41 protein-coding genes, 2 tRNA genes and 4 pseudogenes are annotated in these 52954 nt (G+C 67.6%); 11 read left to right on the forward strand and 36 right to left on the reverse strand.

The window, feature by feature from the left end; all coding sequences use genetic code 11:
• Positions 1-312: 312 nt before the first annotated feature.
• Complete coding sequence (locus tag AOZ13_RS01990; RefSeq protein WP_021779669.1) at positions 313-1284, reverse strand: ROK family protein; 972 nt, start codon at positions 1282-1284, stop codon at positions 313-315.
• Positions 1285-1542: 258 nt separating this feature from the next.
• On the reverse strand, positions 1543-1995 hold the full coding sequence (locus AOZ13_RS01995; protein WP_020221084.1) for a universal stress protein: 453 nt from the start codon (positions 1993-1995) through the stop codon (positions 1543-1545).
• Between the two features lie 61 nt (positions 1996-2056).
• On the opposite strand from AOZ13_RS01995, the gene AOZ13_RS02000 reads away from it, so the two are divergent.
• The 3 genes from AOZ13_RS02000 to AOZ13_RS02010 all read left to right on the forward strand — a co-directional run bounded on the left by AOZ13_RS02000 (position 2057) and on the right by AOZ13_RS02010 (position 7580).
• Positions 2057-2797 (forward strand): SDR family NAD(P)-dependent oxidoreductase, encoded by a 741-nt coding sequence (locus AOZ13_RS02000; RefSeq protein ID WP_020221085.1) that lies wholly within the window; start codon positions 2057-2059, stop codon positions 2795-2797.
• 171 nt (positions 2798-2968) lie between these two features.
• On the forward strand, positions 2969-5920 hold the full coding sequence (uvrA, locus tag AOZ13_RS02005) for an excinuclease ABC subunit UvrA (RefSeq protein ID WP_049933711.1): 2952 nt from the start codon (positions 2969-2971) through the stop codon (positions 5918-5920).
• Between the two features lie 562 nt (positions 5921-6482).
• A complete protein-coding gene (locus AOZ13_RS02010; protein WP_021779672.1) occupies positions 6483-7580 on the forward strand; it encodes a geranylgeranyl reductase family protein in 1098 nt (365 codons plus the stop codon).
• A gap of 24 nt (positions 7581-7604) precedes the next feature.
• On the opposite strand, the gene ygfZ is transcribed toward AOZ13_RS02010, so the two are convergent.
• Positions 7605-8708, reverse strand: coding sequence for a CAF17-like 4Fe-4S cluster assembly/insertion protein YgfZ (gene ygfZ, locus AOZ13_RS02015; RefSeq protein ID WP_021779673.1), 1104 nt, complete (start codon positions 8706-8708; stop codon positions 7605-7607).
• Between the two features lie 51 nt (positions 8709-8759).
• Positions 8760-9062 carry a DUF6432 family protein gene (locus AOZ13_RS02020; RefSeq protein ID WP_020222724.1) on the reverse strand — a complete coding sequence of 101 codons (303 nt, stop codon included), beginning with the start codon at positions 9060-9062 and terminating at the stop codon, positions 8760-8762.
• 81 nt (positions 9063-9143) lie between these two features.
• Between AOZ13_RS02020 and AOZ13_RS02025 the strand changes: the two genes are divergently transcribed.
• Entirely contained in the window at positions 9144-10124 is a 981-nt protein-coding gene (locus tag AOZ13_RS02025) for a DUF7093 family protein (protein ID WP_021779674.1), read from the forward strand.
• Positions 10125-10163: 39 nt separating this feature from the next.
• Positions 10164-10559, forward strand: coding sequence for a DUF5611 family protein (locus AOZ13_RS02030; protein ID WP_020221548.1), 396 nt, complete (start codon positions 10164-10166; stop codon positions 10557-10559).
• Between the two features lie 157 nt (positions 10560-10716).
• Here the strand turns inward: AOZ13_RS02030 and AOZ13_RS02035 are convergent, their stop codons facing one another.
• On the reverse strand, positions 10717-11070 hold the full coding sequence (locus AOZ13_RS02035) for a cell division protein SepF (RefSeq protein WP_020221549.1): 354 nt from the start codon (positions 11068-11070) through the stop codon (positions 10717-10719).
• 89 nt (positions 11071-11159) lie between these two features.
• Between AOZ13_RS02035 and AOZ13_RS02040 the strand changes: the two genes are divergently transcribed.
• Positions 11160-11843 carry a DUF1028 domain-containing protein gene (locus tag AOZ13_RS02040; protein ID WP_020221550.1) on the forward strand — a complete coding sequence of 228 codons (684 nt, stop codon included), beginning with the start codon at positions 11160-11162 and terminating at the stop codon, positions 11841-11843.
• Position 11844: 1 nt separating this feature from the next.
• Here the strand turns inward: AOZ13_RS02040 and AOZ13_RS02045 are convergent, their stop codons facing one another.
• From AOZ13_RS02045 to AOZ13_RS02055, 3 genes and pseudogenes are all read right to left on the reverse strand, one after another.
• A complete protein-coding gene (locus AOZ13_RS02045; protein WP_021779676.1) occupies positions 11845-12036 on the reverse strand; it encodes a DUF7835 family putative zinc beta-ribbon protein in 192 nt (63 codons plus the stop codon).
• A gap of 54 nt (positions 12037-12090) precedes the next feature.
• Entirely contained in the window at positions 12091-12570 is a 480-nt protein-coding gene (locus tag AOZ13_RS02050) for an RNA-binding protein (RefSeq protein ID WP_020221552.1), read from the reverse strand.
• A gap of 85 nt (positions 12571-12655) precedes the next feature.
• Positions 12656-13017: pseudogene (locus AOZ13_RS02055) on the reverse strand (zinc ribbon domain-containing protein); the annotation flags it as partial.
• Positions 13018-13084: 67 nt separating this feature from the next.
• Between AOZ13_RS02055 and AOZ13_RS02060 the strand changes: the two are divergent.
• Positions 13085-14380: an RNB domain-containing ribonuclease gene (locus tag AOZ13_RS02060; protein WP_021779677.1), complete on the forward strand. Its 1296-nt coding sequence runs from the start codon at positions 13085-13087 to the stop codon at positions 14378-14380.
• 51 nt (positions 14381-14431) lie between these two features.
• On the opposite strand, the gene AOZ13_RS02065 is transcribed toward AOZ13_RS02060, so the two are convergent.
• The 8 genes and pseudogenes from AOZ13_RS02065 to AOZ13_RS02100 form a co-directional block, all read right to left on the reverse strand.
• Positions 14432-14662, reverse strand: coding sequence for a DUF7385 family protein (locus AOZ13_RS02065; protein WP_020221554.1), 231 nt, complete (start codon positions 14660-14662; stop codon positions 14432-14434).
• A 113-nt stretch (positions 14663-14775) separates the two neighbouring features.
• A tRNA-Ala gene (locus tag AOZ13_RS02070) sits at positions 14776-14847 on the reverse strand.
• A gap of 147 nt (positions 14848-14994) precedes the next feature.
• Positions 14995-15303, reverse strand: coding sequence for a 30S ribosomal protein S10 (rpsJ, locus tag AOZ13_RS02075; protein ID WP_020221555.1), 309 nt, complete (start codon positions 15301-15303; stop codon positions 14995-14997).
• A 3-nt stretch (positions 15304-15306) separates the two neighbouring features.
• Positions 15307-16571, reverse strand: a pseudogene (gene tuf / locus AOZ13_RS02080) (translation elongation factor EF-1 subunit alpha).
• 134 nt (positions 16572-16705) lie between these two features.
• Positions 16706-17656 carry a homoserine dehydrogenase gene (locus tag AOZ13_RS02085; RefSeq protein WP_020221558.1) on the reverse strand — a complete coding sequence of 317 codons (951 nt, stop codon included), beginning with the start codon at positions 17654-17656 and terminating at the stop codon, positions 16706-16708.
• The gene (locus AOZ13_RS02090; protein WP_020221559.1) at positions 17653-18210 is read right to left on the reverse strand and encodes a hypothetical protein; all 558 of its coding nucleotides are present in this window, start codon (positions 18208-18210) and stop codon (positions 17653-17655) included. The genes AOZ13_RS02085 and AOZ13_RS02090 overlap by 4 nt, the downstream gene beginning before the upstream one ends.
• 155 nt (positions 18211-18365) lie before the next feature.
• Complete coding sequence (locus AOZ13_RS02095; protein WP_021779679.1) at positions 18366-19256, reverse strand: M48 family metallopeptidase; 891 nt, start codon at positions 19254-19256, stop codon at positions 18366-18368.
• Positions 19257-19485: 229 nt separating this feature from the next.
• Entirely contained in the window at positions 19486-21672 is a 2187-nt protein-coding gene (locus tag AOZ13_RS02100; RefSeq protein ID WP_020220809.1) for an elongation factor EF-2, read from the reverse strand.
• Positions 21673-21849: 177 nt separating this feature from the next.
• Here AOZ13_RS02100 and AOZ13_RS02105 point away from each other — a divergent pair, with 177 nt between their 5' ends.
• On the forward strand, positions 21850-22620 hold the full coding sequence (locus AOZ13_RS02105; RefSeq protein ID WP_020220808.1) for a DUF5781 family protein: 771 nt from the start codon (positions 21850-21852) through the stop codon (positions 22618-22620).
• Between the two features lie 76 nt (positions 22621-22696).
• On the opposite strand, the gene AOZ13_RS02110 is transcribed toward AOZ13_RS02105, so the two are convergent.
• The 9 genes from AOZ13_RS02110 to AOZ13_RS02150 form a co-directional block, all read right to left on the reverse strand.
• Positions 22697-23308, reverse strand: coding sequence for a 30S ribosomal protein S7 (locus AOZ13_RS02110; RefSeq protein WP_020220807.1), 612 nt, complete (start codon positions 23306-23308; stop codon positions 22697-22699).
• A complete protein-coding gene (locus AOZ13_RS02115; RefSeq protein WP_020220806.1) occupies positions 23308-23736 on the reverse strand; it encodes a 30S ribosomal protein S12 in 429 nt (142 codons plus the stop codon). The genes AOZ13_RS02110 and AOZ13_RS02115 overlap by 1 nt, the downstream gene beginning before the upstream one ends.
• Positions 23737-23793: 57 nt before the next feature.
• On the reverse strand, positions 23794-24678 hold the full coding sequence (locus tag AOZ13_RS02120) for a mechanosensitive ion channel family protein (protein ID WP_020220805.1): 885 nt from the start codon (positions 24676-24678) through the stop codon (positions 23794-23796).
• A gap of 117 nt (positions 24679-24795) precedes the next feature.
• Complete coding sequence (locus tag AOZ13_RS02125; RefSeq protein ID WP_020220804.1) at positions 24796-25221, reverse strand: NusA-like transcription termination signal-binding factor; 426 nt, start codon at positions 25219-25221, stop codon at positions 24796-24798.
• Between the two features lie 2 nt (positions 25222-25223).
• Positions 25224-27884, reverse strand: a complete 2661-nt coding sequence (locus AOZ13_RS02130; RefSeq protein ID WP_020220803.1) for a DNA-directed RNA polymerase subunit A'' — start codon at positions 27882-27884, stop codon at positions 25224-25226.
• Positions 27885-30818, reverse strand: a complete 2934-nt coding sequence (locus tag AOZ13_RS02135; protein WP_021779682.1) for a DNA-directed RNA polymerase subunit A' — start codon at positions 30816-30818, stop codon at positions 27885-27887.
• 3 nt (positions 30819-30821) lie between these two features.
• Positions 30822-32648: a DNA-directed RNA polymerase subunit B gene (gene rpoB / locus AOZ13_RS02140; protein WP_020220801.1), complete on the reverse strand. Its 1827-nt coding sequence runs from the start codon at positions 32646-32648 to the stop codon at positions 30822-30824.
• Positions 32649-32651: 3 nt separating this feature from the next.
• Positions 32652-34217 (reverse strand): DNA-directed RNA polymerase subunit B'', encoded by a 1566-nt coding sequence (locus AOZ13_RS02145; protein ID WP_020220800.1) that lies wholly within the window; start codon positions 34215-34217, stop codon positions 32652-32654.
• Positions 34217-34444, reverse strand: coding sequence for a DNA-directed RNA polymerase subunit H (locus AOZ13_RS02150; RefSeq protein ID WP_020220799.1), 228 nt, complete (start codon positions 34442-34444; stop codon positions 34217-34219). The genes AOZ13_RS02145 and AOZ13_RS02150 overlap by 1 nt, the downstream gene beginning before the upstream one ends.
• Positions 34445-34663: 219 nt before the next feature.
• On the opposite strand from AOZ13_RS02150, the gene AOZ13_RS02155 reads away from it, so the two are divergent.
• Positions 34664-34736, forward strand: a tRNA-Asp gene (locus AOZ13_RS02155).
• Between the two features lie 199 nt (positions 34737-34935).
• Here the strand turns inward: AOZ13_RS02155 and artA are convergent.
• The 8 genes and pseudogenes from artA to AOZ13_RS14130 form a co-directional block, all read right to left on the reverse strand.
• Entirely contained in the window at positions 34936-35841 is a 906-nt protein-coding gene (gene artA, locus AOZ13_RS02160) for an archaeosortase A (RefSeq protein WP_020220798.1), read from the reverse strand.
• Positions 35842-36017: 176 nt separating this feature from the next.
• Positions 36018-37688: a COG1361 S-layer family protein gene (locus AOZ13_RS02165; RefSeq protein WP_020220797.1), complete on the reverse strand. Its 1671-nt coding sequence runs from the start codon at positions 37686-37688 to the stop codon at positions 36018-36020.
• A gap of 27 nt (positions 37689-37715) precedes the next feature.
• Positions 37716-39260, reverse strand: coding sequence for an MDR family MFS transporter (locus tag AOZ13_RS02170; RefSeq protein WP_044957136.1), 1545 nt, complete (start codon positions 39258-39260; stop codon positions 37716-37718).
• A 205-nt stretch (positions 39261-39465) separates the two neighbouring features.
• Positions 39466-40677 (reverse strand): DUF7094 domain-containing protein, encoded by a 1212-nt coding sequence (locus AOZ13_RS02175; protein WP_020220795.1) that lies wholly within the window; start codon positions 40675-40677, stop codon positions 39466-39468.
• A 169-nt stretch (positions 40678-40846) separates the two neighbouring features.
• Entirely contained in the window at positions 40847-43456 is a 2610-nt protein-coding gene (gene csg / locus AOZ13_RS02180; protein WP_049933716.1) for an HVO_2072 family ArtA-dependent S-layer glycoprotein, read from the reverse strand.
• A gap of 363 nt (positions 43457-43819) precedes the next feature.
• Positions 43820-43912 (reverse strand): annotated as a pseudogene (locus AOZ13_RS15575) (surface glycoprotein); the annotation flags it as partial.
• 337 nt (positions 43913-44249) lie between these two features.
• On the reverse strand, positions 44250-45464 hold the full coding sequence (locus AOZ13_RS02185; protein ID WP_020222072.1) for a CARDB domain-containing protein: 1215 nt from the start codon (positions 45462-45464) through the stop codon (positions 44250-44252).
• A 162-nt stretch (positions 45465-45626) separates the two neighbouring features.
• Entirely contained in the window at positions 45627-45803 is a 177-nt protein-coding gene (locus AOZ13_RS14130; RefSeq protein WP_020222071.1) for a hypothetical protein, read from the reverse strand.
• Positions 45804-46170: 367 nt separating this feature from the next.
• Between AOZ13_RS14130 and AOZ13_RS14715 the strand changes: the two genes are divergently transcribed.
• Positions 46171-46518: a DUF7382 domain-containing protein gene (locus tag AOZ13_RS14715; protein ID WP_021779686.1), complete on the forward strand. Its 348-nt coding sequence runs from the start codon at positions 46171-46173 to the stop codon at positions 46516-46518.
• Here AOZ13_RS14715 and AOZ13_RS02195 read toward each other — a convergent pair.
• The 3 genes and pseudogenes from AOZ13_RS02195 to AOZ13_RS02205 all read right to left on the reverse strand — a co-directional run bounded on the left by AOZ13_RS02195 (position 46515) and on the right by AOZ13_RS02205 (position 48625).
• The gene (locus AOZ13_RS02195) at positions 46515-47249 is read right to left on the reverse strand and encodes a protein-L-isoaspartate O-methyltransferase family protein (protein WP_021779687.1); all 735 of its coding nucleotides are present in this window, start codon (positions 47247-47249) and stop codon (positions 46515-46517) included. The two genes, AOZ13_RS14715 and AOZ13_RS02195, sit on opposite strands and share 4 nt — an antisense overlap.
• Before the next feature lie 48 nt (positions 47250-47297).
• Positions 47298-47917, reverse strand: a pseudogene (locus tag AOZ13_RS02200) (protein-L-isoaspartate(D-aspartate) O-methyltransferase).
• 51 nt (positions 47918-47968) lie between these two features.
• A complete protein-coding gene (locus AOZ13_RS02205; protein ID WP_020222467.1) occupies positions 47969-48625 on the reverse strand; it encodes an HVO_0476 family zinc finger protein in 657 nt (218 codons plus the stop codon).
• A gap of 140 nt (positions 48626-48765) precedes the next feature.
• Between AOZ13_RS02205 and AOZ13_RS02210 the strand changes: the two genes are divergently transcribed.
• Positions 48766-52836: a beta strand repeat-containing protein gene (locus AOZ13_RS02210; RefSeq protein WP_021779689.1), complete on the forward strand. Its 4071-nt coding sequence runs from the start codon at positions 48766-48768 to the stop codon at positions 52834-52836.
• Positions 52837-52954: the final 118 nt, after the last annotated feature.

Here is a 52954-nt window from a genome sequence, read left to right on the forward strand (position 1 = left end):
CCAACGCACTCGGAGGATCGACAACCCGACAGCGAACGGGCGACGCGAGACGATGGCAACGCCATCTCCGCGAGAACTTACGACATCCGGTGTGTGGGGGCGTCCTTCCCACGTCGGAAGCCATCGACGGCAGACATCGTCACCCCTAGAGTTCAGGTGGCGGCGACACGCGAGAACTTACGACATTCGGTGTGTGAGTCCGAGAACAGACGACACGAGGTGTGGGGGATCCCACCAGCGTAGCGCACCTGCGGTCCGTCAGCGTACCTGCGTCTGTCAGCGTACCTGCGTCCGTCAACGCACCTGCGTCCGTCAACGCACCTGCGTCCGGTCGCCTGTGCCGCCGGTGAGCGCCGAGGCGACGGCGCCGTCGAGGACGACGTCGTCGCCGAGATTGGTGAGGCGGAGATCGGGGACGTTGTTGAACACGGAGCCGTCGAGGCGCTCGCGAACGGGGTCGAGGACGAGTTCGGGATTGTTGAGCGCGACGGCGCCACCGACGTAGACGACGAGCGGGGCGTAGGCCTGCGCGAGGTTCGTGATACCGAGGGTGTTCCAGTCGGCGAGGCGGCCGACGACGTGGTTCGCGAAGTCGTCGCTCTCGGCGTGCGCGAAGACGTCCGCCGCGTCGAACCCCTCGTCGTCGAGGGGGAGCGCGGTGTCGGGGTCGCGCTCGGCGGCGAGCTGGCGGGCGTACTCCGGGATGTTGTTTCCGGAGCAGTAGGCCTCCCAGTGTCCGTCGCGGCCGCACCCGCAGGTCCGCCGTCCGTCGGGATCGATCGCCATGTGGCCGACCTCGCCGGCGTTGCCGTCCCAGCCGGAGAGCACCTCGCCGTCGACGGCGACGCCGGCACCGATCCCCGAGGAGATGGTGAGGTACACCATGTCGTCCGGGTTCCGGTCACTGTGGAATCGCTCGCCGATGACGCCGGCGATCGTGTCGTTGTGGAGGTAGACCCGTTCGGAGCCGACGAGTTCGCGAACGGGACCGACGAGCGGGATGCGCCCGATACTCGACGGGAGGTTCGCGGGGTTGTCGATCGCGCCGTCGGCGAGATCGAGCGGCCCGATGCTGCCGATGCCGGCCGCCGAGACGTCGGTCGGATCGACGCCGGCGTCCGCGCACGCCGCACGGATCGCCGCGAGAACGGCCTCGGTGACGGCGATCCCGGACGGTCCCCGCGGGGTCGCGCGCCGATCGGTCCCGAGCACGACGGCTTCTTCGTCGGCCACCGCGGCGCGGAGGTTCGTCGCCCCGAGATCGACGCCCACGTAGTACGCCATCTGTCACGTAGTGGCCGCTCCGGCGACTTAACTACACAGATTTCGACGTGGTTCGGTGAGCCGGTCTCGATGTCGCCACGCACGAGCGGAAGACGGGGTGTGGAGAAGCGCGGCGTGAGGTGAGAGTCGAGGGAGCGAAATCTGAGGGAGCGAAAGCCGAGGCAGCGAGAGCAGAGGACGCAAGAGATCTGAGGAAGCGAAAGCCGAGGCAGCGAGAGCAGAGAACGCAAGCGAGAGGAGAGGAATCGAACGGACCGGCTACTCGTCGCCGCGGACGAACGTGACGGGACAGGGCGCGGAGAGCATGACCTCCTGTGCCGTCGAGCCGAAGACGGCCTTCCCGGTCGGCGAGCGCTTGCGGCCACCGACGATGACGAGATCGGCGTCCTCGTCCTCGGCGATTTCGACGATGCGCTGACCGTGGTTGCCGATCTCACCGCGGACGGTGTAGTCGACACCGGCGTCGTCGAGATCACCCGAGAGCTGTCGGATCGTCGCGTGACGCCGCGATACCTCGTCCGCGGAGACGTCGCGATCCCCCTCGACGCTGAGGTTCTCCAGCGTCGATTCGTACTCGTCCTCGGTGAAGACGTGCGCGAGGACGACGTCCGCGCCGGTCGGAACGACGATGTCCAGTAGATTCGATGCGAGCGCCTCGACGCGGTCGGCGTCTCCGGGACCGACCGCGAGCAGGACCTTCTCGATGGCCATACCGGCTCTATCCCGTGGCTCCCCCTTAAATTATATACCCGCGGCGGGCGATCGTCGGCGTATGTCGGAGACCGACTTGTCCGGCCGGACCGCTCTCGTCACCGGCAGCGCGAAGGGCGTCGGCCGCGGAATCGCGCTCTCGCTCGCCGACGCGGGCGCGAGCGTCGCCGTCCACTACCACGGGAGCGAGGTCGAAGCCGAAGCCACCGCGGCGGAGGCTCGCGAGCGCGGCGCGCCCGGCGCGAGCACCGTCCAAGCGGACGTCACCGACCCCGAGAGCGTCGATACGGCCTTCGCCGCCGCCGAGGACGACCTCGGGACGGTCGACGTCCTCGTGAACAACGTCGGGGACTTCCAGCCGACGCACTGGGCCGAGCAGTCGATCGCGGACTGGCGACGCGTCTACGAGACGAACCTCATCGGCACGATGTGCTGCGCGCGGCGCGCGCTCCCCGGCATGCGCGAGCAGGAGTGGGGCCGCATCGTCAACGTCGGCTACTCGTCGTCAGAGAAGGGTCTCGTCGCACCGAAGAACTTCCCCTACTTCGCCGCGAAGACCGGCGTCATCATGTTCACGCGGATGCTCGCCGCCGACACCCAGTCCGACGGCATCACGGTCAACGCCGTCTCGCCGTACGTCGTCGAGACCTCCGACGAGTTCCCCGCGGACGCCCCGCGCGGCCGGTGGGCGACGATCGACGACCTCGCGCAGGTCATCCGGTTCTTCTGCGACGAGGGGAGCGAGTACGTCTCCGGGGAGAACGTCGAAGTCGACGGCGGCTGGCTCCCCGAATCGGTATGATCGATCCCGGACGGGGTCGATGTGAGCGTCTTCTCGGCGTCACGAGCGGTGATTGACGGGCCGTGCCGCCGGTGGTGACGCGGTTAAGTGCGTTCGGCGCTAGGTTCTCTCACAACGAATGACATCGAGTCGATCCGCGAAGCGAGCGTCCGAGACGGTGAGTGCGAGCCGATGAGTGAGGAGTACATCACGGTCCGCGGCGCGGAGGAGCACAACCTGAAGGATCTCGACGTCGAGATCCCGCGCGAGGAGTTCACGGTCGTCACCGGTCTCTCGGGGTCTGGGAAGTCCTCCCTCGCCTTCGAGACCATCTACGCGGAGGGCCAGCGACGGTACATCGAGTCCCTCTCGGCGTACGCCCGGAACTTCCTCGGGCAGATGGACAAACCGCAGGTCGAGTCCGTCGAGGGTCTCTCGCCCGCGATCAGCATCGATCAGAAGAACGCGGCGAACAACCCCCGCTCGACGGTCGGCACCGTCACGGAACTCCACGACTACCTGCGCCTGCTCTACGCGCGCGTCGGGACCCCGCACTGTCCCGAATGCGGCCGCGAGGTCGGCGAGCAGTCCGCCCAGCAGATGGTCCGGCGCATCATGGAACTCCCGGAGGGGACGCGGGCGAAGCTCGCCGCGCCCGTCGTGCGCGACCAGAAGGGCGCCTTCGCCGAGCGCTTCGACGAGTTGCTCGCCGAGGGGTACGCCCGCGTCGAGGTCGACGGTGAGTCGTACGACCTCGCGACCGAAACCCCGGAACTCGACGAGAACTTCGACCACACGATCGACGTCGTCGTGGACCGCGTGAAAATCACGGAGGACGCGCGCTCGCGCATCACGGACTCCGTGGAGACGGCCTTGGAGGAGGCCGACGGCGTCCTGAAGGTCATCGTCCCGGACCCCGACGAGGGCGTCGAACTCGGCGGCGCGACGGCGCGCGCGACGGGCGACCTCGCCGACGACGCGGAGGACGAGCGCCTCGTCGTCGAGTTCTCCGAGGAACTCGCCTGCACGCACTGTGGCATCGATATCTCGGAGATAGAGACGCGCTCGTTCTCCTTTAACAGCCCGCACGGCGCGTGCCCGGAGTGTGAGGGTATCGGCGAGACGAAGGAGGTCAGCGAGGACCTCGTCGTGCAGGACGAATCACAGCCCATCAAGCACGTCTTCGAGCCGTGGAGCTACAATCGCTCCTACTACCGCAACCTCCTCGACAACGTCGCCGAGCACTTCGGCGTCAGCGTCGAGACGCCGTTCGAGGAGTTGGACGACGACGTGCGAGAAGCGTTCGTCTGGGGGACGGACGAGGAGGTCGTCTTCGAGAAGCAGACGAAGAACGGGGTGCGGCGTAAAACGGAGCGATTCGAGGGCGTCGTCCCGAACCTCGAACGCCGGTACGTCGAGACCGATTCGGACAGAGTGCGCGAGCACATCGAGGACTTCATGAGCGTCACGACGTGCCCGGCCTGCGACGGGACGCGCCTGAAGCCCGAATCCCGCGCCGTGCTCGTCGACGACACCTCGATCACCGCGGTGAACCGCATGAGCATCGCGGACGCCCTCGACCACTTCGAGGCCGTCGAGGGGAGTTTCACGGAGCGGGAGGCGAAGATCGCCGAGGAGATCCTGAAGGAGATCCGCGCGCGCCTCGGCTTCATGACGGAGGTGGGATTGGACTACCTCACGCTCGATCGCGAGGCCTCGACGCTCTCGGGCGGCGAGAACCAGCGCATTCGCCTCGCGACGCAGATCGGGAGCGGACTCGTCGGCGTCCTCTACGTCCTCGACGAGCCGAGTATCGGGCTGCATCAGCGCGACAACGACCGCCTGCTGAACACGCTCGAAGAACTCCGCGATCTCGGGAACACCCTGCTCGTCGTCGAGCACGACGAGGAGACGATGCGCCGCGCGGACGAAATCGTCGACATGGGTCCCGGGCCGGGCCGACACGGCGGCGAAGTCGTCGCGCAGGGTCCCTACGAGGACCTCATCGAGAGCGAGGAGTCGCTCACCGCGGACTACCTCGCGGGCCGCAAGCGGATTCCCGTCCCCGAGGACCGTCGCGACTGGGAGGACTCCCTGACGGTTCGCGGCGCGCGCCAGCACAACCTCAAGGACCTCGACGTCGACATTCCCGTGGGCGCATTTACGGCGATTACCGGCGTCTCCGGCTCCGGGAAGTCCACGCTGATGCACGACGTCCTCTACGAGGGTCTCGCGCGCGCGATGAACGACAACACGAGCGTCGAACCGGGCGAGCACGACGGCATCGAGGGCACCGAGCACATCGAGACGGTGCGCCTCATCGACCAGTCGCCCATCGGCCGGACGCCGCGCTCGAACCCCGCGACGTACACGGGCGTCTTCGACTACGTCCGCGAGAAGTTCGCGCAGACGAAGCTCGCCCAACAGCGCGGCTACGACAAGGGTCGCTTCTCGTTCAACGTGAAGGGCGGGCGCTGCGAGGAGTGCGGCGGGCAGGGAACCGTCAAAATCGAGATGAACTTCCTCAGCGACGTCCACGTCCCCTGCGAGGAGTGCGGCGGCGCGCGCTACAACGACGAGACGCTCGACGTCACCTACAAGGGCGCGACGATCGCGGACGTCCTCGACATGAGCGTCGAGGAGGCCCTCGACTTCTTCGAGGCGGACTCGCGCCTCGCGCGTCGCCTCCAACTGCTGAGCGACGTCGGTCTCGACTACATGCGCCTCGGACAGCCCTCGACGACCCTCTCGGGGGGCGAAGCCCAGCGCGTGAAGCTCGCCGAGGAACTCGGCAAGAAGGCCACGGGCGAGACGCTCTACCTGCTCGACGAACCCACGACGGGTCTCCACTCTGAGGACGAGCGCAAGCTCGTCGACGTCCTCCAGCGCCTCACGGACCGGGGGAACAGCGTGGTCGTCATCGAGCACGAACTCGACCTCGTGAAGAACGCCGACCACGTCATCGACCTCGGGCCGGAGGGCGGCGAGGCCGGCGGCGAGATCGTCGCGACCGGCACGCCCGAGGAACTCGCAGACGTCGAAGCGAGCTATACCGGGCGCTACCTCCGCGACAAACTCCCGAAGGTCGACGTCGAAGGCCCGCGGAGCGATCGGGAGAAGCCGGAGGCGCCCGCGCAGGACTAGCGTGGTCGCTACGCGACCACGATATCGCGAACGGGGAGCGATGCGATCCGTGAGCCGCGTCGGCGCGTAGCGATGCGATCCGTGAGCCGCGTCGGCGCGTAGCGACCACGAGGCGAGCGCCTCCACGAGTACGCGTACCGCGTACGCGTTCGAGAACGAGCGCGCGCAGGAGGCCCTCCGGCGTCGGGAGGTCGTCGCGAAGGAACTCGTCTACCGGCGGGAGACGGACGAGGGGCGCGCGACGGTCGTCCTCGTCGGGGGGACGCTCGGGCACTGAGGCGGACCACGACTCTCTTTTCGCTTCGGTCGCCGGCCGGTCACGCGATGTGCTCGCCGCAGACCGGACACCGGTACTCGTCGCCGCTCGCGTCGAGATCGGTTCGTTCCCCTGTCCATCCACAGACGGCACACTGCTCGTACCGGGGTTGGGACATCCGGTCGAACGTGGGGTCGTGAGCGGGAAAAAAGACGGGGAGGGACGCGACGGCTCGGGTTCGATGTGGATCCGCTCGCGAGCGGCGCTGACCGGGAGACCTATACCGCACTGTGCGATACTCCGGGTATGTACGACTTCGCGGTCGTCGGCGTCGGGCCGCCGGGCGCGCGCTTCGCCCGGCGGGCGGCCGAGCGAGGCCACGACGTCGTCGCGTTCGAGCGCGGCGAGATCGGCAAGCCGCTCGCCTGCTCGGGGCACGTCTCGCTCGACGTCTGGGAGTACGTCCCCGACGGGGCGCGCGAGCGCCTCCGCGAGAACGACGTCTACGGCGCGCGCTTCCACACGGGCGGACCCGGAAGCGACGCGCACGAGTTCTACGACCCGGACCGCCCGGTATCGAACGCGATCGACCGCGTCGAACTCGACAAGACGCTCGCACGCGCCGCCGCGGACGCGGGCGCGGACGTTCGCGACGGCCACACCGTCACGGCGGTCCGCGAGGGACCGTACGGCGTCGAACTCGACGTGCACAGCGCGGACGGCGACGAGACGGTTTCGGCGCGGATGGTCGCGGGATGCGACGGTCCGCGCTCGCGCGTCCGCGAGCAGTTGGCGCTCCCCGAGCCGGACGAGTTCCTCCACGGCGTGCTCGCGTTCGATCCCGAACCCGATCACGACGACTTCGTGGACGTCCACCTCACGGTCCCGGGGTTCTTCGCGTGGCGCATTCCGAGAGGTGACGCGGGCGTCGAGTACGGGCTCGCGGCGACGCCGGACGAGACGGGCGACGTCGCGGCGCGCTTCGACGAGTTCGTCGCGGATTACGGCGTCGCCGAGCGGATCGAACGCCGGTGTTCGGGACTCATCCCGATCGGCCCACCGGATCGCGTGACGGCGACGCGGGGGTTCCTCCTCGGCGACGCCGCCGGAATGACCAAGCCGTTCACCGGCGGCGGCATCCTCTACGGGATGACCGCGGCGGATATCGCCGCGGAGACGATCGACCCCGACGATCCGACCTCGCTCGACGCCTTCGAGGACGCGTGGCGCGACGAACTCGGGCGCGACATCGCGCTCGGCCACCTCGTGCGAAAGGGATACGACGCGCCGGAGGTCGTTCAGCGGGCGGGGATGCGGCTCTTCGAGGGCGAGATCGGCGTCCACATGGACCGGCCGAGCACGCTCTTCTCGCGCGAGCAGGTGAAGGCGCTGTTCGGGCGCTGACGGCGCCGCTCGCGCGACGCTGCGTCACTCGTAGCGCGGCGCCCGCTCCGAACGGTCGCTCCCGACGATGAACGGGAGATCGACGACGCCCGCGTCGCGCTCGCCGTCGCCGGTGACGAGCGTCGCGGCCTCGGCGTCGGTGTCGTATCCGACGAGCGCGAGAGCGATCGGCGCGCCGACGGCGCCCCCCCACGCGGCCCGCGTCGCCTCGCCGACGGTGCGCCCGTCGACGCGGACGTCGAGGAAATCGTCGATCGCGGGAACGGCATCGGCGTCGCCGTCGAGGCGGAGACCGACGAGGCGCTGCGAGGGTTGGCCCCTGTTCTCGACCTTCGAGACGATCTCCTGTCCGACGTAACAGCCCTTCTCGAAGTCGAGGGCGTTGCGGAGACCGAGGACGTTCGGGACGCGTCCGGTCATGTCGTCCGGGTAGAGCGGCGTGCCGGCCTCGAGAGTGAGCGCCTCCCAGACCCGCGTGCCGAACGGCGGGGCGTTCAGCCCGCGCGTGATGAGCGTCTCGAGGACGTCGCTCGCGGCGTCGGTGGTACAGACGATCTCGTAGCCCTCCTCGCCGGCCGTCGAGTCCGTCCGGATGACGGTGACGCCGTGATCGTAGATCTCGCCGCGGACGAACGAGAGCGGAGCGTCGGGCGCGCCGGACTGGTGGAGGATCGACGCGACCTTCTCGGTGGCCTCCGGGCCGTGGACGCCGAAGACGGCGAAGTCGTCGGTCGCCTCCGCGATCTCGACGTCCTCGATGAAGACGTTCTCGCGCCACTCGGCGGCGATCTCGGTCACCCGCTCCGGCGGCAGGAAGCAGAGGAGCCGATCGCCGGCCTCGTAGACGTACATGTCGGTGCGGATCGTAGCACCGGCGTCGAGGAGGAGGGCGTAGACGCCCTCGCCGTCCGATTCGGGGACGGCGTTCGTGACGACGTTATCGACGAATTCGCGCCGGTCGTCGCCCGTGACGACGAGTACGCCGTAGGCGTGTTCGGTGACGCCGACGGCGTTCCGGACGGCGCGTTGGGTGCGCACGGGGCGACCGAAGTGACGCGGGAGCGCGCGCTCGCCGCGTTCCTCGAAGACGGCGCCGTAGTCCTCGTGGATGTCCCTGACGACGGTCATGGATACGAGTGGGCGTGGAACGCGGTTAAAGCGTCCGTTCGCGGTACCGGCTCAAAGCCCAATCTGCTCGCGGAGCCACCCGACGAAGGACTGTTCGCCCTCGTCGACGCCCTCGGCGGGGTCGGGGACGACGCGGTCGGCGGGCTTGATGAGCGTGCGGTCCTCGCGGGATTCGGCGTCGATGAGTCCGTCGCGCTTCAAGTCCGCGAGCGCGTCCTCGAGCCCGTCGATGTCCGTATCGACGCGCGAGCGGAGTTCGAAGACGGTCATCCCCTCCCCCCGGCGGTCGACCAGCGCGTCCAACACCGCGACCTCGGTGTCGTCCCGCGAGCGGAACTCACGCTTCGCCTGCATACGCCACCGTACGGACCGCCGGCGTATAGCGGTGTCCCCGAGCGGTACGCTTTTCCCGGTGGATGGGGTATCACGCGTTCAATGGGTCTGAAGTGCTCCCTGCTCGGTCACGAGTACGGCGAGCCCGAGAGGGAACGCGACCGAGAGGAGCGGGGCGACGAGGTCGTCGAGTACGTCCGCACGGTCGAGCGCTGCGAGCGCTGCGGACACGAGCGCACCGTGAGCGAGAGCACCGAAGTCCGTTCCGTCCGGCAGGCCCCGTCGTCCGTGACGGACGAGCGTGACGCGGCGAGCGATGCCGCGGGCGACCGAGACGGTCTCGCCGCCGCGTTCGAGCGCGTCGAGAACGAGCGGGAAACGAGCGGCGAGCCGGCGCGGGTGTCCGAGCCGGCCGAACTCGTCGACGAGGCCGCGAACGCGGTCGCCGGGGCGTCGACGAGCGGTGAGAGCGCGAACGCGAACGCGACGGACGAGACCACGTCGGCCGAGACGGACGCGACCGTCGACGAGTTCGGCGACGAGCGCGCGGCCGACGAGGATGCGGAGTTGCTCACCGACGACACGAGTGCCGCGTCAGCGGAGGCGTCCGACGAGACGGCGGACGGATCCGAGGCAGAGGAGACGGCCGACGCGCCGGCGAGCGCGGACGTGAACGAGGAGGCGGAGGCAGCCGAGACGGACGATGCCGTCATCCTCACCGACGACGGCTCGGACCGGGAGCAGGAGCGCGAACGCGGCGCGTGGCCGTCGAGTGAGGACACGCGCGAGACCGAACGGACCGAACGGACCGAACGGACCGCGGCGACCGCCGCGACGAGCGACGGCGAGAGCACCGCGAGCGCCGGTGGCGCCGCGGGGGACGGGACGTCGGCGCGCGACGGGATCGCGAGCGCCGGCCCCATCGACGCCGGATCCGGAGAGCGCGATCGAGACGGCACCGGCGGACTCGTCTGCCCGGAGTGCGGGAAGCGAACGGGCGCCGGGGGATCGTCGCTGCGCGCCGGCGACATCTGTCCGGACTGCCATCGGGGCTACCTCGCGGAAGCGCCCGAGAGCGCGTGACGCGAAGGGGTTATACGAGTTCGCCCATTTCCGTGCCGTATGAAGGAGTACAAGATGCGACGCGGGGAGTATCTCGAAGAACGGGTCCCGGACATGGAGGCGACCGTCGAGGACTACTTCGGCGACATCTCCGGGACGGAGGAGTACAAGGGGAGCGACCTCTACGTCGTCGAGGACCCCGATAACCCCGTCTTCGAGCGAATCGTCGTGGGCGCGGTCTCGTACTCCGGGAAGAAGGACAAGCTCGCGGTCGAGTTCGAGGAACGTCCCGCCGCCGAAGTCATCGCCGACGGCCACGCCGACGCCGCCGAGGACGCGGTTTCCGCGAAGAACGAGTTCCTCCTCGAGGCGACGGGCCGCGACGCGAAGTCCCGCCGCGACTCCCTCAAGCGGAAGGTCGAGGACGAGGACGAGACCCCGGACGGGGTCTCGTAAGCCCCGCGGCGTAGGCGCGGAACGACGCGGAGACGCCCGCCGGCGTGTCCGAATAACGGATTTCTCACGTTCTGCTGTCTTCCGAACTCGATCGCGTTCGCACGACGGCGCGCGGATTCGCGGGGGGTGCGGGCGACGCCGCGACGTCGCCGACGGCTTAACGGTTGAGTTTCTGGCGACTGATGGCGATGCTGGAGGGGGCGATGATGAGTTGGTCGTCGCCCTTCTGAACGATGTCGCCGTCGACTTCGCGGGCGACCTGCCGGAGTTCCTCCGTGAAGTGCTCGGTCATCGAGTCCTCGGTACGGAGGCGGGTGATGTCCGCGACGACGATATCGCCATCGTAGACGGCGTCCTTGATCGCGATGAGGTCCTCCTGATTGTCGATCTCGGCGATGTGGACGGTCGTTCGGGCGTCGCTCGCTCCGGTGTCGAAGTCACCGAGGTCGAGTTCGACGTAGTCCTCGGTGCTGCTGCCGGAGCCACCGAGGATCTTCTGCATGAATCCCATGAGGGATAGAGTCACCGGCGCCGCATAGTTCTTGCGTCCACGAACCGCTGCCCTGACGTTTAGGAGGGGCGGGCGCCTCTGTGCGGACGATGACGTTCAGCATCTGCGTCCACGAGACGTACGCGGACGCGGCGGGTGAGCGCCACGAGCGCTTCGGGGTGGCGGTGACGACGCGCCTGCCCGCGGTCGGCTCGCTCTGCCCGTACGTCTCCGAGCACGGCGCCATCGCGACGCAGTCGATGGTCAACGAGCGTCTCGGGGCGGTCGGACTCGACCACGTCGCGGACGGCGTCGCCGTCGGCGACGCGCTGGAGGCGCTGTTGCGCGCGGACGACGGACGCTCGGAGCGACAGATCCACGGCGTCGACAGCGAGGGGACGTTCGCGTTCTCGGGCGCGGACTGTCACGGCTGGTACGGCGAGCGCGAGGGGGAGCACTACACGGTCGCGGGAAACCTGTTGACGGGCGCGTCCGTCGTGGATGCCGTCGCCGACTCGTACGAGTCGAGCGATCCCGACGATCCGCTCGCTCCGCGACTCATCGACGCGCTCGCGGCCGGGCAGGCGGAGGGCGGCGACAAGCGCGAGACGCTGACGGTGCAGTCGGCGGCGCTGACGGTGGTGACGACGGCGGCCGAGGAGGAATCGGGGGGATACGGGAACGACCTGCGAGTGGACGCCTCCGAGTCACCGGTGCGCGACCTCCGGGAGACCTATCGGGCGGCGACGGTGGAGTTCGCGCGGGCCGCGGAGGCGTACGAGCGCGGGGAGTGAGTCACAGTTGGCTGACACGGGTCGAGGTCTCCGCACCGCAGTCGCGACACACCGCGACGCGATGTGGCTCGCGCGATCCCGGATTGGCGCGACGGGCCGCGAGGAGGCTGATCGCCACCCGGTGCTCCGTGTCGCGTTCGCACGCGGGGCAGTACTCGACGTGCGCGTCGAGCGCGGACCGTCGGGAGGACATGTGCGATCGCTAAGGGTAGTTCGAACCCCATAAGCTTTCCCGCGCGCCGAGCGCTTAGGCGACGAAATCGAACAGTTCGTCGCCGACGTGGTGGAGCGACTCGACGACCTTTCCGGAGTCGCCGACCATCTCGTCGCCGTCGACGAGCGCGCGCCCGACGGCGAGCGCCTTGCCGTGCGTCTCCTCCGCGATCACGACGAGATCGCCCTCGTCGATGGAGTCGTCGGCCTCGGTGATTCCGGGCCGCATCACGTCCGCGCCGTCGCTCACGAACGAGACGGCGCCGGCGTCGACGGTGACGACGCCGCGCTCCGGAGGGTATTCGTTCGCGCCGCGAACGGTGAGGAACGGCTCGCCGTCGAAGTACGCCGCGAGCGGGTCGCCGTCGACGAGGACGACGTCTCGATCCGCGTCCTTGAACTCGACGAGCTCGTAGCTGTCCGCGTCGAGCGTGACGCCGAGCAGGTCGTCGAGGGCGTCGTTCAGCTCGCTGACGTCATCGCTCCGGAGATGGTGGCGGGACGAGACTTCCATAGTGGCATCACGGGGCGTTCGGCGCTTAAATCACCCGCTCGCGCACGCGGTACGGGCGACGGCGACACGCGTGAACTACCCCGCCCTACTCAGCGACTGGCGTCGCTTCCGTGAGGATGAGCCCTCCCGTTTCGACGACGCGACTTGCAGACACCATCGTGGCGTCCACAGCGGTCACAGTCTCCACGGGCGTGAATTCGGAGGTGAACCACTCCTAGTTTCGAGGGACCGCGAGAAAGAACGTTCAACGACGCATTCCACTCCCTCTCGAGTTCGAACCCACAACTCGGACACGAATGCTCACGCACCCACAGCGGCTTTCGCGTCTCCACGCCGCACGACGCGCATTCCTTGTTCGACATTCGCGCGTGGACCTCCGCGACCCGGCGACGGCGTGTCTCCCAAGTTGTTCGAGCCTTCTTGTTTGCGTGAGAGTGAGCGTTGCTCGCTCGTTGCGAGCGGGCTTGGCACCCTTACCGCCACTGCTAACTGACGGAGCGTTCTACTTCGGGGTATGTCGAACGACGCTACCACGGCGAGCGCCGACTTGGAGCCGGAAGGCCCCGTCCGCGTCCCCGCCGACCTCGCGCGCCAACTCGAGAACAAGCGCGAGGACCTCTTCGAGAAGTTCGAGATCCGCGACGCGTTCCCCGCCGAGGTCATGGCCGAAGCAGAAGAGCGCGTCGAGGACGTCCAAGCCGAGATCGAAGCCGAAGTCGACGATCGCGAGGACCTCCGAGATCTCACGACGTGGACGACCGACCCCGCGGACGCGCAGGACTTCGACGACGCGATCAGCATCGAGGAACGCGACGACGAGTACGTCCTCTGGGTCCACATCGCGGACGTCAGCCACTACGTCCACCCCGAAACGGAGATGTGGGAGGAGGCCATCGAGCGCGGGAACACCGTCTACCTGCCGGGCTACACCGTCCACATGCTCCCGCCCGTGCTCGCCGAAACCGTCTGCTCGCTCGTCCCGAACGAGGACCGCCTCGCGCACACGGTCGAGATGCACCTCGATAAGGAGACGCTCGGCTACGAGACCATCGACATCTACAAGTCCGTCATCGAGTCCGACGAGCGCCTCACCTACAAGCAGGCCGAGGAACGTCTCGACGACCCCGAGGCCCCGCTCCACGAGGAGTGCAATCTCGTCTTCGACGTCGCCGATCGGATGCACGAGCAGCGCAAGGAAGAGGGATCGCTCGTCCTCAACCCCCGTCGCGACCGCGCGCACACCATCATCGAGGAGTGCATGCTGAAGGCGAACAAGGCCGTCACGCACGAACTCATGTGGGATCGCGGCGTCGAGGCGGTATACCGCGTCCACCCTCAGCCCTCCCCGGACGAGTGGGACGACGCGCTCCGCGAGATTCAGGAGCTCGACGGCGTCTCCATCCCCGGCGACTCGTGGGACGACCCCCGGAAGGCCGTCAACGCCACCTTGGAGGAGGCGCCCGGTCGCCAGCTCGGCAAGATCCAGTGGGCCGTCATGAAAGTGATGCCGCGCGCGAAGTACATGAACGACCCCTTCGGCGGACACCACGCGCTCAACTTCGAGATCTACGGGCACTTCACGAGTCCCATCCGCCGAATGAGCGACCTCGTGAACCACTGGATCGTCTACCAGAACGACGTCCCCGAGAATCTCATCGAACTCTGCGACCACGCGAGCGACCGGCAGAAGGCCGGCGAGAACGCCGAGCGCGAATACGAGGACTTCCTCGAAGAGGTCGGACTCGACGCTGACGCCGTGAAGAACCGCGGCCTCGAAGCCGACGACGATCTGGAGGAGATCCAGTACTGACGCGAGAACGGGACCCGCGTCGCGGTCCGACGCGCGGGACTGCCCGCGGCTCTACTGGTGCGTGAACAAGAGGACGTTGCCGTCGTGCGTCGACACGCAGAGATCCATGACTTTCGAGAGTTCGAGGCTGTCGAACTCGTCGCGACAGACGACGAGGTCGTCGAACGGTTCCTCACACGCCGGACACGCGAGGCTGACCGTGTTCGTGTACGTCTTCACACCGCCGGCCTCCTCGTAGGGCGTCAGCGACGAGACGAGTTCGTTGTACGCAGCGTCGTCCATACCGGAGCGTCGGACTACACCGCCAAAGCTTTCGGGGTGTCTCGGCGGACATCGTCACGCCGAAACTCACGGCTCGGAGCGTCGATACGGAAACAGAACAGGACGAACGGGGATGGACTCGCTGGGATTTGAACCCAGGGCCTCTTCCTTGCGAAGGAAGCGATCTACCACTGATCTACGAGCCCGCGAGCGCATTTCTTCGTAGTCGACGGTCGTTATTTGTACCTTGTGTTTCGATCCGACCGATGACGGGATGGCGGCGTCGCTATCCGACGTGAGAAACGTGGAGAATCGAAGGGGGCGCGTTCGAGCGCGCCGGATCGCCGCTCGACTCAGTCTTCGAGGACGATCTCGATCGAGACGTTGTTCGGGACCTGAATGCGCATGAGCTGGCGGAGCGCGCGTTCGTCGGCGTCGATGTCGATGAGACGCTTGTGGACGCGCATCTCCCAGTGCTCCCACGTCGCCGTCCCCTCACCGTCGGGGGACTTGCGCGCGGGGACCTCGAGGGTCTTGGTGGGCAGCGGGACCGGCCCGCTCAGGCTGACACCCGTCTTGTCCGCGATCTCGCGGACGTCGTCGCAGATGTCGTCGAGATCCGAGGGGCTGACGCCCGCGAGCCGAACTCGTGCCTGCTGCATTCGTTAGGCCTCGTTGACGTCGAGGACCTTGCCGGCCGCGATGGTCTGACCCATGTCGCGGACAGCGAAGGAGCCGAGCTCCGGGATCTCGGAGGACGGCTCGATGCTGAGGGGCTTCTGCGGGCGGACGGTGACGACCGCGGCGTCGCCGGACTGGATGAAGTCCGGGTTCTCCTCGGCGACCTCGCCGGAGGACGGGTCCATCTTCTTGTCGATGGACTCGATCGTGCACGCGACCTGCGCCGTGTGGGCGTGGAAGACCGGCGTGTACCCGGCCGTGATGACGGACGGGTGCTGCATGACGACGACCTGCGCCGTGAACGTCTCGGCGACGCTCGGCGGCTCGTCGGAGGGACCACAGACGTCACCGCGACGAATGTCGTCCTTGCCGATCCCGCGGACGTTGAACCCGACGTTGTCACCGGGCTCGGCCTTCGGGACCTCCTCGTGGTGCATCTCGATGGTCTTGACCTCGCCACCGACGTCAGACGGCTGGAAGCTGACGTTGTCGCCCGTGTTCATCGTCCCGGTCTCGATCCGTCCGACGGGGACGGTACCGATGCCGGAGATGGTGTAGACGTCCTGAATCGGGAGGCGAAGCGGCGCGTCCGTCGGCGGCTCCGGCACCGGCAGCTCGTTGAGGGACTCGAGGAGGGTCTCGCCGTCGTACCACGGCGTGTTCTCCGAGTGCTCGGAGACGTTGTCGCCCTCGAAGGCGGACGTCGGGATGAAGGAGGCGTCGTCCGTGTTGAACTGGACCTGCTTGAGGAGGTCCTCCACGTCGGAGAGACCTGCTCGTAGGTGGACTCCTCGTAGTCGACGACGTCCATCTTGTTGACGGCGACGATGAGCTCGTCGATGCCCAGCGTGCGGGCGAGGAAGACGTGCTCACGGGTCTGGGGCGCGACGCCGTCGTCGGCTGCGACGACGAGGACGGCGTTGTCGGCCTGCGAGGCGCCCGTGATCATGTTCTTCACGAAGTCGCGGTGGCCCGGACAGTCGACGATGGTGAAGTAGTACTCGTCGGTGTCGAACTCCTGATGGGCGATGTCGATGGTGACACCACGCTCGCGTTCCTCGGCGAGGTTGTCCATGACGTAGGCGAACTCGAAGCCGCCCTTGCCCTTCTCCTCGGCTTCCTCGCGGTGCTGCTCGATGACGTGCTCGGGCACGCTCCCGGTCTCGAAGAGGAGCCGCCCGACCATCGTACTCTTCCCGTGGTCGACGTGGCCGATGACGGCCAGGTTCTGGTGTGGTTTGTCGCTCATGGTCAGGTATCGCGCTGAACGCGCGCTCTGTGCAACGTATTCGCCAGTTACGTGTAAAACGGTTTCGAAAGGCGACGCCCTTGTCGCGGTCTCACGCGCCCGAATACTGGCACCTCGTACCGTGGGTCTGGCTTTCAGGGCGCGGGGAGGCGACCGACGTCAGCGAGCACCGCACTCGCCGTCTCCGGACCGCCCGCGCCGCGACCGCTAATGTTCAGCTGGCCCGCGTTCGTCGTCTCCAACTGGATGATGTTCTGCGTGCCCGTGACGGCGAGCGTGTCGTTCTCCGTGACGAGTCGCGGACCGACTCGAACGCCGCCGTCCGCCCGCACTTCGCCGATGAGCCGGACCGTCCGGCCGTCCTCGGCGGCGATTTCGAGCGCGCTCGTCGGGATGTCGCGGATCCCCTGCACGTCGACGTCGTCGAGCGAGTAGCCGCCGCCGTGGAGGACGTTGGCGAGGATGGCGCACTTCAGCGCGGCGTCCGTCCCGTCGACGTCGAACGACGGATCCGCCTCGGCGACCCCGAGGTCTTGGGCCTCCGCTAAGACGTGCTCGTAGCCGAGCCCTTCGGCCGCCATCCGCGTGAGGACGAAGTTCGCCGTCCCGTTCAGCACGCCGCGCGCGGCCGTGACGTGCGACGGGTCCATTCCCTCGATGGTGGCGATCGCCGGGATCGCCCCGCCGACGGTCGCCTCGAAGCGCACCGCGCCCGCGCTCGCGTCCGCGAGGGCCATCACGTCGTCGTAGCGCTCCGCGACCGGTCCCTTGTTCGCGAGCACGACGTGTCGGTCGCGTTCGAGCGCCGCCTCGACGTGCTCGAATCCCGGATGGGCGTCGCCGAGCGTCGTCGGCGTCGCCTCGACCAGACAGTCGTAGTCGGTCCCGAGCGCGTCCGCGGGATCGGCCTCTCCGACGGTGCCGACGCGCTCCTTGTGATCGAGCGCCGCCGCGACGTCGATGCTGTCGGCGTCCACGACCGCGCCCGCGGAGTCCGCGAAGGCCGTCACCGCGTGGCCGTACTCCGCGGCGAGTTCGACGACGCTTCGTCCGACCGCACCCGCGCCCATCACGGCGAGCCTCACGCGTCGGCCCCCACGAGCGGCTCGACGACCTGTAAGTCCTTCCCGGCCGCGACGTCACGGACGCAGTCGAGCGTCGCGTCCACGGATCCCTCGGTGGTGGCGAGTCGGAGACGCGCGCTCGACACGTCGTCCGCGCCCCGCTCGTCCATCAACGAGAAGTCCACGACCGACGCCGAGGCGCACGACTCGATCCGCGAGAGCGTATCGGAGAGGTCCGTCCCGACGAGCGCGCCGGTGAGCAAGACGGACACCTGCTCGCCGTAGGCTTCCGCGCCAGCCTGAATGACGTTGACGCCCGATTCGCGCAACGCGCCGACGATCGACTCGAACTGTCGCGGCGTACACTCCAGATCGACCTCGACGGGGATGTGACCGCGCGGCGTCAACGAGCCCCGCTCGTGGAAGACGCTGAGGAGGTTCCCGCCGTTCTCCGCGATGGGGTGCAGCGCGCTCAGCAGTTCGCCGGGTTCGTCGACGAGTTCGAGTCGAACCGTGTGCGCCTGCCGCTCGTCGTCCTCTCCGTCGGTAACGCCGTCGGGATCGGTCTCGCTCACGAGCGATCACCCCGGACGCCCCACTCGGTTGTCGTCGGGGCGACACGATAGGGTGGTTTCACGTCGCACCGACCGATCGCGGGCGTGTCCGCGTACATACAACGTCGAAGGCCCGCGTCGCGTTATAATCCTTCGGCACGGACGCGACGCCCCCGTCAGCGCCGCTCCATCTCGCGCTCCAGCGACGCGAGCACGGCGACCCGGTCGGCGGTCGGCGGGTGGGTGGCGAGCACGCCCGCGAACCGCTCGCGGAGGCCGGCGAACGCGTTCGCGTACGTCGCCTCGCGTTCACCGTCGGGACCGAGCGTCACCGGGCCGTCGGCGGGCCCGGCGAGCGGCGTCACGGAGAACCGGGCGAGGAGACCGAGGGATTCCCGGAAGTCCTCGTCGGGCGGTGCGGCGCCGTCGAGCGTCCGGAGCGCCGCCGCGAGTGCCGCCGGGTCGCCCGTGATGGCGACGGCGCCCCGGTCGGCCGCGAACTCGCGGGTCCGCGAGAGCCCACGGACGAGCACTGCACCGACGACGCGGAAGACGCCCGCGACGGCGTAGCACAGCACCGTGAGCAGGCCGAGGAAAGCAGCGTACGGGTGACCGCCGCCGCGGTCAGCGAGGTCCGCCCACTGGCGGTCGGCGAACGACTGGACGGTCGCCGCGACGGCCGCCGGGAACGACGCGACGGTCGTCACCGCGACGTCGCGGTGTTTCACGTGGCTCACCTCGTGGGCGAGCACCGCGGCGACCTCGTCGTCGTCGAGGGCGTCGAGCAGCCCGGTCGAGACGACGACCGTCGCGTCGGTCGATCGGACGCCGACAGTGTAGGCGAGCGGCGCGGCCGTCTCCGCGACCCGGAGGTCGGGGGGTGCTGTGTCCGCGCTCTGGCAGACACGGGTGAGGATGGCGCGGAGGCGTCCGTCGGCGTTCCGGTCGCGGGTCGCCGGGCGGACCGCGTCGGGCCGCTCGACGAGGCGGTCGGGCAGCCGGTACGCGAGCGCTCCGAGGGTTCCGAGCGCGGCCACCGCGAGCGCGGCGGCGACCGGCGTCCGCACTCCGTGGGGGCGGCGCCGGCGACGCAGAGAGCGTACGCGAGCGCGAACGCGAGTGCGAGCAGCGCCAGCGAGACGACGAGGACGCCGCAGAGCGTGATCGCCATCCGGAACTGGAGGCCGCGATCGGGGGACCACTCCATGCGCCGAGGAGACGGGACGGCTACTTGACGGTTGGGCCGACGGCCGCCCCGCTAGACGGCGCGGAAAAACGGAGAGCGGCGGAGTCGCGTTAGAAGTAGTCGATCGCTTCGGGGAGTTCCGTCTTCATCCCCTTGCGCTCGCGGATCTCGCCGATGATCTCGCGCTGCATGTTGTCGGAGAGGACGCGGAAGCCGGCGTTCTCCGTGTTCCACGACGCGCGCCCCTCGGTGGCGGAGCGGATGTCGCTGGAGAAGCCGATCATCTCGTCGACGGGCGCGATACCCTCGACGACCATGAGGTCACCCTCCTGATACATGTCGTCGACGCGGCCGCGGCGTCCCTGAATCTCGCCGCTCGCCGCGCCCATGTGCTCGGTCGGAACGTCGATGCGGACGTCCTGAATCGGCTCGAGGAGTCGGATCTCCGCGTCGATGAGCGCGTTGTGGACGGCCTGCCGAACCGCGGGGATGACCTGCGCGGGACCGCGGTGGATGGCGTCCTCGTGGAGCCGCGCGTCGTGCAGGCGGATCAGCGCGCCCTGCACCGGCTCGGCGGCGAGCGGGCCGTCGTCGAGCGCCTCCTCGAGACCCTCGATGACGAGTTCCATCGTCTCGTTGAGGTGCTGGATCCCCTTCGTGTCGTCGATGAAGACGTTCGTGTTGTGGATCTCCTCGACCTCCTGCGAGGTGTCCTTGTCCATGCCGGCCTCTTGGAGGGCCTCGCGGCGCTCCTGCTCGGGCATGTCCATCGAGACCTCGCCGAGCTTGATCTGCTCGACGATCTCCTCACCGAGCGGCTCGACCGTGATGTAGAAGCGGTTGTGCCGGTTCGGCGACCGACCCTCGACCTCGCGGGAGTCCTGCGTCGGCGCCTCGCGGTAGACGACGATCGGCTCACCGGTGTTGACCGGGATCCCCTGATTGCGCTCGATGCGCTGGGTGATGACTTCGAGGTGGAGTTCGCCCTGTCCGCTGATGAGGTGCTCGCCCGTGTCCTCGTTGATCTCGATGCGGATCGTCGGGTCCTCCTTTGCGACCTGCTGGAGCGTCTCGATGAGCTTCGGCAGGTCGTCCATGTTCTTCGCCTCGACGGACTTCGTGATGACCGGCTCCGAGATGTGCTCGATGGACTCGAACGGCGTCATCTCGGCGCTGGAGACGGTGGAACCCGCGATGGCGTCCTTCAGGCCGGTGACGGCGGCGATGTTGCCGGCGGGGACGTGCTCGACCTCCTCGCGCTCACCGCCCATGTAGATCCCGACGGACTGGACGCGGTTCTTGCTCGCGGTGCCCGAGACGTAGAGGTCCTGCCCCTTCTCCAGCGTGCCGGAGAAGACGCGACCCGCGGCGATCTCGCCCGCGTGCGGATCGACACCGATGTCCGTGACCATGAGGACGACCTCGCCATCCTCGTCGACGAGACGCATGTTCTCCGCGATGTCGGAGTCGTCGTCACCGCGCCAGATGCGCGGGATACGACGGGGCTGGGCCTCGATGGGGTCCGGGAAGTGCTCGGCGACCATGTCGAGGACGACGTCCGAGAGCGGCGTGCGCTCGTGGAGTTCTTGGCGCTGGTCGTTGCGCTCGAGATCGATGATGTCGCCGAAGTCGATGCCGGTGCGCTGCATCGACGGCATCGAGACGCCCCACTTGTAGAGCGCGGAGCCGAACGCGACGGTGCCGTCCTCGACGGAGACCGTCCAGTCCTCGATGTCGTCCATCTCCTCGGTCATCCCGCGGATGAGCTCGTTGACGTCGCCGATGACGTCGAGCAGGCGCTGCTGCATCTCCTCGGGACCCTCCTGCAGTTCGCTGATGAGGCGGTCGACCTTGTTGATGAACAGCGCCGGCTTGACGCCCTCGCGGAGCGCCTGCCGGACGACGGTCTCCGTCTGGGGCATCGCGCCCTCGACGGCGTCGACCACGACGAGCGCCCCGTCGACCGCGCGCATCGCGCGCGTCACGTCGCCACCGAAGTCGACGTGGCCCGGCGTGTCGATGAGGTTGACGAGGTGGTCGTCGCCCTCGTACTCGTGGGTCATGGAGACGTTCGCGGCGTCGATGGTGATACCGCGCTCCTGCTCGTCCTCCTCGGTGTCCATCGCGAGCTGCTCGCCCGCGGTCTCGTCCGAGATCATGCCCGCACCAGCGAGCAGATTGTCGGTGAGGGTGGTCTTCCCGTGGTCGACGTGGGCGGCGATGGCGATGTTCCGGATCTGCTCCGGCTCGTCCATCAGCCGCTCACACTGTTCGACGATCTTCTTGCGTCGGCCCATTATGCTCGTGTGTACCGCCAGCGGGTTGAAAAGGGTAGTGTTTCCGTCTCCGCGCGTGAGGCGGCGACACACGGCCCGTTCCACGGCGCCGGGATGCCCCACGCCGGCCCGCCGCACGCGACGCCGCTCGCCGCGGGCGCAAGAGTCAACCCCGTCGATGTCGTGCTAACGGCACACATGGATGTACGGGTCCACGGTTCCGTCCCCGCCGGGCCGTTCCTCGGCGCGCGGGACCTCTTCGAACACCAGTACGAGGTCGAGAAACCGGTGCACGTCCGCGTCCGCGAGGACCCCGACGAGCGGACGTGGGCCGGCCACTACGACGACCGGCACGTGCTCAACATCTCGCGGCGCGCCGCGACGTCCGTGATGGCGCGCGAACTCGCGCTCCACGAGTACGCCCACATGGCCCGCTACGAGGACGAGCACGTCTCGCACACGATGGGACTCTCCGAGGTCCTCTTCCTCGCCCTCCCCGGCCGCCGCGTCGAGCGCCACGTCCTCCGGCAGTGCGAGCAGCTCGCCAACCACGCGAAGGACATCTACGCCGACGACATCACGCTCGACGTCGCCCCGACGGACAGGCTCCTCACCTTCCTCGAATCGCAGCTCGCCGCTGCCGTCGCCGAGCGCCCGCCCACCGAGACCGAGCCCGCGGGCGGCTACCGGCTCACCGCCGTCGCCGACCCCGAGCTGACCGCGGTGAACGCCGCGTTCGCGCTCGCCCTCCTCGAACGCCACGACGCCGTCCCCGACGACCACCGCATCTACGAGTTCGCCGACCTCGCCGACGCGGACGCCCCCGGCATCGACGTCGCGTGGTTCAAAGAGCGGTTCCGGACGCTCGCGCGCGACCCCGACGAGTCCGCCCACCGACACGCGCTCGTCGATCTCGTGCGCACGTACGTCGACGGCCACGAGACGACGACCGGCCCGGCCGCGGACTGACCGGCCGGTGGCATCGCTACGCGAGGTGAGAAACGAGAGAATCGAAAGGTGAAACGAGAGAGAAGCGAATTCGGAGTTAGCGGGCCGCGGCGGCGACGCGTTCCTTCTCCTCCTTCTGGGAGATGGCGTACGTCTGGAGATCGTAATCGGCGGCGCCGATGAGCTGGCTCGCGAGCGCTTCGGACGCGGACGTCGGCGTCTTGAACGAGTCGGAGTGGGCGCCGTCGGCGAGGAACTTCAGCGCCTGATCGACGCGGCGCTGAGGCGCGACGTCGACGGCTTTTGGCACACTGATGCCACCGTACTTCAGGCGGACGGTCTCCTCGCGGGGCGCGGCGTTCTCGACCGCGGTGACGAGGACCTGCACCGGGTTCTCCTCGGTGCGCTCGTGAACGAGGTCGAAGGCCTCGCGGACGATCTTGAGCGCCTGCTGCTTCTTGCCCGCGTTCTGGCCGGTCTTCATCAGGCGGTTGGTGAGCCGCTCGACGATGGAGATCTGGCTCTTCTGGAACTGCTTGGAGGCGTGACGACCCATCGTGTGCGCGATGGGCGTCGCGGTGATGTAGCGCTTCGTCGACGGGTCGGCGTAACTGATCTCCGAGACGTCCCAGACGCCGAAGAGGTCGGCCTCACTCGACTCCTCGCCGCCGGCGGGCGTCTCGGGTTCGGGGGCTTCTTCCGTGGACATTATCGGACAGGCTTCTCCGCGTTACCGCGAACGAGCTCGATGAGCGAGACACCGTTGACCTTCTCGACCTTGTAGTTCACACCCGAGAGGTCACCCATGGCGCGACCCTTCGCGCCACCGATCCCGGCGATCGTGACCTCGTCGTGCTCGTCGATGAAGGAGATGGCACCGTCACCGGGACAGAACGCGGTGACCTGCTTGCCGTTCTTGATCAGCTGAACCCGGACGCATTTCCGGATGGCGGAGTTGGGCTGCTTGGCCTCGATCCCGACCTTCTCCAGCACGATACCGCGTCCTTGGGGCGCACCCTCGAGGGGGTCGGACTTCTCCGAAAGCCCCCGCTCCCGACGCGCGTAGTCGGAGTCGGACCACCGGTGGGTCTGGCGGTCCTTCTTGAGTTTGCGCGCGGCGTACTTGCCGTTCGGCATACGCACGAATTCCCCGTGCAACTACTTAAGCCCGGTCTTTCGCCGACGTCCGTGTCGCTACGGCACACGGGTTCCGTCGTCCACTCCATCGGACGCCGCGTCCGCGAGCGCGACACGCCCGGAGAGTTCCGTCTGACTCGGCGGATTGAGCGTCAGGTCGTGCTCGGCGTAGACGTCGGTGACGCGCCGGACGTACGCCGACCTGACGTCCGCGATCGGCGTCTCCGTCGGGTCTCCCACCCAGTAACGCGCGACGACGTCGATGGACGACGACCCGAACCCCGACGCCCGCACGGTCGGTCCCGGGTCCGCGAGGATGCGATCGTCCGCTTCGGCCGCCTCCCGGGCCAGCCGGAGCGCCATCCCGACATCGGCGTCGTAGCGCACGCCGAACGTCTCCGAGACGCGGTAGTGCTCGCCCGCGTAGGGCGCGACCAGCGCGTTCGACGTCAGCTGCGAGTTCGGGACCGTGATCGTCTCGCCCGCCGCAGTTCGAACCCGCGTCACGCGAAAGTCGACCTTCTCGACCGTGCCCTCGGTGGCGTTCCACTGGATGTAGTCCCCGACGTGGAAGTCCGGATCGGCGACGAGGAAGACGCCGCTGACGAGGTTCCCGATGACGTCCTGTCCGGCGACCCCGAGCGCGAGCGTCGCCGCCGCGATCACGAGCGCCGACCCTTGGAACGCCTTGCCGAACCCGGCGGCCGCCGTCGCCAGCACGATCGCGACCGCGGCGAGGCCCACCCGCGCGTAGAGGTCGGTCGCGTCCACGAGCGTCTGATTCTCCCGGTTGCGCGCCCGCACGACGCGCACGAGCGGCGGCACGACGAGGATCCGGCCGACGACGTAGACGGCGAGCGCGATGACGACGAAGAGGACACACTGCACGAGGAGACCGTGGTACGACGCGGCCGCCGAAGCGAGTCGATCGAGGACGCTCACGCGGACACCCCCATCATACGCCGACGTGCGGCGGCGCGCCACAAGAACGTGGGGGCCCGATCGATGATCACGGGAGACGACGCCGCACCCGCCGGCGGGCGCGACGAGAGAAGCGCGCTACGTGAGCTGGATGTCGTCCACGTCGAAGTGGCGTTTCGCCAGCGTCTTCGCCATCTCGATGTTCCGACCCGACTCGCCGATGGCGACGCCGCGATCCTCGTGAGCGACCTCCGCGTACGCGACCGTGTCGTCGTTCTCGCTAATCGTGACGTTGTAGACGGCGGCGGGACTGAGCGCGTGTGCGACGAACCCCTCCGCGGAGGGGGCGTCCTCGACGAGTTCGACGTCGCGACCGAGGTCGCCTTCGAGGCGCTGGACGTTCTCGCCACCGCGTCCGATCGCCCGGGACATCTCGCCGGCCTTCACGACGAACACCACGCGGTCGCGCTCGTCGTCGACGACGCAGTCGACAGCGGTCGCGTCCGTGGCGTCCTCGAAGGCGGCGATGTACCGGCGCGCTTCGTCGCTGAGGGTGACCGTCACGCTCAGTCGCTCGTGGTACCCATGCGGAGGTCGACGTCACCGGTGCCGAGGCGGACCGGCTTCCCCACGATGACGTTCTCGATGATGCCATCGAGGTCGTCGGCCTCACCGTAGATGGCGGCGTCGAGGAGGTGGTTCACCGTCACCTCGAACGCGGCCCGCGCGAGCACGGAGTCCTTGTTCCCGGAGATACCGTGCCGACCGATGGACTGGATGGTCCCGTCGTTCGTCATGATGTCCGCGACGAGCATCAGGTGGCGGATGTTCACGTCGTCGAGACCCTGCTCTTCGAGCGTCGTCATCGTCTCGTCGATGATGGCCTCGCGGGCCGCCTCGATGCCGAGGGTCTTGTGGACCTCGTGGATGTTGTTACACGTCGTCCGCGAGGCGTCAACGCCCTCGATCTTGAGCGTCTTCTTGAACGCCGACCCCTCGGTGTAGAGGACGAACTCCTCGCCCTGCTCGGTCTCCTCCTTGCGGATGACGACGCGGCTGATGTCCTCGATGCCCTTGAACGTGATCTCGCGCAGCTGCTCGACGAGCTGCAAGAGCTCGCGGTAGCTGGGCTCCTCGGGACCGAACTCGAGGACGGTGCCGTTCTGCCTGACCGTCACGCCGAGGTTGTCCTGAATGATGTCGGCGATCTCGCCGGCGATCTCCGTCGTGCTCTCGACGGTCGGCCACCGCTCGGCGAGGGTGTCCTCGTTGAGATCGATGGAGACGATCATGTCGGCGACGTTCGTCGAGATGTCGCCGAGCGCGAGGATCTTCGTCGCCTCGATGTTCCAGACGACCTCGTGGGCGCGCTCGCGATCCGTCGCGTACTCGTCCTCGAGGTGGACGGTCATCATCGGCGTGTCCGGGTTCTTCCGGGCGTCCACGAGCTCGATGAGCCGCGGGAGGCCCTGCGTGACGTCGATCTCCGCGACGCCCGCGTAGTGGAAGGTGTTCATCGTGTTGTGCGTCACGACGCCCTGCGCGGTCGTGAACGTCTCCAATCCGGCGACCGAGAAGTCGTAGACGTACTCGTGGTCGGGCTCGACGGCCTCGATGGATTCGATGCGCTCCCAGACGACGTCGCCCTCGACCGCGCGTTCGAGCGCGTCGAGCTCCGGCGGCCGCTCATCGGCCGTCGACGCGATCTTGTCGACGAGTCGGGCGAGTCGAGTTCGACCGATCCGCTGACGCTTCGTCGCGCTGTTCACCTGACGGGCAGGGATTCCGGCCGCGGACGCGGCGTCGGCGAGCGCGTCGCCGAAGTTCGGAATCTGATCGGTCGCGTCCGGCCCGTCGGCCTCGACGGAGTCCGCGAGTTCGGCGAGTGCGTCACCGCGTTCGCCGGGGACGTCGAGTGCCGCATCGGCGGCCGGGACGCACTTCTTCGGGACGCGAAGCGTCCGGGAGCCGTCCTGTTCTCCCAGCGTTCCGTAGACGCCGAGGCGCGCGAACAGGAGTGCGACGCCCTCGGTGAGGCGTTCACTCGTCGAGCTCGTTCGAATCGCGTTCCGGCCGACGTTCCCGTCGCCACCCACGTAGCCCGCGAGAATCCCGCGGACGAACGCGTCAGGCGCACCGAACGCGAACCCGGGAACGACCTTCTGGCCGTCCTCGACGCACGTCTCGCGGAGGAAGTCCGCGAGCACGGTGCCGTTGACGCGGATATCGTAGCCGGTAGCGAACCCACTCGTGTTCTCGTACTCGTTCACCGAGAGGTCGAAGCGCTCTGCGAACGCGCGAACGCGTTCTTGGAACGCGGTGTCCACGTTCGAGACCGAGACGTAGCCATCGGCGTGTGACCCCTCTGCGAGCCACGCGCCGACGAAGAAGCCGGTCCCTTCATCGAGCGGGAACTGCTCTGGGAGCCCGACCGTACCACCGACCGGGTACGCCGTCTCCTCGGCGAGATCACCGCGGTCGAGAGCCGCACGCTTGTTCGCGACCTGCTCGTCGCTCGCGGGGAACGACGCCGCACCGCCGTCGGTGAGCGCGGACGTGAACCAGTAGTCCTCGCTGGAAAGGTGTTCGCGGAGGTCGACGTACTCCGGCGCGTCCGTGGCGCCCAAGTCTTTGACGACCGGGAGCCAGTCACCGGTATCGAGGTCATCGCCCGAGACCGGCACGACGTCGTTGTCACGTCGTGTGACGAACGAGTGTGCGCGCGTCGCGCGGATCGTCCGCCCGGATTCGAGCGTGAACGCGAGGAGGTCGTCCGGCGTGTCGTGGCGGCTGACTTCCTCGACTGATTTCCACTCGACACCCTCGTCGGCGCGAAGGCTCGGCACCTCGAGGTCGTCTGGTGCGAGCGCGACCTCGTGGTCGTCGAGCGTGCGGGACTCCCGAGTCGCGAGCACGTCGTCGACGAGTTCGCCGATCTCGACGACGTCCGTCTCGCCGCGCCGGCGAACGAGCACGCGCTCGTCGTGCGGGACGCTCATCTGCGTTCCCGGCTCACCGATGGACTGCGCGCTCACGGTGCCGACGGGGTCGAGCGGATCGACCCGCGAACTCGTGTACTGGGCCTCGACGGCCTTCGCGATGTAGTTGGCGTTCTGCGTATCGACGCCGTCGCGGGCCTCGATGGTGTCGTACACGTCCTCCTTGAGCCGGCGCGGGAGGTCCGTGTCCTCCACGACGGCTTCGATGTCGTCTGTGATCTCGGTCATTCAGTCGTCACCCTCGGCTCGGGGTTGGTCCTCCATCGTCCACGACTCGCCGTGCTCGGAGAGGTTCGTCGGCGGTTCGCGCTCGCCGATGAACTCCTCGAGTTCGGCCTCGCTCTTGAACTCGGATTCGAGGACGCGGTCGGCGATGCTCTCGACGTCGATGTCGGCCTCCTCGCCGGAGGCGACGCGGACGGGACTGGTCCCGTCCTCGCCGAACTCGAACTGGACGATGGTGTCCGAGGTGTCCCTCACAGTACCGTCGTACTGCGTCTCGAGTTCGGTGAGCGCGTTGATGAGCCGCCGCTGGAGGTAGCCGGACTTCGAGGTCCGGACCGCCGTGTCGACGAGGCCCTCGCGGCCACCCATCGCGTGGAAGAAGAACTCCTTCGGGTTGAGACCCGACGTGTAGGAGCTCTCGACGAAGCCGTGCGCCTCCGCGGAGAGGTCGTCCGGCTTGTAGTGGCTGAGCGTGCGGTCCTCGTAGCCGCGATTGATGCGCTCGCCGCGCACGGCCTGCTGGCCGACACAGCCGGCCATCTGCGTGAGGTTCAGCATCGACCCACGCGCCCCGGACTCGGCCATGACGACCGCCGGGTTCGTGTCGTCGAAGTGGTCGCCCGCGATGTCGCCCGCGGAGTCGCGGGCCTTCCCGAGCGTCTGCATGATCTTCATTTCGAGGGTCTCATCGACCGTCCGGCCGGGCAGGCTCTCGAGATCGCCGGCCTCGTAGGAGTCGATGAGTTCCTCGACGCGGTCGTAGGCGTTCCCGATCGCGTCGTCGATGCGCTCCTGCGCCTCCGCCGAGATGGACTCGTCGTCGATCCCGATGGAGAACCCGAAGTGCATGATGGCGCGCATCGCGAGCGCCGCGACCTCGTTGATGAAGATGCGAGCGCGCGTCGAGCCGTACACCTTCATGATGGTGTCGACGATGTCGCTGCCGAACTCGCCGACGCCGTCCTCGTCGATGGTGCCCTCGATCAGCTGGCCGTCCTCGATGACGACGTCCTCACCCGTGCTCGACTTGAACTCGAGATTGAGGTCGTCCGGCAGCAGCTCGCTGAACAGCGTGTAGCCGGTCCAGTACGCCGCGCCGTCGTCGTCGGTGCCGTCCGCGGGCGGGAGCTCGTCGATCCGGGTCTGGCGAAGCAGGTCGAGCGCCTGCGTCTCGTTGAACTGCGGGTTGTCGTGCGTCAGGAGGTACATCCCGGAGATGTGGTCCTGAATCGCGCCGATGATGTTCTCACCGAAGCGCGGGCTGAGGATCTGCTCCTGCACGCGCATGAGGACGCGCGCTTCCGCGCGCGCCTCCTCGTTCTGGAGGGCGTGCATGTTCATCTCGTCGCCGTCGAAGTCGGCGTTGTACGGCGGACAGACGACGGTGTTCAGCCGGAAGGTCTTGTACGGCATCACCACGACCTCGTGGGCCATGATGGACATCCGGTGCAGGCTGGGCTGTCGGTTGAAGATCACGATGTCGCCGTCGATGAGGTGGCGCTGGACCTCCCAGCCCGTCTCGATGCGCTCGGCGAGCTCCTCGCAGACCTTCTCGGTGACGCGCACGCGCCGACCGTCCGGTCGCTTCACGTAGTTCGCGCCGGGGTGGCCCTCGGGACCATTGCGGACGTACTGGCGCGCGCGCTCGATGTTCTGCTCGTTGACGACCATCGTCTGCGTCATCTCGCGCGCGACGCGCTCGGGGACGCCGACCTCGTTCAGGGAGAGCGTCGGGTCCGGGCTGATGACGGTCCGCGCGGAGAAGTTCACGCGCTTCCCCGACAGGCTGCCGCGGAAGCGGCCCTCCTTGCCCTTCAGGCGCTGGGAGAGCGTCTTCAGCGGGCGCCCGGAGCGGTGGCGCGCGGGCGGCGTCCCGCTGATCTCGTTGTCCATGAACGTCGTGACGTGGTACTGCAACAGCTCCCAGAGGTCCTCGATGATCAGCTGGGGGGCGCCCGCCTCGCGGTTCTCCATGAACCGCTGATTGATGCGGATGATGTCCACCAGTTTGTGCGTCAGGTCGTCCTCGGAGCGCTGGCCGTTGTCGAGCGTGATCGACGGCCGCGCCGTGACGGGCGGCACCGGGAGGACGGTGAGGATCATCCACTCGGGACGCGACTTCTCCGCGTCGACGCCGAGCACTTCGAGATCGTCGTCCGGGATGTCCTCGAACCAGTCCCGGATGTCGCTCGGCATCAGCTTGTTCATGTCCTCGGTCGTGAGTTCCGCGCCGATGGCCTTCTCGACGGCCTTCCGGTCGTCCTCGCGCGGGCGGAACTCGCCGGAGAGGATCTCGTTGATCCGCGAGATGTCGATGTCCGTCTCCTCGGCGAGCGCCTGCGGGCTGATGCCCGCGTCGTCCTCGTCGGGATCGGGCTGCATCGCGGACGCGATGCGCTCCGAGTAGTCCGAGGCGAGGACCTGCTGGACCTCGTAGTACGTCGTCGGCTTCTCGTGTTTGACGTCGTACTGGGACTCCCCGCAGTACGGACAGTTGGACTTCTTGCGCGCCTCGCGGATGGCGGCCTTCGTGACGTCCGAGACGTCCTGTCGCAGCCCGCGCGTCCGTTCGAGGTCGGCGCTGTACTCCTCCATCTCCTCCTCGGTGAGGAGGAGGCGAGAACAGCTCCGACAGGTGCCGCGCAGGAGACGCCGAATGAGCTTCGAGAACCCGACGTGGATGACGGGCGCGGCGAGTTCGATGTGACCGAAGTGGCCGTTACACGACCCGCTGCGGTTCCCGCAGGTCTTGCACTCGAGGCCGGGGTCGATGACGCCCAGACGCGGGTCCATCAGTCCCATGTCGATTGGGAACCCGTCGTCGTCGTAGGTGTCGGCCGTGATGACCTTCGTCGCGCTCATCTCGCGGTACTCCTCCGGATCCATCAGCCCGAAGCTGATCTCCCCGATCTCCTTTGGTGACTGGCCTGTTGACATGTGTTAGACGGCGTCCTTGAGTTCGAGGCGCGGCGCGATGCCGAGCGCCTTCATCTCGTCGAGCAGGAGCTTGAACGCGTAGCTCATCTCGATGTTGTGCACGTCGGTCTCCTCCCCGCAGTTCGGGCAGTAGACGCGACGCTGTTCTCTGTTCTCCACGGCGGTCATCCCGCAGTTCCCGCAGATGTGGACGTACTCCTGATCGGAGGATTCGAGCAGGCGCTCTTTGAGCACCATCGCCGCGCCGTGCCCGATGACGGTGTCGCGCTCCATCTCCCCGAGGCGCAGGCCACCCTCGCGGGCGCGCCCCTCGGTCGGCTGGCGCGTGAGCACCTGCACAGGTCCCTTCGAACGGGCGTGCACCTTGTTCGAGACCATGTGGTAGAGCTTGTGGTAGAAGATGTTCCCCACGAAGATCTGGGCCTCGATCTTCTCGCCGGAGACGCCCGAGTAGAGCTGTTCCTTCCCGGAGGAGTCGAAGCCGTGGGCCTCGAGCGTGCCGCGGATCTCCTCCTCGTCCTCGCCGGTGAAGGCGGTGCCGTCGACGCTGCGGCCGTCGAGCGCGCCGGCCTTCCCGCCGAGCATCTCCAGCACGTGACCGACCGTCATCCGCGACGGCAGCGCGTGCGGGTTCACGATCAGGTCGGGTACGACGCCCTCCTCGGTGAACGGCATGTCCTCGTGCGGCGCGAGGTGGCCGATGACGCCCTTCTGGCCGTGCCGGGACGCGAACTTGTCGCCGAGTTCCGGGACGCGCTCGTCGCGCACCGAGACCTTCGCGAGCTTGCTGCCGTCCTCGCCCTCCATGACAGTCACCGTGTCGACGACGCCGTCCTCGCCCGAACGCATCGTCACGGACGTCTCGCGGCGCTTCTGCGGGCTCAGCCCCGCCATGTCGTCCGGCTCTTCGAGGAATCTGGGGGGACTGGTCTTTCCGAGCAGGACGGAGTTCTCGTCCACTTGCGTCTCGGGATTGACCATCCCGTCCTCGTCGAGGTGCGTGTACGCGTCCTCGCCGCGCGAGCCGCGGACGTCCTCGCCGGGGACCTCGAAGCGGTCCTCCTGTCCACCGGGGTAGCGGCGTTCCTCACCCTCGTAGGTGCGGAAGAAGTGCGAGCGGCCGAGCGCGCGCTCGACCGACCCCTTGTTCATGACGAGAGCGTCCTCGATGTTGAACCCCTCGTAGGACATGACGGCGACCGTGAAGTTCTGCCCCGCGGGGCGGTCGTCGTAGCCGATCTGCTCGGTGGTCTGGGTGTTGACCATCGCCGCCTGCGGGTAGTGCATGATGTGCTGGCGGGTGTCCGGGCGGATCCGGTAGTTCGCCGCGGGCAGCCCCAGACTCTGCTTCATCATCCCCGCGCCCATCGTGATACGCGGCGAGGCGTTGTGCTCGGGGTAGGGGACCATCCCGGCGCCGATGCCGAAGATGAGCTGCGGGTCGATCTCGAGGTGGGTGTGGTCGTCGGTGAGTTCGTCCTCGTCGACGGCGACGAGGATGTCCTCTTCCTCCTCGGCGTCGATGTACTCGACCTTCCCCTCCTCGACGAGATCCTCGAACTCCATCTCGCCGTTCTGCACGGCCTCGACGTCGGATTCGTCGGCGATCGTCTCGCCGTCCTCGACGACGAGCAGCGGGCGCCGGGCGCGACCGGCGTCCGCGTTCACGATGACTTCGCGGGTACGGTCTTTCACCGAGACGTTCACCATCTCGGAGACGTCGCCGCGTCGGCGGGATTCACGGATCTGATCGGCGAGCTCGTAGGGATCCGGGTGGGTCCCGACGAGGCTCCCGTTGACGTAGACTTTCGCGTCTCGTGCCTGACTCATGTGTTAGTCGTCCGCGGGCGCGTCGTTCTCGTGTTGCAGACCGGGCACTCCCTCCACGCCCATCGAGGAGAGTTCGGTTTTCAGGTCCTGTTCGTCGTCCACGTTCTGTGAGAGCTCCATCGCCTGCGCGAAGTTCTTCACGAGCCCGCAGTTCGGTCCCTCCGGCGTCTCGGAGGGACAGATGCGACCCCACTGGGTCGCGTGCAGGTCACGCGCCTCGAAGTGGGGCTGCGAACGGGAGAGCGGGCTGCGCAGCCGCCGGAGGTGGGAGAGAACGCCCATGTGGTCCGTCCGATCGACGAGCTGGGAGACCCCAGAGCGCCCGCCGACCCAGTTCCCCGTCGCGATCGGGTGTTCGAGGCGCTCGGTCAGCACGTCCGAGCGGACCACCGTGTTCACGGTGAGCTGCCGGTTGCGCATGTTCGCGCGTTCGAGCTGGTACTTCACGTCGCGCGCGAGCTTGTTCAGCGCGGTCCGGAAGAGGTCCTTCATGAGGTCGCCGCTGACCTTCAGGCGCTTGTTGGCGTAGTGGTCCTTGTCGTCGGATTCGCGCCGATCGAGCGCGAGCTCGAAGCACGCCTCGGCCATCCGGCAGAGGTAGTACGCCTTGTTGATCCGCGTCTCCTCGTCCTCGACGCCCTCCTCGTGGAGGTGCGGGAGGAGGTAGCGGTCGATGACGTAGTTCGCGCGCTTGAGCTGGTAGTCCTTGCCCTGCCCGGAGGCGACGCGTTTCCCGAGCGTCTCGATGGCCTCCGCCTCCGTCTGGACGTCGGCCTCCTCCAAGTTCTCCAGCATGAACTTCACGATCTCCGGGTCGTCGCTGACCCGGTGGACGATCTCCTCGTCCGATTCGAGGCCGAGCGCCCGCACGAGCGTCACGAAGTTGATCGATCCCGAGACGGACGGGAACGAGACCTCGAGGATGCCCGAGCGGTTGCGCTCGCAGAGCACGAGCGCGCGGTAGCCGCGGCGCTGGCTGAACGTCTTTGCGACCTGAATCTCGTCGCCGTACTTCGTGTCGTACTCGGCGAGGATCTTGTTCGGCGCGAGGTCCTCCGAGGTCATCAGCACGCGCTCGGAGCCGTTGACGATGAAATACCCGCCGGGGTCGGCGGGGTCCTCGCCGATGTCGACGAGTTCCTCATCTGAGAAGTCCGCGATGTTGCACTTCGAGGAGCCGACCATGATCGGCATCCGGCCGACCTTCGTCTCGGTCGTGTCGAGGACCGTCTCCTCTTCTTCCTCCCCCCCGCGGACGATGCTCATCTCCATGAACACGGGCGCGGAGTAGGTGATGTTGCGCAGGCGGGCCTCCTGCGGGTAGAGCAACTCCTCGGAGCCGTCGGCCTCGCGGACGCGCGGCGTCGTCACGCGGACGTCGCCGAGTTCCACGAAGACCGGCTCCTGATCCTCCTTGTCACCGATGTCCGTCTCGATGCGTTCTTTCTCGGTGACGACGTCCTGCATGCCCCGCTCGAGGAACGCGTTGAACGAGCGGTAGTGGTGTTCGGCGAGCCGTTCCTTCGAGAAGTACGCTCTCGACAGCTGTCGTCGGTCTTGCTGTTGCATTATTCGATGACCAGTCGGTACACGATGGCTTCGTCCGTGGTTCGGGAGTCGCGCACGACCTTCACGACGTCGCCGGTCTCGGCGTCGTCGGGAAGCGCGGGATCGCGGCGTTTGATCTTCGGAAGCGACGTCCGCTCGACGTCGTACTCCTCAAGGACGTCCTCTACCTCGTCCTCCGGCAGGACGGTATGGTCGGGCACGAGTTCGTGTTGGCTTTCATCTACCATGGGTGCACCTGGGTGGGGGCAGAAGCGGCTCTCACGAGATACTACAGTACCTTTTACGTCCGCGGAGGTTAAGTCTTGCCAACTCCGCACGCGTATGGGGCCTCGTCCCGGTGTCGATCGCGACGAACCCAGCCCGATAGCTCTGTGAACACGTACCTCGGAGGGGGGCAGAAAGAAAGTCTTAATTAGTTCACCCGGCTACGAAGAGATGCGTTCGAAGCCCGGATGGTGTAGTGGCCCATCATACGACCCTGTCACGGTCGTGACGCGGGTTCAAATCCCGCTCCGGGCGCTTTCTCAGCGACCTAATCCGTGAGTGACCGCTCTGCGTGTCACGAACGAGTCGTGAGCGGACGACGCGTAGAGTGAGCCGTCCGCTTTCACCTTCCCGAACGCGTCCATCTTGACGAGCGACGCCTCTCCGTGGCGCTGTGGTGTCCAGTTCGGGAGTCGAGCGTTCCGCGTCGTGGGGAGCGTGGACTCCTCGCCCCTCAGTCGGCGCGTCCGGCGACGTCGTACTCCGTCCCGGTCGCGAGGTAGAGGAGGTCTCGGACCACGGTCCCTAGCTCGGGCAGCACGCGGAGCAGGACGATCGTGAGCGCGACGAGCGCGACGACGGAGAGCGACTGTGCGATGACGCGGTCGGCGATGTAGTAGGAGGTGACGCCGCTCTGCGTGGGGCTGAAGACGATCGCGACGATCCGATGGGCGAGCGGCCCGTCGAACCACTGGTTCCCGTGCGCCATCGCGATGAAGGAGACGCGGACGACGTTCAGGGCGTAGATGACGGGGACGGCGATGCCGAGACCGAGGAGGCGCCGGCGCAGCGGCGCGCGCAGCGCGATGATGACGCCGGCGACGAGCGAGATGCTGCCGATCCCGGTGCAGGCGAGGAGGACTTCGAGGAGGTAGCGATGCCCGTCGACGACGTAGACGAACGCGTGGGGGAAGCCGGTGTGCGAGGACTCCATCGTCGGGCCGGTGAGGACCCGCGGGTGATAGCCGAGGGCGTTCTGGAGCCACGCACTCTCGCGCGCCGTCGCGGCGATCAGCGCCCGCCCGACGCCGTCGATCGTGAGCACCGGGAGGTAGATGATCCCCATCGCGGCGACGGCGCGCGAGAGGATCATGAGCGATGGCCGCGTGCCGTAGACGAGGTACGCGACGTAGAGCGATCCCGGGACGGCGGCCGCGACGAGTATCGTCTCGATGACGCTCTTCTGCGCGAACCAGAAGTGCGGGACGAGGAGCGCCCAGAAGACGCCGAACAGGACCCACGAGACGGCGGCGACGGAGCGCGCGGCGCGCGCGTAGTCGTCACGCGTCGCGAGGACGGCGCTCGCGGCGAACAGCCCGACGACGATCCACGCGAGCGCATCGGTCGTTTCGAGCGCCATGTGCCTCGGGTTGGGTGTTCGCGAGTATATGGATAACGGTCGAACGCGTTCGAAGCGCGGCGGATCTCCGCGACCGGCGAGAGACGAGGAGCCGAGAGGAAGGAAAGCGGGGGACGTGAGTCAGGAGATGGCGAGAAGGGAAGGGCGAGAGAGGAGAAACGGCGGCTATCGAGTCGCTATTCCTCGTCGGGCGAGCGGCGCTTCCAGATGAAGGCGCCGAGGAGAATCCCGATCAGGATGATCGCGCCGCCACCGATCGGCAGGAGCGGGAGCGAGGAGCTCTGCGCGATATCGATCGGCACGGTGTACGACGTCGTCGTCCGCGTCACGCCGTTCGGCTGGTCGTAGTTGACCACGACGTCGAGCGGATACGTCGTCCCGCCGGACGCCCCGGAGGCGCTCACGGCGTACGTCACGGTCTGCGACTCGCCGGGCTTGAGCGTCTTGATGACGCCCGTCCGGTAGTTGCTCTCGATCGGCCGCTCGAAGTACTGGCTGTCGAAGACGATGCTCGGCTTGACGTTGTGGAGCGTCGTATCGCCGGTGTTCGTCACCTCGAAGGTGAGCTTGCTCCAGTCGGAGTCCTTCGGCGTGTCGCCACGGGTGCCGGACGCGATCGTGCCGACCTGCGTGACGTTGAACAGGGACTCGTGCGAGCCGACGTCGGCGTGGACCTCGTGGACGTCGCTCGTGTACGGGTCGTCCTGTTCGTTGTCGTAGTGGACCGCCAGCTCGACGGGGAGCGAACTCGCGTTCGCGGTCTTCGGGACCGTCCCCCCGTCGAAGGAGAAGGACGCGCTCTCGCCGACGCCGAGATCCGGCAGCGCGTACGAGCGCTGATCGAAGGAGAGCGACGAGAGGTTGTTCTTAATGACGAGCGTCGCGTCGTGGACTGGCTCGGGACCGGTGTTCGTCACCGTCCCCGAAAGGGTCCCGTCACTGCGGCCGATTCGCAGCGTGCTCTGGACGTCGTTCACGCCGAATTTCTGCTCCGGCCGGGGACGGAACGTCGTGAGGAGACGGTTGGATTTCCGGGTGACGCCGTCCGCGTCGGCGAACGTGATGCCCACGGGGACGGAGTAGTTGTGGACGTCCGCGATGTCGTCCACGGCGGTGTCGTAGGTGACCGTCTTCGTCTCACCGGGCTCCCACTTGTCGACGGAGGCGCTCGCCGAGCGTCCGGACGAACCGAACGTGATGGCCTGCGTCTGCGAGGACACCTTCACGTCCGCGTTCGTCGCGACCTCGGAGCCGACGTTCTTGATCGAGACGCTGTACGTCCCGCGCTGATTGATGCGGGCGTCGGTCGAGTGATTCACGACCTTGAACTGCGCGCGGTCGCGGACGACGACCGGCACGTCGAACGTCACGTCGCGGGAGAAGTCCGTGTACCGCGGCTGCTCGGGTCCGTAGCGGACCTGCGCGGTGTAGTCGTACTTCGCGTGGACCGAGAGGTGGTACGTCCCGGGCTTCGTGCCCTCGGGGACGGTGATGTCGAGGGGGTACGGGCCGTTCGAGCCGTCCTTGACGTTGCCAGCGGGATAGTTCTTCGTGTGAACGGTGATCGGACTGCTCCCGCTCGAAATCGAGAGCTGTGTCGCGCGGGCGGTCTTCACGCGCTCCTCGTACTGGGCGTTCCCGCCCTGCAGGATGACGCCGTCGTTCTGCACGTAGAGCGGGAGCGTCGCCTCCGTCCCGGCCGTGAACTCGTTGTCGGTGACCGAGGCGTGGAGGTCGGGGTGGCCCGCCACGCTGTTGTTCGCGTCGACGGCGGAGACGGCGATCGGTGCGGCGCTCAAGAGGAGGAGCGCGAGGACTGCACTCGTGATGAGTCGTTCGTACTGCATTGGTGTGGTGTGTCTGTGTTGAGGTCGTCAGTCGCTGGTCGGTTGTGCGTCGGTGCTGTCGTCGCCCTCCATCTCTTCGACGTTCGACTGCTGCGAGAGGGAGAGTTCGGGGAGGAGAAGCGCGATGACGAACGCGACCGCCATCACGGGAACGAGGTAGAGGAACATCTTGTCCATGCTCAGCGAGACGGCCCGAACGATGTCGTCGCGGAGCACGCGTCCGTACTGCGGCGTGTGGAGCAGGACGGGATCGAGCCCCCCGCGCGACTGGCCGCGACCGGCGATGCGGACCATCATGTCGCTGAACGAGTTGCTGTACAGGGTCCCATAAACGGAGACGCCGAGACCGCCCGCGAGCGTCCGGAGGTAGGTGATGATCGTCGTCACCACGCCGAGGTACTCGGGTCGGACGGCGTTCTGCGAGGCCGTCGTGAGCACGGGCATGATCAGCCCGAAGCCCGCGCCCGTGATGAAGAGGTACCCGGCGAGCGTGGTGAACGCCGTCCCTCCGTGGATCGTCGAGAGTAAGAAGAACCCGACGGCACCGAAGATGGCGCCCATGATCGGGAACGGCTTGTAGCGCCCGGTCCGGGTCATGAGGTTCCCCACGACGAAGGAGAAGCCGACCATCCCGATGATCATCGGTGCGATGAGCGCGCCGGCGGTCGTCGAGGAGACCCCCTGCGTGTACTGGAGGAAGGTCGGGATGTAGTTGATGACGAGCAGTCGCCCGATGCCGGCACAGAAGCTGAGGCCGATCGCGCACGCGACGACCGGATTCTTGAACAGGGCGAGCGGAAGAATCGGCTCGCGGGACATGTGCTCCTGATAGAGGAACAACGCGAGACCGACGATCGCGGTCACGATGAGCAGGTCGATCCCCCACGATCCCCATCCCCAGTCGCTCCCCTTCTCGGAGACGACGATGACCGCGACGGTCGTCACGAAGAGGAAGATGACACCGAGGTAGTCGATCGAGTGGTCTTCGTCCGGAACCGGGAGGTCCAGCGTCGGTTCGATGACCGCGAGCGCGAGCAGCCCGATCGGGAGGTTGATCACGAAGATCAGCCGCCACGTGTAGTGATCGGTGAGCCACCCGCCGAGGAGCGGGCCGAGGATCGTCGCGAGCCCGATCAGGATGAACATCCCGCTGATGTACTGACCGCGCTCGCGCGGACTGAAGATGTCGCCGATGATCGTCAGCGCCAGCGAGATCAGTCCGCCGCCACCGATCCCCTGAATCGCACGAAAGAGGGTGAGCTGCGTCGCGTTCTGCGCGACGCCACAGAGCCCGGAGGCGACCCAGAAGATGATGATCGCGCCCAAGAACAGGGGCTTGCGACCATACATGTCGCTCAGCCGCCCGTAGAGCGGCGTCGAGGCCGCCTGCATGATCAGGTACGCGGTGATGATCCACGTGATCTTGTCCTGACTCGCACCCAAGTCGCTGAGGATGTCCGGGAGCGCGGCGGCGACGATAGTCTGGTCCATCGCGGCCATCAACACGGCGAGCATGAGGCCGGCGAGGATGATCAAGCGCTCCCGCCCGATGCCCTCCACCACCTTGCTCATAGTGGTGCGTGTGGGGCGCGCGTGCGGGGCGCTGCGATGCCGTTCGGCTGTCGGTTCTGAAGGAGTCTCGATTCGGCGTCAGTCATCTGGTGGCTAACCAACTGTTTGGTTAGTCAGTACGGTGGAAAAAGTCTTCGAAACGCATCGGCAACAAACCGGCGCAACGTGCCGATTTCAGGTGTGTCAGCGCGTCTCGATGAGGCCATCAGGTCGCCACGGACGACGTCCGGACGCGGACCGTGGTCCCGTCGCTCGTCGTCGCGCGGACGGTGAACGACCCGCTCGGCGAGAGCGCCCGCAGGCGTCCATCTGCACCCGTCGTGCCGACGGTGTGGTTCGCGACGGTGATCGTCGCCGCCGTCGGGTCCCCGTCCGCCGTCACCGCGACGCGGAGCGGCCCGCCGGGATAGGTCCGGCTGACCGCGACCCGGGTCGAGCCGTTCGTCGCCGAGACGTCGGGGGACGCCGCGAGTCCGTCGGGGGAGAGCGTCTGCGTCTCCTGATAGACCCGGTCGGTGCTCATGTCGACGTACGAGTGGACGCTCCCGTTCGCGTAGGTGAGCGTCAGCCGATAGGCGTACTTCGCGGACGTCGATTGGATCGGGATGGGGACGAAGCTGACGCCGGTGCTCTGATTCATCACCCACGGGTAGAGGTCTTGGACGTGCGCGATGACGTCGCCCCCCGAGGGCACCGCACCGGGGTTCTCGTCGTAGTTCGAGGGACGCGTGGCGGCCCGGGTGTACGTCCCGTCACTGATCGACGAGAGCGCGGAGCCGTTCGGGCCGGCCTCGACGTAGACCCGATCGAGGTCGAGATTGGACTGGCCACGGTACGTGTCCGCGATACCGCTTCGGAGATCGTCCGTGTACCCGAGCAGCTGTGAGCGGTACTGTGCGGTGCGTGTCTCCGTCACGGCGTTTGCTGGGGGGCGGTTCTTGACGAACTGGGCGAGCGATATCAGCGACGACGCGCGCGCGTCGATCGAGACCAGCGTCGACACGTACTCGTCGGCGGAGAGCGACCCCCGGCGGAACCGTTCGCGGGCACCCGACGCGTCAGCGACGAGCGCGTTCGTCCGCTCACCGAGGACGTCCGTCGCGTTCGAGACGATCCGCCGTCGCTCGGTCTCGTTCGACGCATCGTCCAGTCGGGCTTGCAGCGTCGCTCGCGTCAAGCGCTGATCGAGCGTCGCGTGCGCCATCGCGAGCGAGTCGGTGACGCTCGTCTCGGGCGACGCGAAACCGCTCCGCTCGGCGGTGACCGGGAGGTGGCCCGGCGTCGTCACAGCGCCCGTCGTCGACTGCTCGCTCAGCGCGGCCGTCCGCGTCCCGTACTGCGTGGGTGCGAACGCAGTGGCACCCGTCGAGAGGACGAGGAGACCACAGAGGAGGGCGATCGCGCGAGAGGAACTCATGGCTACGTGAGTGTCGTATCCGAAACGAGAGCGCGGGATACCATAAAGAGGCGGGTGTCTCGCTTCGAGCGGAGAGCGACACGGCGTCGCGACTACGCGACGTGGCGTCGAAAGAAGAACCGCGAACCGAAACGCAATGACCGGTTTCGCCGGTCAGTCGTGATTCAGGTTAGTTCTCGCGGCGGAGCGCCAGCAGGGCCGCACCCGCGAGCGCAACCAGCGCGAGACCCACACCGAAGCCCGGCGAGCTGGTGCCCGACGTGCTCGACGAGGAGGACGTCGACGTCGACGTCGTCGTGCTCGTCGTGCTCGTGCTCGTCGACATCGACGTGCTCGTGCTCGTCGACATCGAGGTGGACGTCGAGGTGCTCGTGGTGGGGAGTTCGTCCGCACTCACGACCTGCACGTCGACGGTATCCGTGTTCTCACCGTCGTCGAGGTGCAGCGTGTAGTTGCCCGGCGAGACGTCAGAGTCGACCGGCAGCTCGGTCGACCACTGGCCGTCGTAGTCCCACGAGTCCGTGGAAGTCAGCGACAGCGTGTCACCGTTGTCGTTCTGCAGTTCGACGGTGATCGTGTTGTCGTCCGGCTGCAGGTTCGTCTGACCCGAGACCATCGCCGTCGTGCCGACGCCCAGCGGGTTGATACCCGAGGCCTCGTGGTCCTCGGTGTACGCCGTGTTGATGCGCGTCGACGCGTCCGTCAGACGGAACGTCGTCTCCGCCATGTTGTCGTCCGAGGCCGTGTCGTTCACCGTCTCGGATTCGATCGAGTTGATCACCTGACTCCCGTCCAGCGAACGGTCGTTCAGATAGTCGAGGTAGCCCTGCATCGCGCGCAGGCCGGTCGCGTCACCGTCCTGACTCGCGAGGTCGCCGTCACCGACGTAGCCGTCCTGACCGATGTGGTACGCGAACGCGTGAACCGTCCCTTGCGTCAGGTCGGAGACGGCGACGTCGTCCGCATCGAACGTGTAGTCGTCGTCGTCGACGCTCGCGGTGCGGTACTGCACGTTCCCGCGCTCGTCGACGAAGCCGAGCAGCACGTCGTCCGCGCCCGGCGCCGTACCGTTCACGTCCAGCGTGCCGTCAGCGTCGCTCGCGACCTGTCCGTTCACCGTCTGGAAGGTCGCCGTCAGCGACGTGCCGGTCACGCGAATCGACTTCTGACCGCTCGTCCCGGAGTTGAAGTCCGACACCGAGATCGACTTCGCCGGACCGTCGTAGTCGTCGCTCTGCGGGACGTCCTGCACGTCGATCGCACCGAGGCGGAACGTGCCCTTGATCCGGAAGATGTCGTTGCCCGGCGCGTCACCGTGCGAGAGCACGACGTCATCCTCCGACCACGTCCCGTCGCTCTTGACGGACGTCGTCGCCTGAATGCCGTTGTCCGTATTCCCGTCGAGGTCGACCAGCTTGTACTCGCCCTGATCGCGGGCGTACACCGCGATGTCGTCGAGACCCGACGGCGCCGTGCCGTTGACCTCGACCTGCGAACCCGTCACGTACGTGTTGGTCGGGTTCGTGATCGTGATTTCGCCCTCGTTGACTTCGAGGGTGGGCGAGTCCTCCTCGGACGCATCGCTGGCAGCGACTGTCGAGATATCGTCACCAGCCTGATAGACGTCCACTTCGACGGACGTGTCGTCGAGGTACTGGGCGTCGATCGAACCGACCGCGACACCCGTGTCGTCGTCGATCGTCAGGTTCGCGTACACGTAGTCGATGTCGTCGCGACTGACATTCGACACGTCGTCCGAGCCGGAGTAGACATCGCCGTCGTTCGTGACAATGCCGACGTCGTCGACGTCACCGGTGTTGCGCAGCGCCTTGCGCGCCTGACTCGCCGTCACGCCGTCACGCAGGTCGTTCCCGTCGATCGTGACGACGTGCTGATTGCCCGCAGAGCTGCCGCGGATCGTGTACGTCACCTTATCGCCCTGCGTCACCGAATCGGAGTCCAGATCCAGCGAGATCTGGTCCTGCGAACTCAGTGTGAGCGTCTTCGTCTGCGTCGCCGCGCCGAACGAGAGCTCGTCCGTCCCGGCAACGTTGATCGAGTAGTCGCCCGCGTCCTGATCGCTCAGGTCGAGCGTCCACGAGACGCGGCCGTCATCGTCGGCGTTCGCTTCGGACATCTGGTCGGCACCAGTATTATCCGTGCCGCTCAGATGGTGCGGCTTGGTCGTGAGAACCTCGTCCGTGATGTCGAGACCGTTCGCGTTGTCGACCTCGATCTCGAGGTTCTCAGCCTGCTTGAAGTTCCAGTCCGCGACGACGGTCAGGTTATCGGCCGCGGACTCCGGGATGGAGCTACCGCCGATGTCCTGATCCATACTGTCGGTCGGGTGGATCTTGAAGTGCGTGATGCGCGGCGTGTTGACGGAGACGTACTTCGAGCCCGGCTGTCCGTCGTTCGAGTAGAGGCCCTCCGCCTGATCCTGCGAGACCGGCGGGCTGAGCTGCGTCCCCTCCGCGTTACCGGAGACGCCCGTCAGGCTACGGTGGAGGGTACCAGCGAACTGGATGTCCTCCTCGCCCTTGAACACGGTCGCGTTCGGGAAGACGAAGATCCGTTCGTCGTTGTCTCCCGTCGTCGCGTTACCCGTGCCATCCTTGTTCGCGGCGCGGTTGTAGTTCTGGTAGGTGTAACTGCCGTTGTTGGTGTTGTCACCAGTGGTGTTGTCACCAGTGGTGTTGTCGCTACCAGAGTCGGCAACGACTTGGACAGAGCCGATGCTATGGTTTGCATTGTCCCCGCCGGAGTCATTGACGTCCACGTTCGCCGTGACCGTGGCGTTCGAGTCAACGTTGGGGTACTGAGCAGCTGCGCTGTTGAGTGTGAACTGCTCGTCAACGTTGGACGAGGTCGGTTGGACAGCGAACACGATATCACCGTTGTCGTCAACCTGAGCGCTACTGGAGGGGGATCCACCGATAGCGCTGCTGTTGTTCACACTAACACTGTCGATGCTACTGAAATTCGCACCATTGTCGAGACTGACAGTAAAGTTGACAGTCTGACCGCTGTTGTTGTCGTTCAGATTCGGTACGTCAAACACGATGTCGCTCGTGTTGGAGGCTCCAGAATCGACTGTATCGTAGCCGATAGAGCCATTAGTGGGTGTACCAGCCGCAGCAGCCCCCCCGGCGAACGCGACGGTGGCTCCGAAGACGGAGAGCACCATCAGCGCCGTCAGGAAGACCGCGCGGAGCTTGGAATTGTGGTCTGACATTGTTTGGATTGTCTGGTTCGACTGTCGTGCCGTTCGAACCCGCCAGCGCGGCGGTACTAGACAGTCCAGTCCGGTAGGAGTACATCACCTACAAGAGCGTTCGCCGGTAAATACTTTGTGTACGTGGTCCCCCGCGAACGGGCCTGTGAGGGCGTCGCACACGCGTCTGACGGGATGGGCCCGTCCGGCGGCGCGGCCGGGGTCGAGGACGGGGCGACGGTGGGGTCGGGTCGCGATTCGTCGCTCGCGACTACGCGTGCGCGCGTGACGAATTGATTTCTTTGCGATCACCGCTCGGTCGTGTTGATTCCTTCGCGATCACCGCTCGGTCGTATCGCTATCGACGAAAGCGGGTGCCGGCGACGCCGCCGGCGGCGATCCCGCCGAAGAGGAGTCCGATGCCAGCGAGCGGAATGCCGTGCGGTCCGCCGCCGAGGAGGGCGTCCTGTGCGACGGTCGCGGACGACGCGTCCGCGGTGTCGTTCGTCGCGTCCGCCCGTAGCCCCGCCGGGCTGATCGTCTGCCGGGAGCGATGGGTCTCGCCGCCGATGGTGTACGTGACGTTGAGCGATGCCCGGGACGGCACGGTGTCGACCGGGACGGTGAGGGTCGTCGCGGCCGACGCGCCGATGCGGTCGGTGGACGCGCTCGGGAGGGAGACGTCGGGGGCGCGACCGGTCACGAGGACGTCGCTGATCGGGGCGTTCCCGGCGTTCGCGACGTGGTACTGGAGGTGCGTCGAGTTGTTCCGGTGGACCGTCGTGGCGTCGACGCGCACCGTATCGTCGAGCGCCTCGACGTCGCTCGACCCGAGACCGGTCGCGCGCTGGGACGCCGAGTCGAGCGTCGCCTTCAGGTTCACGTCGCCGGTCTCGCTGGGGGTGACGGTGAAGGTGAACGTCGTCATGTTGCCGGCGGGGATCGTCGGACGCATCCGCGTCTGGGCGTCGATGCGATCGCCGAAGTCGTCGAGGCGGATCGTGACGTCGGTGAGATCGCTGTCGCCGCCGTTCGAGACCGTGACGCGGACGGTGGATTCGGTGCCGGCGACCATCGAGTCGGGGGCGTCGATGTGAACGCGGGGCTTCGTCGAGGACGCGGCGGCGTAGGCGTGGACGTAGACCGGATACGTGAGTTGGGTCAGCGTCTGGACGGTGCCGTTCGCGTCGAGGACTTCGCCGCGGACGTGGACGGTGAGGCGTTTCTCACCGGCGGTCGAGAAGGACGCTCGCATCGGGGCGTCGATGGTCTCCCCGGAACCGATCGTTCCGAGGTCGCCGAGTTCCGATAGCCGGTCGCCGTCGGAGTCGGCGAGCGTGACCTCGGTGACGTGGAAGCCGCCCTCGCCCGCGCTGGAGTGGCGAATGGTGGGGGTGACGGTGATCGTGTCGCCGACGGTCGGCGCGTCGTCCGAGACGCTGACGTTCGAGACCGTGACGTAACTCACGGGACCCGCCGCCGCGCCGATCCCGGCGAGGACCGAACAACAGAGCAGCAGGGCGATCGCGACGATACCGATGCGTCGGACGTGGCGTCGTTTCGTTCGCGGCATATGGTTTAGGCCATCCTAAAACCATATAGTCGCTTTGTTTTAGGCCGGCCAAACCCACCGGTCCGTGGGCCGGAGACCACGCGAGCGCGTCCGCGAGAACGGTGAGGAGAACCGGCGTATCCGATGATTCCGGGTCAGGAGACGACGGCGACGGCGAGATCGCTACCGCAGGATCGCGAGGTACGTCGCGACGAAGACGACGGCGGCGGTCCCGATCACGATCGGGAGCGAGAACGCGACGTATCCGACGATCGACGCCCCGTAGACGACGATCGCGGCGTAGACCACCGAGAGCACGGCCGCGAGCGGAAACACGACGCGGGGATCCCCGTCGACCATACGGACACGTCGCCGTCCCCCGCTATCAAACCCCCGGACGCGACTTCAAGTCCGATGGCGGAGCACGGAGGAACATGACACTCGACCTCTCGACACCCGATCTCCCGACACCCGACCTCCCGACCCTCGGCCTCTCGACACCCGATCTCCCAACTTCCAGCCTCCCGGCTCCCAACATCCCAACTCCCCACCTCCCAACTTCCAGCCTCTCGACCCTCAACGTCCAGACTCCCAACATCCCGACTTCTAGCCTCCCGACTCCCAACGTCCAGACTCCCCACCTCCCGTCCGGCGACGACCGCGGCGTCGCGGCCTGCCGATCCGCCTCGTCGTCGCGTTCGTCGTCGGCACCGCCGTCCTCGGCGTCATGCTCAACATGGTCAGCGGCGTCGGCGCGCTCACGACGACCGAACTCGACGCCCATCCGACGCCCGACGTCGTCCATCCCGGGAACGGGACCATCGCCGTCGCGGCGGTCGACGCCGCCGGCCACGCCGTCCCCGACGTCACCGTCGTCCTGAGCGCGGACACCGCCGGTCTCGCGGGCGGGAAGCCGGTCGTCGGGCGGACGAACGAGACGGGCGTCGCGACGCTCCGCGCGACGCCGACGCTGTCGGCGACGGCCGATCAGGGGACGCTGACGATCACGGTCAAGCCGCCGAGCGGGCAGTACGCCGACCGGCGCGCGAACGCGGACGTCCTCGTCGTCCGCTAGTCCCACTCGATCCAGTCGTGCTCCCAGCCGCGCCGGCGTTCGGCGTGCCGCCGGGCGTGTTCGCGATCCTCGCGAGCGGTCCGGTTGCGGACCGGGACGCCGCCCTGTTCGCCCTCGACGAGCAGCGGATCGAAGGAGACCGTCTCGCCCTCGCGGACGACACCACTGCCGTCGACGACGGCGAGGCGCTGTTCGCCCGCACCGAGCGGCATCACGAGTCGGCCGTCCGGAGCGAGCTGGTCGCGAAGCGCGCGCGGCACGTCGACGGCCGCGGCCTCGACGAGGATGCGGTCGAACGGCGCGTACTCCGGGAAGCCGCGCGCACCGTCGCGACGGTCGACGAGCGCGCCACCGTAGCCCGCGCGACGGAGGTTGTCGCGGGCCGCCCAGACGACCCGGCGCGCGATGTCGACGGCGTGAACCCCCTCGTCGCCGACGATCTCGGCGAGCACCGCGCTCGTGTAGCCGACGCCCGCGCCGACGACGAGCACGTCGTGGCCGGGTTCGGGCGCGAGCGCCTGCACGAGCGCGCCGGCGGTGCTCGGCGCGAGCACGCGCGTGCCGTACTGCTCGAACGACCGGTCGTTGTACGCCCGGTGGTCGGCCTCGTCGACGAACTCGTGGCGCGGAACGGCGCGCATCGCCGTCCCGACGGGATCGGGTTCGACGACGCCCCGCAGCTCGTGTTCGAGGCTGTCGACCATGCCGTCCCGCGCGGCCGCGTACTCCATACGCGTCGATAGCGGTCGAAGGACTTGAACGGTCCGACGCGCGCCTCCCTACTGCATCCGGACGAACCGGACGCCGCCGAGCCGCTCGCGCTCGGTGCCGTCCTCGCGGACGCGAACGAGCACGAGTTCCTGCGCGAGGTCGCCGACGGGTGCGAGCACGCGTCCGCCCGCGCGCGTCTGTTCGAGGACGCGTCCGGCACCGTCGGCGCGGCGCAGGTGAGGTACGCGGCGTCGTAGGGCGCACCCGCGGGCCACCCCTCGCGTCCGTCGCCCCGCCGGACGTGCACCTCCTCGTAGCCCGCGTCCGCGAGGTTGTCGCGGGCGTCCTCGGCGAGCGTGTCGACGTACTCGACGCTGTAAACGTTCTCGGCGCCGACGAGTTCGGCCGTGACGGCCGCGTGATACCCGCAGCCCGTCCCGATTTCGAGGACCGTCTCCGCAGAGTGCAAGTCGAGGTGGTCGGCCATCACGGCGACCATGTGCGGGGCGCTGACCGTCTGGTCGTGCCCGATGGGGAGCGGGCGATCGGCGTACGCGTCGTCGCGGCGCGCCTCGGGGACGAACGCGTGTCGCGGGACGGTTCGCATCGCGTCGACGACGCGCTCGTCGAGGTCGTGTCGTCGGGCGAGCCGATCGGCCAACCGGTCGCGTTCCTCCTCGTACGCCATGATCGAGTCCGCGCGCGCGACGCGTGAAAAAGTGGGGGCCGAAACCCTAGCCTACCAAGCCGACCACGCCTTCGAGGACTTATCGACGCCGTAGATCCGCTTGACGTCCTTGGCGAGGACGGTGTCGCCCTCGTGGCCGAGCTTCTGGAAGTCGTAGCGCTCGATGGCGTCCTCGCGGATGTGGATGCCCTCGATCTCGAACTCCTCGTCGCCGAACTCGTAGGTCTCGCCGATGGTGAACTCCTCGTCGCCCGGGAGTTGGAGGTCGAGGCTGCGGGTGCCGTCGCCCTCGCCGTCGCGCGGGTGGACGGTGACGGGGACGGAGACGTTGTCGACGGCGCGCGTCCAGAACGTCTCCACCTCGCCGGCGGGAGTGCGCGTCACGCGCTTCTCCGGCCCGACCTCGATGTCGGTGATCCGGACCTGCATGATGACCTCCTCCGTCTCGAGGATGAACTCCTCGCCGGTCTCGACGGACTCGTCCGCGGGCATCTCGACGGACGCGGTGAACGACTCGCCGTCCTGCGAGACGACGACGGTCGGTTCGACGGTGTCCTCGGATTCGAGGGGGGCTTTGTGGGTGTGTCCGCACTCCGTGCAGCGGACCGTGGCAGTCCCCCCGCCGGTGGTGAGGACCTCGTGGACCGTCTCCCGGTCGGGAGAACAGGACGGGCACGCGACGGGCGCCCGCTCGACGTGTTCGCTCATACGTCCCGTATGCGGCCCGAGCCGTAAAAACCCGCGGAGCGGGCCGAGAGCGGTGGGACCGTCCGACACGGTCGATGTCGCGAATCGACCACCGGTATCGGCGATAAGGCATTTTAGACTGGCTGACAATATAATTGAAGATGAGTCGAGTCACACTGGCGACATCGCGGACGATCGCGATGGTGGTGTTGCTCGTCGGCTCGCTCGCGAGTGGTGGCGTCGGTGGCGTCGTGGCCGCGAGCGGGAGCGGCGACGCGACGGGCGCAGTACAGTTCGGCTACGTGAGTTCGAGTACCGAGAGCGTCACGCTCGTCACCGAGAGCGGGGCGACGATCGACACGGGCGTCTCGGCCGAGGTCGTCGGAAAGGGCGGTGACGTGGACGGCGACGGGTACGTCGAGGTGCCGTACGTCACCGACCAGCAGACGCTCGGCGTCGTCGATCGGACCGGTGAACGCGAACAGTTGGCAGATAACGCAAAGAAGACGAAGACGAAGATGGCCGTCGGCGACCTGAACGGCGACGGGACGCCCGCGGTCTACTACGTTCGGCGCACCTCGTCGGGGAACGAGAGACTCAGCCGCGCGTACGACAACGGCACGACGGAGCCGGTCGTCTCGACGGACACGGCGGCGAACGCCGCGCTCGGCGTCGCCGACATCACCGGCGACGGCGTCCCGGAGATCGTCTTCGTCGGGTCGTCGGACGGACTCAAGTACTACAACGAGACGGGCGACGGGGTCGTGAAGTTCTACACGAGCGGCATCGGCTCGAACAGCGGCCTCGGGGTCGGCGCGCCCCGCGACTTCGACGGCGACGGCGTCGCGCGCGTCCCGTTCGTCGACGGGAGCAACAACGCGTTGCTCGCCGCACCGAAGGGCACCGACGCGAACGTGACGACGGTCGTCGAGGGCGGCGTCGCCAAACACACGGTCGCGGGCGTCGACTGGACGGACGATTCGGGCGTCGAGTTCCTCTACGAAGCGAAGGGGTCGGCGAACACCGTGAAGTGGGCGTCGCTGAACGGCACCACCGGCACCGTCACGGACGCGAGCAGGAACGACATCGTGACGACGAACGACGGGGGCGTGGCGTGGATGCCGGACGCCCCCCTGACCGTCTCGAACGCCACGCTGACGAACGAGTCGGGGACGCTCGCGTTCTCCGTCAAGGCGAACGAGAAACTCCAGTCGATCGACGCGGCCGTCACGGGTCCGAACGGGAGCGAGCACTCGGTCGCCCTCGACGGCTTCGACGCGACGGCGAGCGACGGGACGTGGTGGACGTACAACGCGACGTACGCGCCGGACGAGGACGGCAACTACACGGCCACCGTCTCCGGCGCGACGTCGGAAGGCGGTATCGACTGGCGGGGCAATCAGAGCGACGACGCGACCGTCGTCACCCGGTTCAACGTCACCGATCTGAACGCCACGGCGGCACCCGACCAGCGACTCGGCATCACATTCAACGCCACGAAAGAACTGGACAGCGTGACCATCGACGCCTCGGGACCGTCGAACGCCACGCTCGGTCTCTCGAATTTCTCCACGAACGAGAGCGCCCCGCCCTACACCTATACCGGCCAGTACGACGCGAACGCCGGCGGCAACTACACCGTCACGCTGACGCGGGCGACGTCGGAGGACGGGCAGGTCGACGACGACGAACTCACCGCGAACGCCACCCTCCCCATCTTCGAAGTCGACAACGCCACCCTCAACGCGAGCGGGAATCGGGCTCTCAGAGCCTCGTTCAACGCGACGCAGTCCGTCGCGGACGCCTCGATCTCACTCGACGGCCCGACGAACACTACGCTCGACTTCGCGGATTTCACGCAGACCGCCAGCGAACCCTACCGCTATGCCGAGACGGTGAACACCACCGCCGACGGCGACTACGCGTTCACCGTCTCCGACGCGACGTCGGAAGGCGGTATCGACTGGCGGGGCAATCGGAGCGACGACGCGACCGTGGATGTGAGATTCGACGTCACCGACCTGAACGCCACGGCGGCACCGAATCAGCGCCTCGAGATTTCGTTCAACGCCACGAAAGAACTGGACAGCGTGACCATCGACGCCTCGGGACCGTCGAACGCCACGCTCGGTCTCTCGAATTTCGCCACGAACGAGAGCGCCCCGCCCTACACCTACACGGGAGACTACGATCCGGACACGGGCGGCAACTACACCGTCACGCTGACGCGGGCGACGTCGGAGGACGGGCAGGTCGACGACGACGAACTCACCGCGAACGCCACCCTCCCCACCTTCGAAGTCGACAACGCCACCCTCAACGCGAGCGCGGACGGCGATCTCCGCGCGGCGTTCGACGCATCACGTCCCGTCGCGGACGCCTCGCTCTCACTCGACGGCCCGACGAACACTACGCTCGACTTCGCGGATTTCACACAGGTCGCCAGCGAGCCGTACCGCTACGCCGAGACGGTGAACACCACCGCCGACGGCGACTACGCGTTCACCGTCTCCGACGCGACGTCGGAGGGCGGCATCGACTGGCGGGGCAATCGGAGCGACGACGCGACCGTGGTCGTGAGATTCAACGTCACCGATCTGAACGCCACGGCGGCACCCGATCAGCGACTCGACATCGCGTTCAACTCGACGGGGAAACTGAGCGGGGCGACCATCGACGTCTCGGGACCGTCGAACGCCACGCTCGGTCTCTCGAATTTCGCCACGAGCGATAGCGCCCCGCCCTACACCTATACCGGCCAGTACGACGCGAACGCCGGCGGCAACTACACCGTCACGCTGACGCGGGCGACGTCGGAGGACGGGCAGGTCGACGACGGCAATCTCGTCGCGAACGCTACCCTCCCCACCTTCGAAGTCGACAACGCCACCCTCAACGCGAGCGCGGACGGTGATCTCCGCGCGGCGTTCGACGCGACGCAGTCCGTCGCGGACGCCTCGCTCTCACTCGACGGCCCGACGAACACTACCCTCGACTTCGCGGATTTCACGCAGGCCGGTAGCGAGCCGTACCGCTACGCCGAGGCGGTGAACGCGAGCGCGGACGGGAACTACACGTTCGCCGTCTCTCGTGCCACGTCCGAGAGCGGCATCGAGTGGCGCGGGAACGCCTCGGCGACGGCAGCGGTCGACGATCGCCGACCGCGGATCCGCAACGCGACGCTGGCCGACGCGACGGACGCGAACGGCGCCGTCAACGCCACGGACCGCGTGACGGTGGGGGCGACCGTCTCCGGTGACGTCGCGGGGGTGCGGGCCGACCTCTCGGCGTTCGACGCGGGGACGGTCGCACTCACCGCGGTCGACGACGGCACCTACCGGACGACGACCGACGTCGGGAACGCGTCGGCGATGGCGAACGGGCCGGCGAGCGTCACGGTGACGGCCCGCGACGGGCAGGGGAGCACGGACAGCGCGCGGACGACCGCCCTCACGCGCGACACGACGCCGCCGACGGTGACGCTCAACGCGTCCCGAAACGTATCGGTGAACGCCACCGCGACGTTCGAACCCGAGACGGCGAACGACGGGGTGACGCGGATCGTCGCGTACGCGTGGACGTTCGGTGACGGAGCGCACGCGACCGGCGAGTCGGTTTCGCACGGCTACGACGCGGTGGGGAACGAGACGGCCACGCTCGCGGCGACGGACGCGGCGGGAAACGTCGGGACGGCCGCGCTGAACGTCTCGGTCACCGCGGCCGCGACGAACGCCACGAACGCCACGAACGCCACCGAGGGGAGCGGGAACGACGCAAACACCGACGACGATGACGGCGGCGGGGGCTACGTCTCCGACGACGATGACGGCGGCGGGGGCTACGTCTCCGACGACGATGACGACGGCGGGGGCTACGTTCCCAGCACGGAGACGACGAGCGAGTCGACGGCGACGGACGCGAATTCGACGCCGACGGCGAACGCGACGACCACCACTACGGCGTCAGAGTCGATGACGACGGCTACGGAATCGGCAGCGAGCGACCCGACGGGATCAGAGAGCGAAGCGCCGTCTGACGGCGATACCGGGACACCGAACCCCGCGACGGCCGAGGGGACGACGAACGGGACACCGGTGAGCGAGACGCCCGGGACGCCGAGCGAGACGACCCCGGCGGCGCGCACGGCCGGGCCGGGACTGATCCCGCTCTGGGTGCTCCTCGTACTGTGTCTGATCGTCGCGCTGTTGATCGCGCGGCGGCGGTGGAGCTAGCGGACGGTCGCGTCGGACGGGCGATCGTATCGTCCGCCCGGTTCGCGGGACCCGTGGTCCCGCGCTACTCGCTTTCCGGGAGCCTCACGGCTTCCCCATGCTCACGGGTCGTTCCTCC

This window comes from Halarchaeum acidiphilum MH1-52-1 (genome assembly GCF_000474235.1).
Classification (GTDB): domain Archaea; phylum Halobacteriota; class Halobacteria; order Halobacteriales; family Halobacteriaceae; genus Halarchaeum; species Halarchaeum acidiphilum.

What these genes read in the sequence shown, in the direction of transcription:
- AOZ13_RS02210 (WP_021779689.1), top strand. Translation starts at nt 48,766, where the DNA reads ATGAGTCGAGTCACACTGGCGACATCGCGGACGATCGCGATGGTGGTG.
- artA (WP_020220798.1), bottom strand. Translation starts at nt 35,841, where the DNA reads ATGGCGCTCGAAACGACCGATGCGCTCGCGTGGATCGTCGTCGGGCTG.
- AOZ13_RS02010 (WP_021779672.1), top strand. Translation starts at nt 6,483, where the DNA reads ATGTACGACTTCGCGGTCGTCGGCGTCGGGCCGCCGGGCGCGCGCTTC.
- AOZ13_RS02000 (WP_020221085.1), top strand. Translation starts at nt 2,057, where the DNA reads ATGTCGGAGACCGACTTGTCCGGCCGGACCGCTCTCGTCACCGGCAGC.
- AOZ13_RS02020 (WP_020222724.1), bottom strand. Translation starts at nt 9,062, where the DNA reads ATGCAGGCGAAGCGTGAGTTCCGCTCGCGGGACGACACCGAGGTCGCG.
- AOZ13_RS02130 (WP_020220803.1), bottom strand. Translation starts at nt 27,884, where the DNA reads ATGACCGAGATCACAGACGACATCGAAGCCGTCGTGGAGGACACGGAC.
- AOZ13_RS02100 (WP_020220809.1), bottom strand. Translation starts at nt 21,672, where the DNA reads ATGGGCCGACGCAAGAAGATCGTCGAACAGTGTGAGCGGCTGATGGAC.
- AOZ13_RS02195 (WP_021779687.1), bottom strand. Translation starts at nt 47,249, where the DNA reads ATGGAGTACGCGGCCGCGCGGGACGGCATGGTCGACAGCCTCGAACAC.
- ygfZ (WP_021779673.1), bottom strand. Translation starts at nt 8,708, where the DNA reads ATGACCGTCGTCAGGGACATCCACGAGGACTACGGCGCCGTCTTCGAG.
- AOZ13_RS14715 (WP_021779686.1), top strand. Translation starts at nt 46,171, where the DNA reads ATGCTCAACATGGTCAGCGGCGTCGGCGCGCTCACGACGACCGAACTC.
- AOZ13_RS01995 (WP_020221084.1), bottom strand. Translation starts at nt 1,995, where the DNA reads ATGGCCATCGAGAAGGTCCTGCTCGCGGTCGGTCCCGGAGACGCCGAC.
- rpoB (WP_020220801.1), bottom strand. Translation starts at nt 32,648, where the DNA reads ATGAGTCAGGCACGAGACGCGAAAGTCTACGTCAACGGGAGCCTCGTC.
- AOZ13_RS02065 (WP_020221554.1), bottom strand. Translation starts at nt 14,662, where the DNA reads ATGGACGACGCTGCGTACAACGAACTCGTCTCGTCGCTGACGCCCTAC.
- AOZ13_RS02040 (WP_020221550.1), top strand. Translation starts at nt 11,160, where the DNA reads ATGACGTTCAGCATCTGCGTCCACGAGACGTACGCGGACGCGGCGGGT.
- AOZ13_RS02205 (WP_020222467.1), bottom strand. Translation starts at nt 48,625, where the DNA reads ATGAGCGAACACGTCGAGCGGGCGCCCGTCGCGTGCCCGTCCTGTTCT.
- uvrA (WP_049933711.1), top strand. Translation starts at nt 2,969, where the DNA reads ATGAGTGAGGAGTACATCACGGTCCGCGGCGCGGAGGAGCACAACCTG.
- AOZ13_RS02035 (WP_020221549.1), bottom strand. Translation starts at nt 11,070, where the DNA reads ATGGGATTCATGCAGAAGATCCTCGGTGGCTCCGGCAGCAGCACCGAG.
- AOZ13_RS01990 (WP_021779669.1), bottom strand. Translation starts at nt 1,284, where the DNA reads ATGGCGTACTACGTGGGCGTCGATCTCGGGGCGACGAACCTCCGCGCC.
- AOZ13_RS02175 (WP_020220795.1), bottom strand. Translation starts at nt 40,677, where the DNA reads ATGAGTTCCTCTCGCGCGATCGCCCTCCTCTGTGGTCTCCTCGTCCTC.
- AOZ13_RS02115 (WP_020220806.1), bottom strand. Translation starts at nt 23,736, where the DNA reads ATGCCGAACGGCAAGTACGCCGCGCGCAAACTCAAGAAGGACCGCCAG.
- AOZ13_RS02060 (WP_021779677.1), top strand. Translation starts at nt 13,085, where the DNA reads ATGTCGAACGACGCTACCACGGCGAGCGCCGACTTGGAGCCGGAAGGC.
- AOZ13_RS02105 (WP_020220808.1), top strand. Translation starts at nt 21,850, where the DNA reads ATGGATGTACGGGTCCACGGTTCCGTCCCCGCCGGGCCGTTCCTCGGC.
- AOZ13_RS02150 (WP_020220799.1), bottom strand. Translation starts at nt 34,444, where the DNA reads ATGGTAGATGAAAGCCAACACGAACTCGTGCCCGACCATACCGTCCTG.
- AOZ13_RS02050 (WP_020221552.1), bottom strand. Translation starts at nt 12,570, where the DNA reads ATGGAAGTCTCGTCCCGCCACCATCTCCGGAGCGATGACGTCAGCGAG.
- AOZ13_RS02110 (WP_020220807.1), bottom strand. Translation starts at nt 23,308, where the DNA reads ATGTCCACGGAAGAAGCCCCCGAACCCGAGACGCCCGCCGGCGGCGAG.
- AOZ13_RS02165 (WP_020220797.1), bottom strand. Translation starts at nt 37,688, where the DNA reads ATGCAGTACGAACGACTCATCACGAGTGCAGTCCTCGCGCTCCTCCTC.
- AOZ13_RS02145 (WP_020220800.1), bottom strand. Translation starts at nt 34,217, where the DNA reads ATGCAACAGCAAGACCGACGACAGCTGTCGAGAGCGTACTTCTCGAAG.
- AOZ13_RS02185 (WP_020222072.1), bottom strand. Translation starts at nt 45,464, where the DNA reads ATGCCGCGAACGAAACGACGCCACGTCCGACGCATCGGTATCGTCGCG.
- AOZ13_RS02135 (WP_021779682.1), bottom strand. Translation starts at nt 30,818, where the DNA reads ATGTCAACAGGCCAGTCACCAAAGGAGATCGGGGAGATCAGCTTCGGG.
- AOZ13_RS02045 (WP_021779676.1), bottom strand. Translation starts at nt 12,036, where the DNA reads ATGTCCTCCCGACGGTCCGCGCTCGACGCGCACGTCGAGTACTGCCCC.
- rpsJ (WP_020221555.1), bottom strand. Translation starts at nt 15,303, where the DNA reads ATGCAGCAGGCACGAGTTCGGCTCGCGGGCGTCAGCCCCTCGGATCTC.
- AOZ13_RS02170 (WP_044957136.1), bottom strand. Translation starts at nt 39,260, where the DNA reads ATGAGCAAGGTGGTGGAGGGCATCGGGCGGGAGCGCTTGATCATCCTC.
- AOZ13_RS14130 (WP_020222071.1), bottom strand. Translation starts at nt 45,803, where the DNA reads ATGGTCGACGGGGATCCCCGCGTCGTGTTTCCGCTCGCGGCCGTGCTC.
- AOZ13_RS02025 (WP_021779674.1), top strand. Translation starts at nt 9,144, where the DNA reads ATGGGTCTGAAGTGCTCCCTGCTCGGTCACGAGTACGGCGAGCCCGAG.
- AOZ13_RS02030 (WP_020221548.1), top strand. Translation starts at nt 10,164, where the DNA reads ATGAAGGAGTACAAGATGCGACGCGGGGAGTATCTCGAAGAACGGGTC.